The sequence below is a fragment of the Pseudomonas sputi genome (genome assembly GCF_021603585.1).
GTDB lineage: Bacteria > Pseudomonadota > Gammaproteobacteria > Pseudomonadales > Pseudomonadaceae > Aquipseudomonas > Aquipseudomonas sputi.
In genome coordinates this window covers 57,672-115,342 of record NZ_BQHI01000014.1, presented here as the reverse complement: position 1 = coordinate 115,342, position 57,671 = coordinate 57,672, and the positions used below count along the sequence as shown (strand labels likewise).

Genomic DNA, 57,671 nt, shown 5'->3' with positions numbered 1-57,671 from the left:
AAGAGTTTCGCAGGGTCGCTCAGTATGACTCAGGAAAAGTTAGGATCAACCCATATGAAAATATAGCGGATCATATCGGATCAGTTGGAGGGGTGGCGTATGCCGGATTGCTCTCCAATGCCTTTGCATGGACCAATAAACTGACGGCTGATTACGATGCTCTGTTGATTAGGGTCAATAAACTTTTTAAGGCCGTCAATGAATTCTATGAAATTGCTCTTCCTCGGAATGGCAGCCCTGGTGCGGATTGGAGCGAAATCGATTCCTTGGCTCCTAAAATTCCTTTTTTGAAAGAGCGCATAATAGATGAGTGCGATTTCTCTGCGGATATAATGTTCTACTACGAAAAATATAAATATAAGATGAAAGATCAGTCTCTGGTTAGAGAGCATAACGGAAATCATTATTATGGCGACCCGTATAGCACGTTCTATTTGCCGAAGGACGACTGCGAGATGCTATACAAATTTCAAGAGCGTGGCCTTGAAAGGTTTAAAAAGTTGATAGACACAGAAAAGCCGATTGTGAAAGAACGAATAGCGGCTATACGCAGACTGATCCCTGAGTGGAAGCATTTAGTAGGATATCAAGCAAATGGGCATGATGACCTGCTAGGGTATAAACCCTGAAGCCCTGAGCTTTCAGCCAAAGTCGGAGACCGAAACTGTGGCTCTTAGACAAGAAACCTGGCCGGTTCATCTGGCCAGGTTTCATCTTTTGAAAGAGCGAAGGGCTGAGGCCACTCAGGTTTTTTTGGGGTGAAGATCAGCACACTCTCCTTTGTACAGGAAAGATTGTTTCCTTTGATCCATTCTCGATGTATCGAGGAGATTGCACCACTTCTTGAGAGAGTCGAGATACTCAGAATATTTGTCTGTTCCAACAAGACCGCACTGACGCAGGCACATGAGACTGGCTGGATTATCCCCTTCGAGAATCCGGTGAACTGTATAGGAGGCTGAGCGCAGCGCTCCTTCGATAAATCCGTGATAGTCGGAGTATGCTTCGCCGCAGATATGAATGCGGGCTGGCGTGTCGGTGGTAATTTCGCCGAGTCGGCCCATCACGTGCCAGTATTTCCGTTCTGGACGCCACATATGGTTGGCTCCCCCATAGGGGAAGCGACCCCAGTCGCGAATACCCCACCAGAGAATGTCATCCTTCTTCAAATCAGGGACATTGTTCTCGCTGATATATTGGACAATTTTGTCGAGCAGTCTCTTTTCCGTTGCTTCCGGCAAAGGATTGTCTGGACCATCTTTATAGGACACCGACATCTGCTTACCAGGCGGGACATAATTCGACCAAAACGCTTGAGCTGGCAAATCAGTGTAGAACATGATCATGCCATAATGATCGTTGTGGGTCGCAGGCCAGTAATGCAGTTCACGTGTGGGAACGCGCGTGGCATAGCGGTTGGCCATAGGCTCATTGCCCCACCAGCGGTTCTTGACGACGACAAATACTTTAACCATCGGGAAAGCCGCTGCTGATCCTAATAATTCCGGCAATTCTTTTTCCGCGTCAAACACCTCCGCTGACCTCTGTAACAGGCGTTTTATCGGCCCTTTTGGCAGGGCCAAAATAACTCTACTGAATTGCTCTGCCCATAGTGTTTCGCCAATTTTAATCTGAAGAAGCCCCGTATTTTTTTCGGTGCCCGAATCGTCTTGGACTTTTACGAACTCAATGGCGGTAACTTCAGAGTCTTTCCTAAGAACGACGCGGCCCTGGCAATCGTCTGCGATCTTCTTCCGAAGTTTGATGATGAGTGAGGACATGCCGCCATACACGCCTTTTAATCCATCGCTGATTGAAAGTCCTATCAACCACCAGGTCAGCCATTCGGCAGCATTAGGGTTGAGCGAAAGCAAGTGATAGAACGTACCAAGATCGCGGATCTTCATGATGGCGTCATGGCTCAGATAATCACTGAGCAGGTTCCAAAACCCTTGTGCATAGAGAGGCACTCTATCGATCTCACCATAGAACTGGATGGCGATGTGTTGGTCCGGTCTAAGGGTACGAACCCAGTCCATGTAAACCGGGAGAATATCTTCCCCGGTCGCTGCGGCGAGCTGGATATCGGAAATCAGATCATCCCGAAACTTCTTGTAGCTATCATCGTCTTCCGAGAGTTCAACCTTCATCATGATGCGCAGCATGGCGAGCTGCATCAGTTGAAGTGGTGTTTTCCCTTCCTCTTCTGGCCGGAGCTCATAACTTGGGTCTCCGACCGAGGCCGGTGAGGCATAGGCAGGGAATTCAACAAGCGATGCCTCTGTTTTGTCCTTTGCGTTGCGGGCGTCTGGCTTAATATCCAAGTGCTCAAAGAGCCCCCTTAAAAGGATTTGTTTATCCAGCTCCACCCGCATGGGGCCAAACTCTGCATAGAACTCCAGCTTTTTATAGTCAACCGGGTCTTGATCTTCCTCGCCGGTCGGCACAATGGCCTGGATTTCAGCGTTACGAGGCTCCGGCCCTTGCTGTAGGCGGACTGTCAAAATCCGTCCACCGAACCGGTTGGTCGCCTCAAAAAGAGTGACCTTTTTCCCCTGTTTCCCAAGGATGTAGGCGCAGTAGAGACCCGCGATCCCCCCGCCGACAATCGCTATTTTCTCGCTCTCTTCTGCGGCCATATCACCTTCCTGTGAAGTGTGTTGCGGCTGGTCAACAAACCCAAGACATACGAGAGTTAAGGTGAACTCTGGCTTTGAAGTATGGTGCAGCCAGCGGCGTATTCCACCCTTCGACGATCAAAAGCTGAACGGGGCATCGTGTTATAACTCGAAGGCGCTGCCGCCCAGCCGATGTGCCGCTTAGTGAGACACGCGGATGGCCTGATTTTTTAGCCCTGAGGCGGCGCGCAAAAGTGCAAGGTGAGGATTGCGGAGTCTTCAAGAAAATGCGGCCCGCAGGGCCGATTTTTTTAGAACAGCGAGAGCTGCCTTGCCTTCTGGTGCGCCTCTGACCAGCTCGGAGACTGGGCAGCGTACTCCAGCCACGCCCGGACATAGGCCACCGCACCGCCCTCTACCTCGATGTTGTCGGCGCGCTCGAAGTGCGACCGATAGCCAGTGGCGCTGATCGGCAGCGGTGCCCGTCCCGCCGCGCTTATTTGCAGATGGGAGAGAGCATGGCCATAGGTGGTGCGGTAGGTCTCCGACCAGTTCGGGGTGTGCAAGACCTCTATAGTGAGGCCTTGCCAGATGAAGGTTTCGCGGACAGAGTCCATGATGAAGTCCTTTTCCTGCCTGTTAGCGATTCCAGAACACATGCACCTGCCGGTAACCGGCCTCAATGATGAACACGTCACCATTTAATTCCATGTCACGAGCCATGGCTTCGTAGTCGATGTAATAGGCCAGCGCGTCGGGAATTTCGGTGGTGCCTTCCGTAAGCTCCTGCGCGTAGTCGGCCAATGAGCAGTAGCAGCCGCAGTAATCCTCCTCGGCGGCCTTGCGGGCTTCCTCGATGCTCGAAAACTGATTGAGCAGGCCGCTTCCGAATTCCGGGAACTCCTCGATGAAACAGGCGATCTCGTGCGCGGTATCAATCCCTTCGTACTCGCCCAAGGCATAACCATCGAATCCTTCATAATCATGAATCGCGTATTCCTCGGCATCCGGCACGGGCGATGCGGCCAGCATGGCGTTGATCTGCTCCTGGATGCCGTCAACATCCTCAAGCGCGTCAATCCACACACCGTGAAGGTAGCCGCTGTTATAGGCGGCAAGGTCGGCAACGTAAATTTTGGGCTCGGTGGTCATGGTCTTCGTCTCCTGTAGGGCTTCGAGGTGCTGTGCGTGAGGTCGCACATGCACCTCTGCCCGTCGGCGAGACCGGGGAGGTAAAACGCAAGGGGCCGATAAAGGGAGGGGGATCACCCGGCCTGCACAAGCCCATGTCTTCGTATGGGTGCGGAAGGTCGGGGAAACCCTTTATCGGGGCGAAGCTTTACCCTTGCGTTGCGCCAGGGGTAGCACCCCTTAGCCGCTTTGCTTTCTTCGTGAAAGGGATCGTTACCGAATAGGCCGGGATAAGGCTTTCCCTTGGCACGGTGCGCGGCCAAGCGCATAGAGCACGGCCTGGCGGCGCAGCCGTCAGGTTCGCCAGCCCATGGTTTTGTTCAGTTCAGATGCTGTATCAGGGCTTTCACTTCACCTTCCTTTTTCCATCGTCACGCCTCGTGCCCTTTTTTGTTTTGGCTGTAGCACAAACGTCGCCTCTGCCTGCTGCAAGTCATCAATGACTCCTCCTCTTAGCGTTGCGGCCCTCACGGGTGCTGCGCAGCCGACGCCTGTGCAGGCACAGCGTCACAAGGTCACGAAGGGTGGCGAAAAAGGCAAAAGGAGATTTGAAATGAAACTGCTGACGATCTTTGAACTGGCTGCAAAACCTGAGCACGAACTGCGCGCGCTGTACCGCGAGGCCTTCAATGAAGCCGCTCGTGCTGACCGGACAAGTCAGGAACGCCTGAGTGCCCTCGCCTCGCTGGCGAACATCCGCCGCGTGATGAGCGCAAGAGCGTTGCACCCTTGAGCCCTCATTCGGAGCAGGCATAAAAGCCCGCTCCGGATTGCCAATCAGGCCTGGAGCCAGGCCTCCACGGTGGCGGCACCGTACTGGGCTTTCCACTCTTTCAAGACGCGGTGATTGCCGCCCTTGGTTTCCACCACTTCGCCGCTGTGAGGATTCTTGTAGCGCTTCAATACACGCGGACGCCGATGCGCGCCAACGGCCTTCTCCTGCTTGCGGCTAGCCGGGGCAGGATCAAGGATGGCAATGACGTCCTTTAAACCCTTGCCATAGGACTGCATCAGGCTCGTCAGTTTTTCTTCGAACTCGATTTCTTTCTTTAAGCCCACATTGGTTTTCAGCGCTTCCAGTTGAGCAAGTTGCTCCTGGAGCGCGCGCTCAGCAGCTCGAAATTCCGCCAATTTTGACACTGTTTTAACTCCTGGTAGGGCGCGCTCGAATATAGCAAAGCCTGTCCTGATCTTGCACGGGGCGATTAATTGCCGCGCAAGGCTCGGCAACCATTCAAAATTCTGAACCAGGAAACCGTTCCCAATGGAAGGTGAATAAAACCAGTTGCTCAACGGGTTCATAGAACATGATTATTTTGTCAGCACCCATTTGTTGATAGTGATAAGCAGGCACACTTGCTACATGAAAGAAGGGATTACCAGCAGGGCTTCGGGGATAAACGGGCGTGATACCGTTATGCATGGATTCGGAAATGTACAATGACATACTACCCCCCCACACGTGGTCCAAATCCACATCGCCGCCGATTTGCTCGACAAATGTACGCCTATCCCTGTCATCCAACTGCTGACCCTGCACAAGCCCGTCCGGCCAAAAAAGGCGACCTGTTCGTTTGTATTCCTCACGGGCTGCTGCAAAAGCGGCATTTTGCTGCTTGTAATAATCAACCAGTTCGGAGCGAGCTTCTGGATAAGGGTCAGGTAGATTTTCATTATCGTCATGGAGAAAGAAATAACGAGGATCTCCCATGAGACGGTAACGCCCATTCTCGACCTTGAATCCGATCCAGTTCGTATGAAGCAACGCCGAGTGATAATCAGTATCTTCTGTTGCAGCGCCAACAAGATGGTGCTCGGTGGGCTCCAAAGGGCTGAGCATGAATAAAGAACCTGACCATTCCGGATTCACAATATCCAGATTGATACCGAACAATGGGTGCAGATGCTCGGAAAGGTCGGCCTGATCGGGTACAAAAACGAACTCCGGATCTGGAAACGGGTACAAACCAACGGGTTCCTGCGTGTAGTCAGGCCGCCGCTCGATCATTTGTCGGCAAACTTCCTTGAAGTGGAGATCTTCTCTCCCCTCAGACCGGAAATATTTCGCCAACTCTACAAAAATGGAAAAGTGAGCCTCAGTGAGGCTGGATAACTCATTGGCAGAAAATGTGTAATTATAGCCGTCGTGCATCGACAAGACGAACGATTGCAAATACTGCGCTGAAACATCACGCCCGTTAATCAATAAATCGGCATATGTCTGAAAAGGGGATTCGCCCATGGTATTAGTCCTGGATATTTAATTTAAAAATCTCGCAAACCTACCGGTCTCTCCACTAAAGCCGACTAAAACCGACTAAAACCGACTAAAAAATCAGCAGATCAGATTCCAAGCTTGTGGAAAAACACTTTATTGCGTATGTCAGCATCTTTAAGGACTTTGTCCCAGCTCAAAACCTCTATGTACAGGTTGATATTTCCCTGCCATTGAAACCAGCCCAGACGATCTGGCATAGGTTTAAAGTCTTTTTCTCGCTCTAACCATTTCTCAACTTTCGGCGTAATGTCACAAACAACATACCCATAAAATGGGGTATTTTCAGCGACAAGTATTTTCCGCCCCTGAGGAGTTTTATATTCGCCGTCTCTTATACGGTTAACATACCGAACTATCTGCTGAACTGGATCTTCTGAAGACGAAGGATTAACAAAATCATCCCTCTGCGGCTTTTTAAACTCAAATATAGTTACCGGATTTCCTACTTCATTATCCCCTCTAAATAACACGCGCCTATCATAGACAATCAAGTCCGGCCTATCAATATTCCCACCACCGAGAGGTAAGTCGGATGAAACATAGTTTGTGAAATTCAATCGCTCATCAATAATCCATAGATTATGCTCTTCAAAGGAAGCCTTTTCACTATCACTTTTCCTTGGAAAAATAATGTCATGAACAGCTCCTTCCGAGGAGTATTTACCATCCGGATCAACTTCAAGGCTTTTCCTGAAAACATCCAATACATTCCGCCTCAAGGCAATGTAGTGAATTAAGTCATTTTTACTGCTCTCTGATATCTTGCTAACAATTCTAGTAACATTTTCCTTTAGCTCTTCAATGCTCCCCTTTTCCAAAAGCTGCACCACCTCACGCCTAATTGTCACCTCGCGTTCATATTTTTCTTTCTGTAGTAATGACTCAATTTCGGCTGGAGGCGCGTTGTAGGGCATGGCTGACAAATCAATACTTTTTAGAATATTTCGGTGCCAAGGAGCTTCTTCTTCAACATAGGATTTAACTCGCTCGGATTTACGATCCTGCCGAGCATGTATATCTTCGCCGACTGCTTGAATGGCAACTTGCGCCGCTGCCTTCTCTATTTCACCTTGGGAAATCCCAAGCAGAACATCGTTATCCTTTTGGAAGTTAAACCCACCACGCTCTAAGGTCACATTCCCATCTAAATACTCACCAAAAACATACGCTTTGATAATAAAATTTCGTTCGCGATTAGACTGGCCGGTCGAGTCTTTATCGTAGAACTCTTCTATGAATTCTGGAATATAGCTATGAATCGGGGTTTCTGTAACTTCCCTCTTGTGAGCGACTAAGCTTATTTTACTGCGCTGACTTTTAGGAGAGTACAGCTTGAAAACTCTAACAGAGAATTCTTGATTTTTTATAACGCCCTTTAGAGAGAGCTTACTATTGGGCACTAAAACTTCTTTAATTACACCGGAAAGCTCATTGCTTATGAACTCATTTAACACTATAGAACCTGAGCCGTCCGCCTCCTCTATAGTTATCTCAGGACAAAAATATCCATCCGTAATAAAGTACGGCAACAGCTTTTCAACAAGATTTCTGGCAATCGTTGTTATCTTTTTATCTGTAAATTTTCCATCTTTTACCGAGGAAAGTCTGATTCTTGCCCCCGTCTTTTCAATAGCCGAAGCAACTATTTTTTCATTTACGATTATATCGTTTGACTTCCCCATTGAAAAACTACGCTTCTTAAAATAGCTACCATCCTGGTAGATACTATCGACGTGCAGGTTTTCAAAATACTTAAGGCAAATAAACCTTCCAAAACCTTTGCCGCCGTCGAGCATTTTATGATCCGAATAAAGAGTGTCAAAGGACTCTCTATTCTCAGGAGTAAAGCCTATTCCATTGTCTGATATTTCAAAATTCTCTATGGCGGGCAGTGAACCGTCAAGCTCCCCCTGATCTGAGCGTTCTACTACGATTTTTATTTTCCCACTGTTCTCAGCTTTTGCTTCTATTGCCTGAATAGAATTTACAATGACTTCGATTATTGGAGTATAAGCAGTGGTTCCAGATTTTATATTTTCGACAGCTCTCTTTATATTTACATTGCTCATCGTATGCCCCTCCCTCTATTCCGTATATTTCAGCATGCCGCCAATATCCATAGCCTTGATATACTGGGCCGGGTTATCGCCGCTGGCAATTTCTTCAAAATGCTTTTCGCCGCATTGAATTTTAGCGCCCTCGACATGGCGTAGATCGCCCCACCAGGTGCTGCCTTTGGTTTCTACCACGAAGTACAGTTTTTCCTTGCCTTCATCATCGACGACAACCGCCCAGTCCGGGTTATAGGTGCCCAGCGGTGTTGGAATTTTGAACCAGGATGGCAGCTTCGCGTACACCTTTACGGCTTCGTTCTTTTCCAGGTCTTCGGCGAAGGTCTTCTCTACACCTGCCGAGTCATAAACGACATGCGTATAGACAGACTTCTGTGTTTCGAGGGTGTTTTTCAAATAGCCTTTCAACTCTTCCTGCTGGAAAAGTTCCTGCGCGTAGAAGTGTTCATCGCCAATTTTGCTGTACTTAATACCATCGACCAGGGCCAACCGCTTGGTACGGTTAATGGCCTCCGAGGCATAGTCAATGAACTGCTGCGGATTACGGGCAAAGTCCTGCAGACGGCGGCTCTCAGTGAGAATCTTGACGATACTGCTGCGGGTTAGCTGCGTCTTGTCCTGCAAGTCCGTGATAATGTCAGGAAGCTCAATGTCATCCTCATGGATCGTTGTGAAACGGGAGACGTCAGTCTCTTCCGCCGTAACGCCGCCTTTGCCTATCGCAATGTCAGCCTTCCGGAATTGCGCCCTGGTTTTGGTGATGGGCGGGCAGTCCAGAATTGCCTTGGCACAATCGGCGATAAGCTTGTCGTTGTTGAAGTCCACACGGTATGTGGTTTTATACTTGATACGCTCCCAAAGAGCCTTGAATTCTTCGCTCTGAAGAACGGCCTCTCGGGTGCGAATAATTCTGCGGTCATCCGCATTTTTGATATCGAGTTTGCCAGCGAGCTTCTTAAGAATGCCCTGGATGTCTTCTTCGGCGACATCCGCTTTGCTACCAAGCTCGGCCCTGATATCGTCCGGCAGCTTGAAACTGCCGTCTTTCAAAGCCGTACGAAGGCTGTCCTGAACCTTGCCCTTAGCGTCAACAAAATCTTCGCTTTTCAGGAATTTCCAGATTTTGTCGGACTGTCCTACACCCAGCGGTGCCGCCTCGCCCTTGTCGTTGACAATCAACACCGTCGCAAACTGGTGAGATTCAACAATACCAAAGCGGATGCCGGTATCTTCTTCAATTTCCCTCTGAAGATTTTCGGCAAACTCTTCATAGCTCTCGGTGGCAATGACAGTCAGCGTGTTGATGTCAGACCCGCGCAGGCGCTGCCCGTCCTGGTTGACACAGAGACGCAAGCCCCGACCGATTGTCTGGCGGCGCTCACGCTCCGACCCCATATCGCGCAGCGCGCAAATCTGGAATACGTTTGGGTTATCCCAGCCTTCTTTCAGGGCAGAGTGGGAGAAAATGAATTTGAGCTTGGTATCAAAGCTCAACAGCTTTTCCTTCTCCTGCATAATCAGGTTATAGGCACGCTCAGAGTTATCACGACCTGCCTGGTTATTTTCCGCAGTATCGACAAGCCTTTCCTTCTTATCGATGGAAAAATAGCCGTTATGGACTTCGGAAGCATTTGTTTCCAGATCAATTTCATTGAAGAGGCTTTGGTAGTCGCTGGACTTCGCGAGCTTGGTATATTCCTCTTCAAACATCGTGGCATATTTGCCTTTGACTGCGTTTCCGTCTTCGTCGTACTGGCGGTAATGCTCAACGCTATCGATAAAGAACAGACTCAAGACCTTAATAGGCTGCTTGTTGGCAGCGAAGGTCAGCTCCTTATCTAGATGCTCCTTGATCGTGCGCCGGATCATCAGGCGCTTGATTTCATCCGGACTCACAGCCCCAATGGCTTCGCCGGAACTCAAAACCTGATCAATGCCCGGACCTTTGATCTGGATTGACTCGTTATCCTTGCCGCAGGTGATGGTTCCAACCTGCATGTTTTCATAAATGGCACGATTAGCAATCTGCTCCAGATCGTCACCATCTTCAACCGTCAGTGTCTCGCGGCTGATTTTCTTTCCACGCTGCACATCGATTTCTATTTTTGCAGTGATCGAACCTTTACGGTTATGGGTGGATTCGAGCTTTATATAAGGCTTGTTGTTTCCACCCTCGATTTGGAGGGAGGCAACCTCGATCTGTTTGACCAAGCCCTGGTCATAGGCATCGACTGCATCGAGACGATAAACCATGTGGTGCTTATCGACGTGCGTCGCTGAATAGCGCAGGGTGCAGAGTGGGCTCATGGCATCCAGAGCCTTCTTGCCCTGTCCTTGCAGGCCACCGTCCACGCTTTGTGGTTCGTCCACAATAATGATCGGGCTAGTGGCCTTGATCAGGTCGATAGGCTTTTCGCCGCCTGTATTTTCATGCTCTTTATAGAGATTGTTGACGTCCTTTTTGTTGATAGCACCAACAGTCGTCACCATGATTTGGATATTGGAGCTGGTGGCGAAACTACGCACTTGCCCAGGCTTAGATGAGTCGTACAGGAAATACTCGTAGCCTTTCGCCTTGGGATACAGATTCTCGAAGTGGTCGCGTGTAATCTTAAGGGTTTTATTCGTGCCTTCTTTAATCGCAACAGAAGGCACGACAATTACAAACTTTGTAAAGCCGTAATTCTTATTCAGTTCAAATATCGTGCGCAGATAAACATAGGTTTTACCTGTGCCCGTTTCCATTTCTACCGTAAAATCGCCGCTGGCGAGATTACCAGCAGGGCGTAGACCATTGGCGAGCTGGATCGCATGCAAATTGTCGAGAAGTTCTTCATCAACCAGTTGCAGGCGGTTGCCAACACCAAGTTCATTTTCCGCCAGACCAAGTGAGGACTGCGGCCCGGATTCAGGACGATAGGTTACCGTGAATTCCGAGCGCGAGATTTCCTGCCCTTTAAAAAGGCTGACGACGGACTCTATTGCCGCCATCTGATAGTCAAGATTGTCTTCAAAATGCAGCTTCATCAGTGACTCTCCTTACAAGCTGCGAACATGGGATATACCGTTCTGTTCCAGAATGGCGGCCATGTTGGTCTTCGCTATGTCATCACTGAATGCACTGTCACGGAAAAAGACATGCGTATCTGAGGACGGACTCAGTTCTCCGTACCATTTGAGAATTCCCTGGGCAATATTTTCAACATCGGCCTGGATGATAGATTCATCAAGGCACGCAAACAATACACCATAGCCAATGCTGTAGACTTCTTTGCCAGATACATTCCTGCTTTCGATTGGCACAGCCAGATCGATACCGCGCTTGATTAGAAGCTCATAAAGAACATCGTGCTCAGAGCGTCCCTCGATTAAATGCTCCTGATGAGAAAGCAGTGTTTCCTCAAGATCGGCACGATCTGGATTCCAAGCCTTGATATTGGAATTTGCAAGCTTAAAAACTTTAACCCCACTATCACCAAAAGACTCGGATAGATCAGAGTTTATCTGCCGAGCCGCCGCCTTAATTCTTGCCAGTGATATCTCTGATATAGTTGAATGGCCAGCCTTGAATGCCGCACTTGATTCGTCTACTTTTTCTGGTAATTGAACACATACGTATCTTACTGATGATTCATTGTCTTTGTTAAACTGAAGCACCGCGTGCGCGGTTGTTGCAGAGCCAGCAAAAAAATCCAACACAATGTCTTCATCATTGACAGTCTGCTCAAGTATATAGGTTATAAGCGCTACAGGTTTTGGAGTATCAAAAAGGCCTTTCCCAATAAGCTCTTTTACCTCAAGAGTCCCAGCTTCGTTTGCGAATTCTGGGCCAATCCAAACTGATTTTGGCTTTATACGTTTTTCACCATCGCTAGTGTCAGCATAATCGACTTGAAAAACATCCCATCTCTTTTCTTTTCCAACAGGTTTAGCAACTAGCTCATCTAGTCTCTCAAAAGCGGTAGACCTTCCCCATCGCCAGCGGCCGTCGGAATCATCAGATAACTTAGGCACAACCTTGACAGAAAATCTATCATCGCCATCCAATGATATTTGGCCATCTTTCGGATCGACATAGAACGGGTAGTACATATTCGGTCGATCTTCTCTCTTTGCTCCAGAGCCCCGCTTCCTTAGTCCTTGTAAACGATATTTTCTGCCATTTTTATCAACCTCAGAATACTCCTCTAAATAGCTTTCCGGTAACGGAACCCCTCTAGAGACGAAGCCTCCCTTGGAATAAGCAACCATATAGTTGTGAGCCGTGGCAAAATACTTATCATCACTCCTACCTTTAAGATTACTAACTACAGCCACATTCCCCAGAAAGTTTTCTCTTCCAAATATTTCGTCGCATATCTTTTGAAGATTAGCTAGCTCATTATCGTCAATTGATATAAATATTGCTCCATCATGAGCCAACAAACTTTTGGCAAGCTTCAATCTTGGATACATCATACTCAACCAGTTTGTATGATACCTGCCTGAGCTTTCTGTATTGCTAGAAAACTTTACTCCCTCGTCATCAACCTGACCTGTATATTTTAGATATGTGTCAAGATTATCCTGAAATCTATCGGGATAAATAAATTCCTTTCCCGTATTGTAGGGAGGGTCGATATAGATCATCTTAACCTTGCCTGCATAGCTCTTTTGCAAGAGCTTCAATACCTCAAGGTTGTCTCCTTCGATAAAGAGATTCTTGGTCGTATCCCAATCAACGCTTTCCTCTGGGCATGGCAATAGCGTGCCAGTAGATGGTGTGAGTGCTATTTGTCTGGCCTTCTTTTTTCCGTGCCAATTCAGTCCGTACTTCTCATCACCTTCGTCAATGACCCCGGCATCACCCAGTAATTGCCGCAGCGTTTCAAAATCTACACAGCCATCGCCAAAGGCTTCGGGAAATATACCTTTGAGTTGCTTGACATTTTCGGCGACGATATTCGCGCTTTCACCGTCATGTAGGGTCACTTTATCCATAGCGGCCTTGTTCATTAAATGCTCTCTCTAATTTTTTCAATTACGTCATTGATCTGTTTGATCTTGGTATTCAGCTCAACCTGCCGCCCCATCTGGTTCTCTTTTTTCAGCTTATTGGCGATCTCTGTCTTTTGCAGGTTGAGCTTTTCAAGCTCACGGAGCCGCTCAAGACGGCTCTCACTGGATTTATTTTCTATATTATCGCCTACGTCCCGCTCATAGCGTCCGCTATGGGCGGCACAGTTAATAGCTATGACACGTTCAGTCAGGCTTTTATAGAAACTAAGGAAATTGGTGAAGGAAAAGCTGTTGATATTGCAGTCTTCCAGAAAGCCTGCCTGCGCCGCTGTTGGCGCGGCAAGGTCTATCCAATCCGTGTAAAGGGGGGCTTCGACAACCCATTTTTCCTTGTCAGCCTGGTTGATGCGCTTGTCGGAGAGGCTGAGGCATATCTGGTTGCCTTGACTGAACAGCAGGACGAGAGGGTATGGGATCGACCGCTGCATAAAATTCGCGATGCGCTTCAGCCGCTTAGCCGATGTCAACTCCACCTGGAGAACCGCTATTTCAGAGAAGTCGCGATCGCTATCAACATAGGAAGCGACGTTGATCGTGGCGGCTTTTAGGGTGTAGAGCCAACGTATCTTATCGACATCATCCTTCAGGGCCGTTTTATCGGCGATGTCCAGCACTCCGTTTTCGAGAAAGAGCTTCTTGAAAACGGGTTTGTTCAATTCACAGGATCTGGGAACTGAAAGATGGTCGATGAAGGCTTCCAGTGTTCCTGGCGTCATAGCGTTTCCTTGCCTTACGGAGCGTCCGTGATGATGAGGTAGGTTACAACGGCGAAATCCTCAATGCCCTGGCTGCTCGTCGCGGTCAGCACTGTACCTCCTCTAGTGAAGAGGCTTTGCACACCTTTCTCTTCGCTCTTGCCTGCAATGCTATCCACCGCGACAGCCAGCAATTGTTGGTACTGTTCCATGTCGGAACCATTCCTTGTACGGTCGTTTACCTGCCCGGCAGCCTCACTATCGACGGATGTTGCCGAGAGGCCGTGTTTCTTCAGCAGGTCGAGCACCTTCTTGCTTTGCGTGAAGTTGAGCTCGACGACAGCTTCGTCGGAGACATAGACCAGGAAATATGGCGCAAGCGGATAGTTATCATCCACCTGGACAGCCCGATGACCATCCCTGATGCTCTTCAAGCAGAAGATTACGCCAGGCTTGAGGCCATCAGCCTTAAGGTCTGCATCAATGGTGACGGCGGCGTATAGGCCGTGTGGAGCCTGCTCCAGCAGGTGCAAGCCCTTCTTCATGTAGCCTGAAAGATCCATGCGGAAGTCGTTCAGGGTTAAATCCGTGATGGAGACGCCGCCCGCCATGTCTTCCAGATCGACCACGGCATCTTTGAGCTGCTGAAGCTGCGTGCGGCGATACTCCAGGTCGTTCATTTCCTGGGCGTTGGCGTCGATGACGTTTTCCTCGCCCGTGGCCGAGACGTCCAGAAGCATCATGCGGCCCGCCACCCTGGCTTCGAGGTTGATGTACTCGTCCAGCTCCATATTCGGCCAGAAGTTTATGAGCTGGATTTTCGTGTTTTTCGAGCCCAGGCGGTCAACACGACCAAACCGCTGGATGATCCTAACCGGGTTCCAGTGAATGTCGTAGTTGACGAGCGTGTCGCAGTCTTGAAGGTTTTGCCCCTCGCTGATGCAGTCAGTAGCAATCAGCAGATCGATCTCAGCCTTGGCGTCGGGATCGATCTTTCCGCGTTCTTTCGACACAGGGGAGAAAGCCGTCAGGAGATTGTTCAGATCCGAGCCCGCCCCGGCCAGGGTCGTTTTGTTGGTGCCGCCGCCGGTAATAAGTGCGCTGTGGATTCCCAGCTCGTCCCGCGCCCAATCGACAAGATGGGCGTAGAGATACTTCGCGGTATCGGCGAAGGCCGTGAAGACGATAACCTTCTTGTTTCCGGGGTTTAGTGGTTCCCGGACTTTTTTGGCAATGACCTCTTTTAGCTTTTCCAGCTTGGCATCGCGGTGTTCGTCAACTGTTTGCGCGGACTCGACGATAGAGGTCAGGAAGAGCCGATCAGCCTCAAGCTCCTGCCTGAACCGGATGAGATCCATGTCCTGGAGCAGGACACGGGTTTTGTTGCCGATCATAAAAGGCTCAAGCTCGGGCGAGTCCATTTCAAAGTCGTGAATATCCTCGATATTCAGGGCTTCGATGTCGCCGCTTTCATGGGCTTCGATCTTTTGCAGCAACACTTCGACCTGAGCCAGGAGCTTTTGCGAGGTGAGTGTGAATGAGTTGATCGAGCTTTCCATGCGCTTGAGCAAATTCACCCGCATCAGGTGGATCAGGCTTTCCTCCCGGTCAACCTGCTTGAAAACGCTCTTGCCGTCGCCAACAGCATTGTCATAGCGACGGGCGTACTCATCCTTCTTGTCAGTCCGGACGAATTTCATAGGCGAGTAGCCCGCTAGCGAAAGCCTGCGGATCGTTTTGTTCACTTCCTTCAGCGGCGGAAATTCGTGCGTTGAATCGAGATCGGCATAGATGTTCTGTGGTGGCAGCCGCACAGGGAACTCGCCAATGTCTGCCGTGCCGTAATATTTCTGAATGTGCTTGCGGGAGCGCGCAATGGTGACGATATCCAGCAGCTTGAAATAGTCGAAGCTCATCGTATCCAGCAAGGAAGCCACACTGCGGTTTTCAGGCGGTTGCTTGACCCACTGGTTGAACTGCTTCTGCGCCAGGCGCAGCGTGCTTTCCACATTCTTGATGCCTACATCGCTGAAGGCATCGTCGCGCCCCTCGGTGATGAAGGCGACCTGATTTTTCAGGTCGTTCATGCGATTGTTCACCGGCGTGGCGGAGAGCATCAGCACTCTGGTTTTCACGCCTGACTGGATGATGTCCTCCATCAGGCGGCTATAGCGGTTTTTGGTGCCTTTGGTGGGGTTGTTGTTACGGAAGTTGTGCGACTCATCAATGACAATGAGGTCGTAATTTCCCCAGTTAAGGGTTTCGAGATTGATCTCGCCGGAGCTGCCTTTCGTGCGCGACAGGTCTGTATGGTTCAGTACGTCATAGTTGAAGCGGTCTTGGGCAAGCAGGTTGCGCTTGTCGTTGACGGTGTAGATCGTCCAGTTATCCCGGAGCTTCTTCGGACACAGCACCAGCACACGGTCATTGCGCAGCTCGTAGTATTTGATGACGGCCAACGCTTCAAAGGTCTTACCTAAGCCGACGCTGTCGGCGATGATGCAGCCGTTGTGCTTCTCAAGCTTGTCGATAGCACCCAGCACACCGTCCTTCTGGAACTTGTAAAGCTTGTTCCAGACAAGGGTGTCCTTGAACCCGGTCTTTGTCTTGATGATGCTGTCTTCGTCGATGTCATCGAGGAAGTCTTTAAAAATGTTGTAGAGCGTCAGGAAGTAAATGAAGTCGCCCGGCTGATCGGCGGCGATGAACTCCAGCTTCTCAAGGAGCTCGTCCTTGATGTCTCGGGCTTTAGGAGCGTCCGCCCAGACAGAGTTAAACCAGGACAGCAGTTGCTTGGTCGTTTCTGGCTCGTTGATGCCGGTATTCATCAGCGGGGTATCGGCCTGCACCTCTCCCAGACCGGCAGGAGTGAAGGCAGAGCTGCCATGAATGGCAAAGCTTCCCTGGCTACCGTCTTCGACAAGGAACATATTCTGGGCCGCATTGGCTGACCGTACCTCGGCCTTGCTGGCGAGCCATTTGGCGCATTCTCTGGCGATACGCTTCTGGTCGAGCTGGTTCACGAGGCGCAGGTCGGCATCCGACCCGATGAGCTCCTGGAGAGGTGAGCCTTCCCAACTGGAGAGCAGCAGCCTTGCGCCGTCGATGCGAGAGAGCTCCTTCCTGAGCGCCGAGAAGCCATAGATGGTGAACAGGCCTGAAAGCACGGATAGCTTCGATCCTGCGGCCAGGTGTTCCCGCAGCGTGTTCCCTACATGGCCGTTATTTCTGTTGTCCAGTAACAAAGCTTGTCCACCCCAACTCAAGTGCGATTTTTGGTCGTTTGCTGGTCGATCCAGTCTTCTATAGCGGCTTTCCGGAACCGCCAGCTACCCCCTACCTTGAAGCCGGGGATCTTCCCGTCGGCGGCAAGACGGTATGCCGTCTTCTCCGCAAGCTTCAGGTACTCGGCCACTTCCTTCAGGGTCATTATGTCTTCAGGCATTTCACCGGCCCCTATTTTGAGCTTGAGAGAATAGGGGAAAATCGGGGAACGGCCAACGGCGAATGTAGGCTTCCCGCCAGTTGGCTGAAAGCTCTGACATGACGGCGATGGGAGTGTGTGACTGAGGAATCGCCACAAGCTCGCCACAAACTCAAAATGCCCACGGCGGACAATCGCGGATTCCTGCGGGTTTCAGCGTGTGGCATTTTGTGGCAGAAACGGCCCCAAGGGGCCGTTTTATTTCCGCAATACTCGTCTAACTCATTGATTTAATTGATGGAGCGGGTGAAGGGAATCGAACCCTCATAGCCAGCTTGGAAGGCTACTTTTTGTTTATGATTTTCAAATAGATAGGATGGTTTGGCCACAAATTCGCCACAAGCCTCTACTAGGCACTCAATAATTCACCAACGAGGGCGCGGGTTGTGGCGGCGCGAGCGTCATCGATTGAGGGCAATAGATGACCATAGGTGTCCAGGGTAATAGCAGCACGTGCATGCCCCATCTGCGCTTGGACATACTTGATGTCGCAGTTTTTCATTAGCAGACATGAAGCGAAAAAATGTCTCAGTGCATAAGGGGTGTATTTGGGGCGCTCCACACTTGTCTTGCTATCCTTCACCATCAAGCCCGCTTTCTTCATAACGGGAGCCCAAGCGCTGGCCCGAAAAGGAACCAACTGCATCGGTTTGCCTGTGCGTGTGCCAAACACTAGATCGTCAGGACGACCCTCCTTCCCCATGAAATCCCGGATCATGGTCATGACCTCCGGTCCCACGTCGATCACACGGTGACCAGCGCGGCTTTTGGGATCGCCTATTTTTCCAGAACGATCCATAGCCTGACTTACGCGGATACCGTTATTTAAAACGTCGCGTCGGGGAAGGGCCACATACTCTTGGGGGCGCATGCCCGATGCCACAGCCAGATAGATCATCGGGCGATACCGCTTCCAGGCATCCCGAATTTGAGAATGCGAGTCTGCCGATAACTCATCTGCGGCACGAAGAATTTTCTTAACCTCTGCATGGCTGGGGATTTCAATCTCCGGCGTGTCAGCCTGAATACGTACGCCTAACGCCGGGTCATGGCCAATGTGGCCGCGACTGACCATTTCCAACATTACAGAATGCAAAGAGCTCAAAACCTTTCTTGACTGATCGCGACTATATTGATTAAGCAACCAACTGCGAAAGTTCACAATGTCCGGTTTTGTGATGTCTTGTAGCGTTTTCCCCCAATGATATTCATTGATGATTTCGGCGCGGCGGCTGTATAGCTTCATGACTGCCGATGAAACAGGCTTTCTACCATCTCGCCCCTCAGCTTCGCATATGTTCAGCCAGGATTGTACGGCGGCATCAACAGTGCTTATTTTTTTGTTCAGGTGTTTTCGAGCGGAAAGACTTTCTACAAATGCTTGGGCTTCCTTGCGAAGACCAAAAGATTTGTATGCGTATCCGGTGGATGAGGATTTATCTGCGTACCGAACTTGATACACAATCCCATTTTTGCTTGTTCTTTTTCGAATATCGGACATGATTCGTCATATCGTATTTAGCCATTCCGGTCAAATACTCCCTTAAGGCTTTCTGCATTTATATGCGCGTTATTTTTGGCGTTTACCTGACAAGTGTTATAAATCTCTACCAGCAGATTTTTGTCTATTTTTAGCCTTCCATCGATGGGATCAACGAAGAATGGCAGCTTACGTTTTCCATGTGCATCGGGATCTGCGGCGCGCTTGATTTGTCTCTGGGTGAGCTCAATCCCGTTATTGGCAAGTACGTCTCTGGCCTGTTCTATATTCACGTATCGTGGAAACTCCATGGCAATATCAATCCCCTAATAATTAATCCCCGTTAAAGCTTGTAATCTTCGGCAGCACTCCGGTACGGCCCGTTACTGTGAAGCTTATTGACCTGCTGCCCCAGTTTGTTGCGCGGCACGACCTCTTCACCAAATTCGTTTATGGGATTGACGTAAAGGGTCACGTTTTTGAGATGCTTAACATTGTAATCATTCTCCAGCTCATGGAGCTTTTCATAGAATGCCTGGCGCAATTGGGCGACGGTCATCTCCCCTCTGATTATGATTTGCATCACCGCGTGTCTCTTTCCCCAAATAGAATATTTTATTATTTATATCTTCATGATGAACCCTGATCAGTTTATAAACTATTAATTTTTACACTCTATAGTTGTAGATTTTTCTTTGACGATTACTTGTCGATCCGCGCCAATTCCTCTTGATCCGAATGCGCCCCAAGAGGAACGCGAGAGGCGGTCAGTATGTTGCTCTGGGATAAGGTGGTGCCATGTTCCCACACGGGGGATTTGACATGGTTGCCTATTACTCTACACAGGATCTCTGTGAACGCTTCCGCTGCTCTAGCCGAACACTGTTTCGTCGCATGAAGCGGATGGTGAATCCGTTCCCCGCCCCCTGCATGAAGCATGCGGGAAGCTGCAATCTATGGGACGCTGGCGATATTTCCGAGTGGGAGCAGCGCGAACGTGAGCGCACACGCAATGTGTTCTGACGGTGTTACCCGTTCAGGTGGGAGATAAGTGTCTGGGACGGCGGTCGTGCGGTTGGGCTAGGGTGGCCAACGTCAGTAGAGAAGTAAAGAATGCAGTTTTCAAAAGATTGTGGAGGTCATTTGTTTTCTCCCGCTCCATGCTTCTACCGAAAGTTACTGCACTGAAAAACTTACAGTGCGGCCACCTGGAAATATTTCCTATACCAGACTTCCTGCGTAAAAGGTGTATTGGGTAGCCCTTGTGCGATGTAGCAAAGCTGGAATTTTTTCGCATCAGGTTTTTTGCTTTTTCCGACTAAAGCCCAAGTTCCACTTTGGGTGTTGGCATAAATTTCCATGTCCCATTTGTCATTCGATGCGGCGCAGCATAGGGACTGGTATTTTCTGCGGCGGCTCCTGCGAGGGGGCTCAAGCTCAGCAGAAAACCAAGGGTAGCGGCTTTAAGAAGGTTCATGCGGGCCATGCTCTTTAACCTCTTGCGGGCAAGAAAAGGCGCTCTGGCAGTCGGCGCGGTGCGCCTCGCTTACTTGTGCTCTGCGTGGAGGTCGCGGAAACCTTCCAGCTTCACCGGGGCGCGTCCTGGAAGACGGGCTACCAGCTCTAGCGTTCCCCCCATGGCTTCGACGTACTCGCGCAGCGTGGAGATCAGCATGTCGGTGCGCTTCTCCACTTTGGAGACGTTTCCTTGTTTTACATCGAGAAGATCGGCCATTGCCTCTTGCGTAAGGTTTAGCCCCTTGCGTAACTCCTGCAAGGTCATCTGTTCCTGGATAAGCTCTGCGCCGCGCTGCTCGATTTTCTGCCTGCGCGCAGCGGGAAGCCCTTTCATAACCTGGTCGAGTGACTTAGCCATTGCCTTACCCTTTCTTCAACGTGCTCAGGTGCCGGTCGAAGCGGGCATCTGCGCTCTTGATTAAAGCCTTGTAGAATTTTTTCTCGCTGCCGCCTGACTTGTCACCACCGACCAGTACGACGGCCTTCCTTTCGGGATCGAACGCGAAGGCCACGCGCCAGACCCCATCGTCAGCCTTGAAACGCAGCTCTTTCATATTGGCGTACTTCGATCCGTTGAGCGTATCCACATGAGGTCGCCCCAGCTCCGGGCCAAACCGCTCAAGTACCTTGAGCTGCGCCAGCAGTTCGTCCTGGACCGCCTCAGCCATGGCCTCGAATTCCAGCTCAAATTCGTCACAAAATTCGATATGCCACGCCATGATTAAATATATCCTTAAGTGAATATTCCGTCAAGGGTATAATTTCAGCCCTGCCCGATCCTAGGCCGATTCCGAGGCCTTTGGAAGGGCATGTGAGCCGCTATTCGGTGAGGTTTTTCAGGCGCTTGCACCAGGCGCTGTAGGCCTCCTTCTGCTCCGCCAGATAGTCGTACTGATCGTAGACCTGCCAGCTGCCCGGCAGCTTGTGGCCGAGCATGATTTCGGCGATATGGGGCTCGGTCAGGGTTGAGAAATTGGTGCGCGCCGTTTTGCGCAGATCGTGAACCGACCAGTGCTGCATTTCATATTTCTCATGCCGCCGCAGCCACTGCATGATGTTGTAGGGCAGCTGCAAGGGAGCCCCTATTCCCATCGGCTTGTTCGTTCCGCTGTTCGTGAACAAGTGCTTGCCCTCGGCGCTGAGCGCCATGGCCTGCTTGACCAACGCTTCAATCTCCGGAGTGATTGGGCGTAGCAGCGGCTTTCCTGATGCCTTACCCAGCTTGTGGTTCTCGACTGGCACCGTCCAAACCTGCTTACCAAAATCAAAATGGCTTTTTTCGCTCAGGCGCAGCTCGCTGTTGCGGCATCCGTAGATCAGGCAAAGCTTCAGGAAAAGCTTGTTCTTGGTCGCCATGCGCGATTGCTCCATGGCTTTCCATACGAGCTTGATCTCATCATCGGAAAGGGAGCGCGCCCCGGCGACCTTTTTGATCTGCAAGTCTTCCTTGGCGTTGATTTCCGATAGCGGGTGCGACGGGATCAACTGGCGCTTCACCCCCCATTTGTGCATCTGCTTGGCATTGACCAGGATGCGCTCGGCGATGCCAGGCCGTGCTTTGGCCTGCCCCTCAAGAAGCGCCAGCCATTCGTGCAGGGTGACTTTCCCAGCCGGGAGCTTGCCGATTTTCGGGAACACATGGATTTCGAAGGAGCGCAGGATTTCGTGATGACCCTTCTTGTTGCCTTTGCAGTACGCCTCGTACCACTGCCGAAACAAAGACTCTACGGAATCGGCCTGGAGGATCGCCTGCTTCTCCAGTTGCTTCACAACTCTCGGATCATGCCCCTGCTCCAGCTGCGCTCGCAGACGCTGCGTTTCTGCGCGCGCATCCTTGAGCGACATCAAAGGATAGGTGCCGAGGTCAAGGCGACAGGGCCGACCGTCATAGCGATAGCGCAGCTGAAAAGTGATCTTCCCCTTCGGGGTCACGCGCACACCAAACCCGTCGCGGTCTGCTTTCTCTTCGCGTGTGGCGTGGGGTTTGCCGCTATGGGCTTTCAGCCAGGTGTCTGAGATCGCCATGGGCTCTCCGGACTGCGTACATAATTTTCTGGAAGGTTCCGAAATGCTGTTTTGTGTACGCGGCCATGTACACAGATCGAGTGGCTCAGCTTGTCTTCGGATGTCTCAGATTGTCGCGGTCACCGCTGATTTCATCAATGAAATCAGTAGATTATTTGAGAATATGGCGGGGGCTGTCTTAGCCTGACTCAGAGGGTAATGTCAGGGTGGGAAATAATGGCGAAAGTGCGGCGTTTCGCGACTTCGGCGGCCTGTCTGGTCATGGGAAATCGCCTGGCGGTGATTCAAAAAAGGGCGGCGATTATAGCCCAACTCGATTCAATAACCGAACCGTTGAGCACATTAAGGGTGGCCAAATGCTGCCTCAGATGGGAACCTTTCAAAGCACGGAGACGTCCATCCCCTGTTACGACTTTTCGTCAGGGGCTGAAAAATCAGCAAGTTAGCCTGACGAGGCTGCGCTCATGGCTCGCTTTCGGACCGCTTTTGCCGGGCTGAAAAAAAGCCGCTTCTCGCGAACGACTCTCCCGGCAGCCAAGGCTTGGCAGGTGGCCGGGGTGGTCAATTTTGTTGGCTCAAATTTGGATGCCAGCAGTTCATAGCCAAGGCGCTGTGACGAGTCATAGCTCGCTATGGCGAGGAACAGCAACGCAGGATATGAACTTCTGGCGCCGAAGTTGGGCTAACAAAATTGACCACCCCGGCCACTGAACACGGGACTGCGTTCGCCGACTAAAAAAGGAGTCCGCCTGTGGCTATCCGCTATGGCAAAGGGCTGATGGGAGGTGCGGTGGTGATCGCGCTCCTGGCCCTGCTGGTCCACTGGATCGGCATCAACACGATTGAACACTACCGCGACGATTTGTTGTTTTACCTGCAAGCTCATCTGATTCTCGTCCTCGCTTCAATGCTGGCTGCCCTGATCGTGGGCCTCCCCGCCGGCATCTTCCTGAGCCGCCCGACCATGGTCGGCCGCGCCGAACGCTTCATGCAGATCTTCAACATCGGCAACACCGTGCCGCCACTGGCCGTACTGGCGATTGCCCTGGGGATTCTCGGCATCGGCAGCGGTCCGGCGATCTTCGCCCTGTTCCTCGCTTCACTGTTGCCGATTGTGCGCAACACCTACGAAGGCCTGAAAAACGTCCAGGGCTCGCTGAAAGAGGCTGCCGTCGGCATCGGCATGACTCCAAACCAGGTGCTGTGGAAAGTCGAGTTGTCCAACGCCGTGCCGATCATCGTCGGCGGTGTGCGAGTGGCCCTGGCGATCAACGTCGGTACCGCGCCGCTGGCCTTCCTGATCGGCGCCAACAGCCTTGGCAGCCTGATCTTCCCCGGCATCGCCCTGAACAATCAGCCGCAACTTCTGCTCGGCGCCGCGTGCACCGCGCTGCTGGCCCTGCTGCTCGATGGCGTGGTCACCCTTGCCAGCCGTCTCTGGCTGGAACGCGGTTTGCGCCCGTCTTGAGGCTTTGCAAAGGAATATTTATGAAAAGACTCAGTTTGATTCTGGGCTGCGTGCTGCTGTTCGCAGGCATCGCCCAAGCCGCCGACAAACCGGTGATTCGCCTCGGCGCCCGGGTATTCACCGAGCAGACCTTGCTTGCGGAAATCACCGCACAATACCTGCGCAGCAAAGGCTACGACGCGCAGATCACTGGTGGTCTGGGCAGTAACCTGGCCCGCAGCGCCCACGAAACCGGGCAACTGGACATGCTCTGGGAATACACCGGCGTGTCGCTGGTGGCCTACAACCACGTCACCGAAAAACTCGACAGCGCACAGTCCTACGCAAGGGTGAAAGAACTCGACGCAAAAAAAGGCCTGGCCTGGCTCACTCCGTCGAAATTCAGCAACACCTACGCCCTCGCCTTGCCAAAAAAAGTCGCTGAGGAATATCCGCAGATCAGCAACATCAGCCAGTTGAACGACGTGCTGAAGGCTGAAGCCAAGACCAATCACCTGGTCGCGCTGGACACCGAGTTCGCCAACCGCTCCGACGGTCTCAATGGCATGGTCAAGCTGTACGACATGAACCTGACCCGCCAGAACATCCGGCAAATGGACGCCGGGCTGGTCTACACCGCACTGCGTAACGGTCAGGTGTTTGCCGGTCTGGTCTACACCACCGACGGTCGCCTCAACGCCTTCGGCCTGAAGCTTTTGGAAGACGACAAGCATTACTTCCCGGACTACACCGCTGCGCCGGTCGTGCGTCAGGCCTACCTCGATGCGCATCCGCAACTGGCGGAACAACTGAAGCCGCTGGCCGAGCTGTTCGACGACGAAACCATGCGCCAGCTCAACGCGCGCGTCGATGTCGATCACGAGAGCCCGTCGAAAGTCGCTGCCGATTTCCTGCGCCAGCACCCACTGAACTAAAGGAGGAAAAGTCATGGAATTTTTGAACGCCTTTTCCCACCTCGACTGGCAGCAGGTGATGCACCTGACCTGGCAGCACATCACCCTGGTCGGCATCGCCGTCAGTCTGGCGATCCTCATCGGCGTGCCGCTGGGCATTTTGATGACGCGCTTCCCGAGCCTCGCCGGTCCCTTGCAGGCCAGCGCCACGGTGCTGCTGACCGTGCCGTCGATTGCCCTGTTCGGCCTGCTGCTGCCGTTCTACTCGAAATTCGGCCAGGGCCTCGGTCCGATGCCGGCGATCACCGCCGTGTTCCTTTATTCACTGTTGCCGATCATGCGCAACACCTACCTCGCCCTGACCGGCGTCGAGCCGGGCATCCGTGAAGCCGCACGCGGCATCGGCATGACCTTCGGCCAGCGCCTGCGCATGGTCGAGTTGCCGATCGCCGTGCCGGTGATCCTCGCCGGCGTGCGCACCGCCGTGGTGATGAACATCGGCGTGATGACCATCGCCGCGACCATCGGCGCCGGCGGCCTCGGTGTGCTGATCCTCGCCTCCATCAGCCGCAGCGACATGTCGATGCTCATCGTCGGCGCGCTGCTGGTCAGTCTTCTGGCCATTTTCGCTGACCTGTTTCTCCAATGGCTGCAACGCTCGTTGACTCCAAAAGGACTCCTCAAATGATCGAACTTCAAAACCTCAGCAAAACCTTCCAAAGCAACGGCAAAGATGTGAACGCCGTGGACTCGGTAAGCCTGACCGTCAATGAAGGCGAAATCTGTGTGTTCCTCGGGCCATCGGGCTGCGGCAAAAGCACCACGCTGAAAATGATCAACCGCCTGATCAAGCCGACCTCGGGCAAGATCCTGATCAACGGCGAAGACACCAGCGACCTCGACGAAGTGACCCTGCGCCGCAACATCGGTTACGTGATCCAGCAGATCGGTCTGTTCCCGAACATGACCATCGAAGAGAACATCGTCGTCGTGCCGAAACTGCTCGGCTGGGACAAACAGAAATGCCACGACCGCGCCCGCGAACTGATGAGCATGATCAAGCTTGAACCCAAGCAATATCTGCATCGTTACCCGCGTGAATTGTCCGGCGGCCAACAGCAACGGATCGGCGTGATCCGTGCGCTGGCGGCGGATGCACCGCTGTTGCTGATGGACGAACCGTTCGGCGCGGTCGACCCGATCAACCGCGAGATGATCCAGAACGAGTTCTTCGAGATGCAGCGCGCGCTGAACAAGACCGTGATCATGGTCAGCCACGACATCGACGAAGCGATCAAGCTCGGCGACAAGATCGCAATCTTCCGCGCCGGCAAGCTGTTGCAGATCGACCACCCGGACACCCTGCTCGCCCATCCGGCGGACGACTTTGTCAGCAACTTTGTCGGCCAGGACAGTACCCTCAAACGCCTGTTGCTGGTGAAAGCCGAGGACGCCGCGGACAACGCGCCTTCGGTGAGCCCGGAAACCCCGGTGGCCGATGCGCTGGAGTTGATGGACGAACATGACCGTCGCTATGTCGTCGTCACTGACGCCGAGAACAAGGCACTGGGTTATGTGCGCCGTCGTGACCTGCATCGTCAGACCGGTACCTGCGCGCAGTTCCTGCGCGAGTTCAACGCCACGGCGGCCTACGACGAGCATTTGCGCATCCTGTTGTCGCGGATGTACGAGTTCAATCGTTCGTGGTTGCCGGTGATGGATGCCGAGCGGGTGTTTCTGGGCGAAGTGACTCAGGAATCGATTGCGGCTTACCTGAGTTCGGGTCGTTCACGCGGAATGAAGACCAATATCGTGTCACCGGCCGAGGCGGTGGCCTGATCAAACGCAAAAGGGCTGTTCGACAGCCCTTTTTTTCGATCGCAGGATCTCAAAGCCGTGTTTTTTTTTGCCTGCCATGAGCCGGCAAGAAATATCAACACATCAGAAGGCTGACCCCCTCCGCGGATGTCAGCCTTAACCAGCAACTTCCCCATCACCTGCCCTTCTCGCCGCCAACGTCGCCGATGTTGAAGTGATCGTACTTATCGATGAATTGGCGCGCATCAGCTTCGAACGTGCAGGTATTTTTAACACCTGAAAATTATTGCGGAACATCTGACCGTCATCTCGGTCGGCTACAAAGAGTGATATCCGCGACGCACGTCAGAAGCGTGCAAAAACGCGACATTTTTAGTTGATCTCAGGCCCCTCACGCCCTAAAGTTCGCGCCGAACGTCCATGCTGGAAACGATCCATCCGGCTCAAGTACTGACGACGAGACAGCAAGGCCAAGGGAAAGAAAGCTACATTTCCCATGGCCTTTTTGCTTTCGGCGACATGCCTTGGGAAGTAGGCGAACCAAAGTGGGGATACGGAGGGCGTTCATTTGCACCCATTGATTTCACGAGTTTGCCCATAGGAGCTCCCAAGTATGTCGATCCAGGTCGAAGACTATTTCGCGCGCGAAACCTTTCAGAAAATGAAGGCGTTCGCCGACAAACAGGAAACCCCGTTCGTGGTGATTGACACCGCGATGATCGCCCAGGCCTATGATGACCTGCGCGCCGGTTTCGAATTCGCCAAGGTCTACTACGCGGTCAAGGCCAACCCGGCCGTCGAGATCATCGACCTGCTCAAAGAGAAAGGCTCGAGTTTCGACATCGCTTCGATCTACGAGCTGGACAAAGTGCTGAGCCGTGGCGTCAGCCCGGACCAGATCAGCTACGGCAACACCATCAAGAAATCCAAGGACATTCGCTACTTCTACGAGAAGGGCGTGCGTCTGTTCGCCACTGACTCGGAAGCCGACCTGCGCAACATCGCCAAGGCCGCACCGGGCGCCAAAGTCTATGTGCGCATCCTGACCGAAGGCTCGACCACCGCCGACTGGCCACTGTCGCGCAAATTCGGCTGCCAGACCGACATGGCCATGGACCTGCTGATCCTCGCCCGTGACCTGGGCCTGGTGCCTTACGGCATCTCGTTCCACGTCGGTTCGCAACAGCGCGACATCAGCGTCTGGGACGCCGCGATCGCCAAGGTCAAAGTGATCTTCGAGCGTCTGAAGGAAGAAGACGGCATCCACCTGAAGCTGATCAACATGGGCGGTGGCTTCCCGGCCAACTACATCACCCGCACCAACAGCCTGGAAACCTACGCCGAAGAAATCATCCGCTTCCTCAAGGAAGACTTCGGTGATGACCTGCCGGAAATCATCCTCGAGCCGGGCCGTTCGCTGATCGCCAACGCCGGCATCCTGGTCAGCGAAGTGGTACTGGTTGCCCGTAAATCCCGCACTGCCGTCGAGCGTTGGGTTTATACCGATGTGGGCAAGTTCTCCGGCCTGATCGAAACCATGGACGAAGCAATCAAGTTCCCGATCTGGACCGAGAAGAAAGGCGAGATGGAAGAAGTCGTGATCGCCGGCCCGACCTGCGACAGCGCCGACATCATGTACGAAAACTACAAGTACGGCCTGCCGCTGAACCTGGCCATTGGTGATCGCCTGTACTGGCTGTCGACCGGTGCGTACACCACCAGTTACAGCGCCGTTGAATTCAATGGTTTTCCGCCGCTGAAATCGTTTTACGTGTAACACGCACAGCGCATAAAAAAACCGTGCCCAGGCACGGTTTTTTTATGCAGCAAGTTCCAAATAACAACAAATAATAAACAACAACAGGTCACACTAAACCCATACCCGCCAGCCAAGAAACAGGCTTACGCTGAGAACTCGAACAACACTTTAAAAGGAACTAAAAGTGCAACCGAGTTCAAACCCGTTCGTCACCACAGACGACATCAGAAAAATCAAAAACTACATATCCGCTGCCAGGACGCTGCCGCGCAGTATCGAAGCTGTGGAAGCGCAACTAAACACCAAGTCCACCGGCATTGCCGGTCTTGAGGTGCTTGACGTTGTCGAACTCAATCACCTGATCATCAATAACGCCAACGCCTGGAACGACATTGAATACTCGATGAAACGCGTGGCTGGAAGTCTGTCGACGTTTTCAGAAGATCTGGAGAATTTCGGTCAGGATATTATCGACGCCATCGTGAGCATGCCGGGCTACATAAACTACCTGGGCACCATCGACTCGCTGTCCGAGGAAGAGATCGCCAGTCTCCCGCCATTGGAGATCGGCAAGACCGAGAAGAACCGTTTCGGCTCCATTCAAGAATCGCTGGCGTTCATTGCAAGGTCGATCGGAGAGAAAAAACTCAGCAGCCAGGACGTCAGCGAACGCCTGAAATACTTCAAGAGCGACCTTAACGACAAGGTTGCCATCGGTATTGGTGAAAAACTGCGACTGGCCAGTGATGCGCAAATCAACCGACAGCTCACCGAGCTGAATGCCGCCATTGATCAGGCCCAAAAAAGCATTGATGAAAAGACCAGGGAAACCGAGCCGAACTTTTTCGAACATATCCTTGGCTTTATCGTTGGTTACAGAGGCGGTTCATCGACCTGGTACCAGCACCTCGAACTCCAGCAGAAAATCCACTTGCGCCCTCTGATTGATCAACGAGATTTATTGGTCGAGCAGGTCAAGCAAAAGAACATCCTCGCGGGCTCGCTCATGGAGTTCCAGGCGGGATTGAACAGCATGTCGATTTATGTAGAGGGTGCCATCCAAAGCACCTCACAACTTGAAACGCTGTGGATCTCCATTACGGACTACATCAACGCCTCGCAAAACAAATTAATGGGGATCAACGAATTCCTGACCCTGAGAAGTTTCGTCTCGAGTTTGAAAGTTGTTCTTAAGAACTGGAAGACCGTTCAAACCAACTCGGAACAACTTATCAAAGCATTCGACTGACTCGATCATTTCAATCAAGAAGAAATCATCATGACAAAAATTTCCTATGTCGTTCCCGACCTTGGCCGCATTCAAGAAAGCCGTGAGGCTATTCGTTTTCAGGCAATCATTGGCTCCGCCAATCTGTATATCAAAGCCTTGAGCGATGAACTGGTTCGTTTGAATGCAGCCATCAGCGAACTGGATCTTGTCGCTGCCAACACCATCGCATCGGCAATGACAGCGCTGGACACGGATGATCTGAACGAAAACCTGCAGGCACTGGCCATCCTCAATCAACGTGAGTCGAACAGTCAGGCCGAGCATGCACGCAAGCTCTATTCGCAAATCGTCGAGCAACTGATCACACTGTGCACCGTACAAATGACAACGCTGCATTCGTCGCTGCACGACAGCGTCTTCACTGTTGAGAGCATTGCCATCAGTAACAACCGTTTCAGGCTCGAAGAGCTGGCGAACGCCAGAGTCAACCTGGATCGGGAATACCAAACCGAGACAGTCCCGCTGGCTGAATTGAAAGCCGACGAGGCGGTGCTGAATCTTGCGATTGCCGAGTTTGAAAAGCTGACATTCATCGACCGGATCAAACCCTTGCTCGAGCAACTGGCGGCAATGATCGGCAACAGGCCCAAGTCGCCTGCAGCTGCAGCACTCGAAGCCGGGCTGATCGTCGCCAACAAGTTTCTGGACGAGGCCAACGAGCTGATCAAATACAAGGATCTGATCGAAGCACGACGAATCATCCAGACGCGCCTCGTGCAACGGGAAGAACGCCTGGCCTCCCTGGAGAAACAATTGCGCGACAACGACGACAAGACTCGCCAGTTGAACGACACCCAGAAAGTCGTGCCACACCAACAAGCCTACGTCAGAGAGACACGCAAATTATCGGATGCCTTCTCCGCGTTTCTTGACGCCCTCACGGCTACGCTCCATGAAGACATTCTGCTGCGTGGCGAACGAGTGCTCGAACACAGCCAGGCCCTGCGCAGTTACCTGATTCCCCTTAAAAGCCGCTGGTTGCGCGGCTGATCGATCACTCCAGCCCTTCATGGTCGATGAAGGGCTGGAGACTCGGTCTCGAGTGCACAGAGGCGTTGACGATAGGCTCCCCCCATGGCGCGGATCTTTGCGTGCGGGGAAGCGAGCAGCGCCTCGCTGGCAACCCTCAAGAAATTCATATTGCCGTGAACCAGCGCTTTATCAAGCCAGTGCAAGGCATCGGTGATTCGCCCAGCTTCGGCCAGAATCGCTGCATGGCTGAACTGACCACGAAAATCCCCGCCCTCGGCTGAACGCCGATACCAGTCGTGAGCCGCTGCCAGGTCTTGGCGGCACACCTGCCCCTCCTCCAGATAACGCCCCAACAGGTTCATCGACTTGGCGTGGCCAGCCTCGGCAGCGCGCCGGTACAAGTCCAGCGCCTGAAGATGATCTGCCGCCACTCCTCGCCCGGTGGCCAGCAGGTTGGCGAAGTTGTACATCGCCCAATCCAGGCCGGCTCGAGCGGCGATTCGATAGTGCCCTGCCGCAGCCGAGGCATCCGCGGCACAGCCCCAGCCATGTTCATGACAACGACCGAGCATGTTGCGCGCCATCAGATGCCCCTGCCCCGCGGCGATTTCAAACCAGCGCAAGGCCAGCGGCTGATCCTGAGCGATCCCATGGCCATCGAGCAGGATCTGTCCCAGCAGCGCCTGAGCTTCCAGCACGCCCTCACCTGCTGCGATAAGAATCGCCTGAGCTGCACGGGCCGGGCTTTCTTCGAGCATGCCCTTGAGACGTTCACCGTCGAGGACTTCTTCGCGGCGCAAACGAAAGTCTGCCACTTACACCTCGACCCAGCGGCGCAGCAAGTTGTGATAAGTGCCGGTAAGGCGGATCAGCGAAGGGTGATCGGGCATGTCCTGAGTCAGTTGCTGGATCGCACCGTCCATCTCGAACAGCAAGGCACGCTGGCTGTCTTCGCGCACCAGGCTTTGAGTCCAGAAGAACGAGGCATAGCGCGCACCGCGGGTCACCGCGTTGACCTTGTGCAGGCTGGTGCCGGGGTACAGCACCATGTCGCCGGCGGGCAGTTTTACCCGTTGAGTGCCGAAGGTGTCCTGGATTTCCAGCTCGCCGCCGTCGTAGTCCTCGGGCTCGCTGAAGAACAGCGTGGCCGACAGATCCGTGCGTACCCGCTCGATGCTGCCCTTGGGCTGGCGCACGGCGTTGTCGATGTGAAAATCGAAACTGCCGCCCGCCGTGTAGCAGTTGAGTAACGGCGGAAATACTTTGTGTGGCAGCGCGGCAGACATGAACAGCGGATTTTTCCACAGGCGCTCCAGCATCGCCGCGCCGATTTCCTTGGCCAGTGGATGGCCTTCCGGCAATTGCAGATTGTGCTTGGCCTTGGCCGACTGATAGCCGGCAGTGATCTTGCCATCGGCCCAGTCGGCCTGCTCCAGCGCCTCGCGAATGCGCTGCACTTCGTCTTTCTCGAACAGCGCGGGGATGTGCAGCAACATGGCGAAGTCACCGGATGACAAAGGGATGCCAATGGTATTGATTCTTATTGACTGTGTAAAACCCGCTAGACGAATGAACCGGCAAAAACCGTAAGGTTAAATTGTAAAGAATGTAAATTTGTCGCGAATAGTAATGTTTCGCAATTGATACGAATACCTGTTTACCCTATATTCCGCCGCCTCAAATCCTTGGGGAGGGGAATAAAAATGGCACGTCAACCCGCACAATTACCGGTCAGTTCACCACGTCTGCTCGCTTCCGCCATCGGCGTGGCAATTACCGCCGGCTCCGCAGGCCACATGGTGTTTGCCGCCGAAAAAACCGACAGCAAGGCTTCCGGCAATGCCATCGCCCTGGACGCTACCGCCATCACCGGCGAAGCTCAGGAGTCAACGTCCTACCAGGTCGAGAAAGCCTCCTCGCCCAAGTACACCGCGCCGCTGGTCGACACGCCGCGCTCGGTCACCGTTATCCCGCAACAAGTTCTGAAAGACACCGGCGCCCTGAACATGCAGGACGCGCTGCGCACCGTGCCGGGCATCACCTTCGGCGCCGGTGAAGGCGGCAACCCGCAGGGCGACCGTCCGTTCATCCGCGGTTTCGACGCCCAGGGCGACACCTACCTCGACGGCGTGCGCGACACCGGCTCCCAGAGCCGCGAGATCTTCGCCGTGGAAAACATCGAAGTCAGCAAGGGTCCGAACTCCGCCATCGGCGGTCGCGGCGCGGCAGGCGGCAGCATCAACCTGGTGAGCAAGAAAGCGCACCTGGGCAACTCGTTCGACGGTGGCTTCACCTGGGGCTCCGATCAGACCCAGCGCTACACGATGGATGGCAACTACCAGTTCAGCGACACCGCTGCCGGCCGTCTGAACCTGATGAGCCACGAAAGCAACGTCACCGGTCGCGACAAGGTCGATTACGACCGTTGGGGCATCGCGCCGTCGCTGGCCTTCGGTCTGGGCACCGACACCCGCGTCAACCTCGATTACTACCATCTTGAAAGCAACGACACGCCGGACTCGGGCATCCCTTACACGATTCCGGCCGGCGGTTCGGCAGCACGTACCAAGTCCAACCCGGACAAACCGTACGCCGGCGGCGATCACAGCAACTTCTACGGTCTGGACCGCGATTTCCGCAAGGGCCGCACCGACACCGCGACCTTCGCCATCGAGCACGACCTGAGCGACTCGTTGACCATCAAGAACACCCTGCGTCACGGCACCAGCATGCAGGATTACATCCTGACCCAACCGGACGACAGCAAGGGCAACGTCAACAACGGCAGCGTCTGGCGTCGTGCGAACACTCGCGTGAGCAACACCGAGACCACCACCAACCAGACCGACCTGTTCGGCAACTTCTACGTTGCCGGCTTCAAGAACAGCTTCTCCACCGGTGTCGAGTACACCCGTGAGGAAAGCCAGAAGTCTTCGTACAGCGTCAACACCGACACCACGCCGCGCACCTCGGCCGTGACCAACAACTGCAACCCGGGCCTGATCGGCGCTGCCAGCGGCTACAACTGCACCTCGCTGTCGAACCCGACCCCGAACGATCCGTGGAACGGCGCGATCTCGCGCAACTACGCCGGCACCGACACCCAGTCCGATACCTACGCGCTGTATGCGTTCGACACCCTGGAGCTGTCCGAGCAATGGCTGGTGAACATGGGCCTGCGTTACGACCACTTTGAAACCGGCTACAAGACTTACAACAACGCTGGCCGCACCACCTCCAAGGGTTCGGACACCAGCGAGTTCGTCACCGGCCAGTTCGGCGTCGTCTACAAACCGGCGGAGAACGGCAGCATCTATGCGTCCTACGCCACTTCCGCCACACCACCGGGCAACACCCTGGGTGAAGGTCAGGAAGGCAACCCGCTGGGCGGCACGCCGGATCGCAACGGCAACCTGCTCAAGAGCGACATGGAGCCGGAAACCACCAAGAACTACGAAATCGGTACCAAGTGGGATCTGCTGAACGATCGCCTGTCGCTGACCGCCGACATCTTCCGCACCGAGAAAGAAAACGCGCGTGTCCAGGTGGATACCACCTCGTACGAAAACGCCGGCAAGACCCGCGTTCAAGGTATCGAGCTGTCGGCCAGCGGCAAGATCACCGACAAATGGCAAGTGTTCGCCGGTTACGCCTACATGGACAGCGAGCAAGTGGACGGTGGTGACCTGCCGGCCAACAAGGCCAACAACGGTAACGAGCTGCCCAACACGCCGAAAAACAGCGCCAGCCTGTGGACCACTTACCAGGTCACGCCGAAGCTGACCATCGGTGGCGGCGCCTTCTACGTGGATGACGTATTCGGCAACGTGGCCAACACCACCCTGGTCGATTCCTACGTTCGCTACGACGCCATGGCGGCGTACAAGCTGAGCAAGAACGTCGACCTGCAACTGAACGTGCAGAACCTGACCAACGAGACCTACTACGACAAGGCTTTCTCGACCCACTTCGCCAACCAGGCGGCGGGACGTACGGCATTGCTGAGCACCAACTTCCACTTCTGACAGAAGCCGCAAGCATCGGGCCCCGTTCATTCATTTGAGCGGGGCTTTTGTGCGTAATAAAGAACGTTTCTCGATAGGCCACGGCATAATGCACGCCGTGAACACAACCTCCGAACGGACAAGGCAAGCAACGTGTTGAAGAAAACCCTGTTCCAGTTGCACTGGTTTTTTGGCATCACTGCCGGGCTGGTGCTGGCCCTGATGGGCATCACCGGCGCTGCCTATTCGTTTCAGGACGAAATTCTCAAAGCCCTCAACCCATCCGTGTTACGGGTGGAGAAACAGGTCGCCGGTGTGCTGCCGCCCGCCGATCTGGTGGCGCATATCGAATCCGCCTCGGGCAAGAAAGTCTCGATGCTCTCGGTCGAAACCGAAAGCGGCAGCGCCGGCCGCGTCTGGTTCACCCCGCCCAAAGGTGAGCGCCGGGGCGAGATGCGCTACTTCGATCCCTACACCGCCGAGTTCAAGGGCGAGGCCACTGGCCAGGACTTCTTCGGCCTGATGCTGCAACTGCACCGGTTCCTCGCCATGGGCGACACCGGGCGCAACATCACCGGTGCCTGCACCCTGATGCTGCTGTTCTTCTGTCTGTCCGGCCTGTACCTGCGCTGGCCCCGCCAGTGGCGCAGCTGGCGCGTGTGGCTGACCCTCGACTGGAAGAAAAAGGGCCGCAGCTTCAACTGGGATCTGCACTCGGTGTTCGGCACCTGGTGCATGCTGGTGTACCTGTTGCTGGCACTGACCGGACTGTCCTGGTCCTACGAGTGGTACAACAAAGGCCTGACCAAACTGCTTTCCGATGCGCCGCAAAACGAGCGTGTACGCGGCGGTCGTGGCCCGGCGCCTGAAGGTCCGGCGCCGACTGCCGATTACGCCGCGATGTGGGTCAGCATCTACAGCGCCGCGGGTCCGGGCCTGGCCTCCTACAACATCCGCATGCCACCAGTGGCCGGCCAACCGGCGACCGTGTTTTATCTGCTCGACAGCTCGCCCCATGACCGCGCGCTGAACCAGATCACCCTCGACCCGGCCACCGGCGTCGTCAAACGCGTCGAGCGCTACGCCGAGAAAAGCTTCAAGGCGCAATTGCTGACCAGCATTTACGCGCTGCACGTTGGCAGTTATTTCGGTCTGGTCGGGCGGATCATCGTCACCGTCGCAGCCGTCTTGATGCCACTGTTCTTCATCACCGGCTGGCTGTTGTACCTGGATCGCCGACGCAAGAAAAAGCAGATCAAGGATGCGCGCAAAGGCCTCGACCAACCGGCTGACGATACCCCCGCGTGGCTGATCGGCTTCGCCAGCCAGAGCGGTTTTGCCGAGCAACTGGCGTGGCAGACCGCCGGCCAATTGCAGGCCGCCGGATTGCCGGTGAAGGTGCAGCCGCTGGCGAATGTCAGCGAGCAGGATCTGCGTGAATCGAACAACGCCCTGTTCGTGGTCAGCACCTTCGGCGACGGCGAAGCGCCGGACAGCGCGCGCGGTTTCGAACGCAAAGTGCTGAACAACGCCTCGACCCTCGACAGCCTCAACTACGCCGTACTCGGCCTCGGCGACCGTCAGTATCAACACTTCTGCGGCTTCGCCCGACGCTTGCATCAATGGCTGAGCGAACACGGCGGCAAGACCCTGTTCGCGCCGGTGGAAGTCGACAGCGGCGATCCTTACGCCCTGCGTCACTGGCAGACACAGCTGGGCCACATCACCGGGCAAGCGCCGGTCGACACCTGGCAGGCGCCGAGCTACGAGAACTGGACGCTGGTGCGCCGCGAGCTGATGAACCCGGACAGCGCCGGCGCACCGGTCTATCTGCTGGGTCTGACCGCGCCGACCTCCCGCAGTTGGCTGGCCGGCGATCTGGTGGAAGTGCTGCCGCGCAACTGCCCGTGGGCGATCGAGCATTTCCTCGACGGTCTCGGCATCCGTGGCGAAACCAGCGTCAAGGTCAACGGCCTGCAGGAGCCGCTGGAAGTGGCCCTCGCCAGCCGCCAGTTGCCCGAGCACCGTGCCCATCTGGTCGGTCTGCACGCCCAGGCGCTGGTCGATGCGATGGTGCCGCTGGCCATGCGCGAATACTCGATCGCCTCGATCGCCGCCGACGGCGTGCTGGAGCTGATCGTGCGTCAGGAACAGCGTGCCGACGGCAGCCTCGGCATCGGCTCCGGCTGGCTGACCGAGCATGCGCAGATCGGCGGCAGCATCAGCCTGCGGGTGCGCCGCAACAGCGGTTTCCATCTGCCGAACGCGCCGGTGCCGATGATCCTGCTGGGCAACGGCACCGGTCTTGCCGGGCTGCGCAGTTTGCTCAAGGCGCGGATCGCGGACAACCAACAGCGTCACTGGCTGTTGTTTGGCGAACGCAATCGCGAGCACGACTTCCTCTGCCGCGCAGAGCTGGAAGAGTGGTTGATCAACGGTGATCTGGAACGCCTCGATCTGGCGTTCTCGCGGGATCAGGCCGAGAAGATTTACGTGCAGGACCGCCTGCGCGAATCGGCCGGCGAGCTGAAGAAATGGCTGGCGGACGGTGCGGTGATATACATCTGCGGCAGCCTTCAAGGCATGGCGTCAGGGGTGGATCAGGTGCTCAATGAAGTGCTGGGCGCCGCCGAAGTCGAACGCCTGATCGAACAGGGTCGCTATCGCCGCGACGTTTACTGATTCACCTTGGGCAACTGTGGGAGCAACCCTGCTCCCACAGGTTCAACACTGGACTCAGACGGGCTGCAGTTTCTGCTCAAGCACCGCCACACCCTCCAGATCCCGCAACACCACGCTCATCTCCCCGCTCTGCCCCTCGATGTTCACCTCGCCGAAAAACTGAAAACCGGCAAACGGTGAAGCGTTCTGCGTCGGTGGCGCTTTCTGAAACACCACTTGCGGGCCGAAGGTCTTGTCCAGCGGATTGGGTCCGAAACTGCCGGCGTTCAACGGCCCTGCGACAAACTCCCAGAACGGTTCGAAATCCTGGAACGCCGCGCGATCCGGGTGATAGTGATGCGCCGCGCAGTAATGCACGTCCGCCGTCAGGAACACGAAATTGCGCACCTGCTGCGCGCGCAAGAAGCCCAGCAGCTCGGCGATTTCCAGCTCACGTCCCTGGGCCGGGCCGGGGTCGCCGTTAGCCACTGCTTCCCAGCGCGCAACCCCGGGACTGACTTCACCGTCGGGCACGCCGAGACCGATCGGCATGTCGGCGGCAATCACTTTCCACTGGGCTTTCGAGGCCTTCAATCCACGCTTGAGCCAGTTCAGTTGCTCGCGTCCGAGGAACGGTTTTTCCGCCCCGAGATTGTCGTCGTTGGCCCCGCGATAGCTGCGCATGTCGAGCACGAACACATCGAGCATCGGCCCGTAACTCAGCTTGCGATAAATCCGCCCGCCGCCATCGGCCGCCTGCAAGCGCATCGGCGCATATTCGAGCCAGGCCTGACGTGCGCGGCCGACCAGCGTGTGGATATTTTTTTCCTGATAGCGCTCGTCGAGCTGTTTGCCCGGCGACCAGTTGTTGACCACTTCATGGTCATCCCACTGCCAGATCTGCGGCACTTCGGCGTTGAAGCGACGGACGTTTTCGTCCATCAGGTTATAGCGGTAATTGCCGCGATAATCGTCGAGGGTCTGGGCGACCTTGCTCTTGGCCTCCGTGGTGAGGTTGCGCCAGATCCGGCCACCCTCAGTGGTCAGTTGCGCCGGCACCGGGCCGTCGGCGTAGATGGTGTCACCGCTGTGGATAAAGAAGTCCGGCAAGCGCATGCGCATGGCTTCGTAGATGCGCATGCCGCCGATATCGGGGTTGATGCCGAAGCCCTGGCCGACGGTGTCGCCGCTCCAGACAAAACGGATATTGCGCCGCGCCGTCGGGGCACTGCGCAAATGGCCGAGCCACGGTTCGCTGGAAACACCGGTGCGGGCGTCCTTGAAATACACGCGGTAGAAAATCGCCTGATCGGCGGGCAACCCGGTGAGTTCGACGCGGGCGGTGAAATCGCTGCGGGCATCGGCCAGCGCCGAGACCACGCGGCGCGGGTGGCGGAACTGGCTGCGGGTGTCCCACTCCACCACCATCTGCGCCGGGCGGTCGGCGCGGCTCCAGATCATCGCCCGGTCGCCCTGCAGGTCGCCGGATTGCACGCCGTCAGTGAGTTGCGGTCGATCCTTGACCGACGCGATCACGGCCGGCGCCAGCCCCGGCATCAGCAGTCCGGCGCCGACGGCTTGCATCACGCGCCGGCGACCGGGATTGAAATCGCTCATGGTGTTCTCCCTGAAAAAAGGAAAACTTAAGCACCGCTAGATGAAAAGGGTGTGACACCTCACGCCTTCGCCGGCTCCAGCGCCAGTTCCAAGGCTTCCGGCCGCTTGACCAGCGCATACACCACGGCCGTCAGCAGACTGCCCGCGACAATCGCCAGCAGGTACAGCAGCGCATGGTTGATCGCGTTCGGAATCGCCAGCACGAACAGGCCACCGTGGGGCGCCATCAGTTTGCAGCCGAAATACATCGACAGCGCACCGGTCAGCGCACCGCCGGCAATGCTTGCCGGGATCACCCGCAACGGGTCTTTCGCGGCAAACGGAATCGCCCCTTCAGAGATGAAACACAACCCGAGCACCAGTGCCGCTTTACCGGCTTCGCGCTCGGTCTGGGCAAACTTGCGCCGAGCGATGAACGTGGCGATGCCCAGACCGATCGGCGGCACCATGCCGGCGGCCATGGTCGCGGCCATCGGTGCGTAACTCTGCGAGGCCAGCAGCCCCACCGAAAACGCATAAGCGGCCTTGTTGATCGGCCCGCCGAGGTCGACGCACATCATGCCGCCCAGCAGCACACCGAGCAGGATCGCGTTGGTGGTGCCCATGCTGTCGAGGAAATGGGTCAGCGCCGCGAGCATCCCGGCCACCGGTTTGCCGACCACATAAATCATCACCAGACCGGTGAACAGGCTGGCGAACAACGGGATGATCAGAATCGGTTTCAGCGCCTCCAGACTTTGCGGCAGCACCACATACCGACTGATCGCCTTGGCCGCGTAGCCTGCGATAAACCCGGCAACGATCCCGCCGATGAAGCCGGCGCCCAGGGTGCTCGCCAGCAAACCGCCGATCATGCCCGGCGCGAGACCGGGGCGGTCAGCAATCGACCAGGCGATGTAACCGGCCAACAGCGGCACCATCAATTTGAACGCGGTCTCGCCACCGATCTGCATCAGCGCCGCCGCCAGCGTGCCTTCCTCCTTGAACGCGGTGATGCCGAAGACGAACGACAAGGCGATCATCAGACCGCCCGCCACCACCATCGGCAACATGAACGACACACCGGTCAGCAGGTGTTTGTAGACGCCGCTTTTCTCTTGTTTGGCCGGGGCCTTGCCGGCGCCGGCAGCGTTTTCCACGACACCTTCGGCCAGGGCCTTTTTCAGCGTGGCTTCGGATTGCTTCAACGCAATCCCGGTGCCGCAGCGGTAGATTTTCTTGCCGGCGAAACGCTCGGTGGCGACTTCAATGTCAGCCGCCAGCAGCACCACGTCTGCCTCGGCAATCGCGGCTGTGCTCAGCGGATTTCGCGCGCCGACCGAGCCCTGGGTTTCGACTTGCAAGTCGTAGCCCAGACGCTTGGCGGCTTGCTGCAGGGCTTCGGCGGCCATGAAGGTGTGGGCGACGCCGGTCGGGCAGGCAGTGACGGCAACCAGACGCGGCACATTGGCGCTGGCAGCCACGGGCGGTGCTTCGGCAGCGACGTAAACCTCGGCCTCGACGGCGCCACGCCGCAGCACCTCCTCGACATCCTGCAGGGCTTGCGCCGGCGCGATCCGAAAGACTTTCTTGCCGATGAACCGGGTCATGTCCACCGATCCCGTGGCCACCAGCAACACCCACTCGGCGGCCTCGATGGTGGCCGCCGACAACTCGCGTTCCGGGTGCGCGGCATCCACCACTTCGACGCTGGTGCTCCAGCCCTGACGCTGGGCCGCGGCATCCAGCAACCGGGCGCACAGCACACTGGTGACCATGCCGTTCGGGCAGGCCGTGACAATGGCTAACTTCATGACAAACCCTCTTATTGTTCTGTCAGGGGGCGCACACGCACGCCCTGTTCGAGCCGCGTCAGTTGCGCAGCATCGTGAATACCGAAACCGATCTGGGTCACCGCCTGCGCCGCAATCGCGGTGGCCGTGCGCAGGGTCTGTTCCGGCGTGTCGGCGCTGAGCAGACCGTGGAGCATGCCGGCGAGCAACGAATCGCCGGCGCCGACCGTGCTGGCCACGCTGACTTTCGGCGGCGTCGCATGCAGCGCCGAGCCGACGCTGAACCAGTTCACCCCTTCGGCGCCGTGGGAAATCACCACATGCTCGATGCCCTGCGCGTGCAAACGATCGGCCGCTTCAGCCTGAGACGCATGGGACAGCACTTCACAGCCCAGCGCTTCGGCCAGCTCTTCGGTATTCGGCTTGATCAGCCACGGACCGGCCTTGAGCGCTGCGCGCAAGGCGTCGCCACTGGTGTCCAGGGCGACTTTCAGGCCCAGCGCCTTCAAGCGCTCGACCAACTCGCGCAGCCACTGCGCACTGACCCCGCGCGGCAAACTGCCGGCGACCACAACCGCGTCATGCCCCGGCGCAATCTGCACCAGTCGATCCAGCAACGCTTGCTGCGCCACTACACCGACCACCGGCCCCGGGCCGTTGATGTCGGTGATCCGTCCGTCCTGCTCCGCGACTTTGATGTTGCTGCGGGTCTCGCCGGGCACCCGGATAAACGCATCGGCGAAACCGCGTTTGCCGAACAGGTTTTCGAAGGCCTGCAGATTGTCTTCGCCGAGAAAGCCGCTGACCGTCAGTTGATGACCGAGGTCGGCCAGTACTTGCGCGACGTTGACGCCCTTGCCGGCGGCGTGGGTGTGCATCTCGTCACTGCGGTTGACCTGACCGGCCTCCAGGCGTGGCAACTGCACCGTGAGGTCCAGCGCCGGGTTGAGGGTCAGGGTAAGAATCTTGGCCATTACAGGGCCTCCACTAATGCGCGCACTTCGTTGGCGCTGCCCACGGCCAGGGCTTGTTGAGCAAGGGTTTGCGTCTGGGTCAGGCTGAGTTCGCGGATGCGTGCCTTGACCTCGGCGATGCTGCGCCCGGACACACTCAGTTCATCCACACCGAGGCCGACCAGCACCGGCACCGCCAGCGGATCCGCCGCCAGCTCGCCGCACACACCGACCCATTTGCCGTGGGCATGGGCCGCGCGCACGGTGATGTCGATCAGTTGCAGCACCGCCGGGTGCAGGCCGTCAGCCTGGGCGGACAGGGTCGGATGACCACGGTCGATGGCCAGCGTGTACTGGGTCAGGTCATTGGTGCCGACGCTGAAGAAGTCGACCTCTTTGGCCAGCACCGGCGCCAGCAACGCGGCGGACGGCACTTCGATCATGATCCCCAGTTGCAGGTCGGCGACCGGGATTTCCAGACGCAGGCGTTCGGTCATGTCGCGGGCCTGACGCCATTCTTCGACACTGCCGACCATCGGGAACATGATCCGCAATGGACGGTTGTCCGCCGAACGCAGCAAGGCGCGCAGCTGCGCTTCCATGATCTGCGGACGCTGCAAGGTCAGGCGAATCCCGCGCACGCCGAGGAAGGGGTTTTCTTCCTTGGCGATCGGCCAATACGGCAGCGGTTTGTCGCCACCGACATCGAGGGTGCGCACCACCAGCGGCCGACCGGCGAGGCCGTCGAGGACGCGGCGGTATTCGGCTTCCTGAGTCGCCTCGTCCGGCGCTTGCGGGTGGGCCATGAAAATCAGCTCCGTGCGCAGCAGGCCGATGCCTTCGGCGCCCTGCTCCACCGCGCTGATGACGCCAGCGCTTTCACCGATGTTGGCGAACACTTCCACGGCGTGGCCGTCGCGGGTGTGCGCCGGTTGATGGCGTTGTTCGGCGGCGGCTTTCAGGCGTTGTTCGCGGCTGTCGCGCTCTTCGCTGGCGCGTTGCAGGGTCGCGGCATCCGCGTCCACATGCAGGCGACCGCGCTGGCCATCGAGCAGCAACGGCGTACCCGGTTCCAGCAGTAACACCGCAGCGCCCGCACCGACCAGCGCCGGAATCCCCAGCGCACGGGCCACGATGGCGCTGTGAGCGGTGGCGCCGCCACGGGCGGTGAGAATCCCGGCGACCCGCGCCGGATCCAGACGCGCGACGTCGGACGGGCCGACCTCATCCATCACCAGAATGTACGGCTGCTCAGGCTCGGCGGGCGTCTGCACGCCACACAGCTGCGCCAGCACCCGGCGACCAATGTCGCGCAGGTCGGCGGCGCGTTCGGCGAGTAGCGCATCCTGCAACGCTTCCTGTTGTTTCGCGGCGGCCTCGATCACAGCCATCCACGCCGCTTCAGCGCTTTCACCCTGCTTGAGACGGGTGTCGACTTCGTCGGTGAGCTCCGGGTCGTCGAGCATTTCCTGGTGGGTGATGAAAATCTCGCGGATCGCCTTGGCCTTGCTGCGTTCGATCAGGCCCTGAATGTCCTGACGCACGTCGGCCAGCGCTTGCTTGAGACGCTCACGCTCGATGGCGGCGGACTCACCGCGCAACGGGTAATCGATGGCTTGCTGGACCTGAATGTGCGCCGGGCCGATGGCGATGCCGGGTGCTGCGGGGATCGCTTGCAGCAGGCTGCCGGAGGCCGGGGCGATGACGACTTCGGCTATATCGGTGATCACTTCGGGTTGCTGGCTGACGGCCGGCAGCGGTTCGACCTCTTCGCCGAGGCCTTCTTCGATGGCGGTGAGCAAGGCCGGCAACGCATCGGCGGCAATGCTCGGCTCGGCGATGATTTCCAGCACCTGCCCGCGACGGGCGCCGAGGCTCAGCAGTTTGCTCAAACTCTTCACCGATACGGCGCTGTCCTGACCGTCGACAATGCGCACACGGATTTCGCCGTCAAAACTTTTCGCCAGTTGCGCGAGGATCTTCGCCGGCCGCGCATGCAGACCATGGGCGTTGGCCAGTGCGATACGTGCGCTTGGCCAATCGGCCGGCAATTCGCCGCCGAGCACTTCGAGGACCTTGCGGCTGCTGGTGGCGCGGCCCAGTTCATGGCCGCGACCCTCGATCAGCAACGCGCACAAACGCTCGAGCAACGCTTGATGCGCTTCACCGAGGCTGGCCAGACAGAACAGACCGCTGAGCGGCTGGCCGAGGTAACGCATCGGTTTGTCCGGCGTGACAAACGCCAGGCCCGGACGCTTCACGGTCTGCTCGCTGTGCAGCCACCACAGGCCATCGCCCAGCGGCAGCGCTTCGACCTGCTGCAATACGCCGGCGAAACCGTTGCTCACGCAATCGGCCTGGCGCAGCAGACGCGCACCACGCCAGACCAGTTCTTCGAAATCGTCGGCGGAGACCCCGAGGCCGATCATCTGCGCATCCAGCGCCAGTTCCTGCGGCGCGCCTTGCAGCAGTTTCAACAATGCTTCGGGCGAACTGGCGCGGCGCAGGGCCTGGCCCAGATCGGTCTCGCCGAGGGCGCGGGTCAGCAGTTGCAGCAGGCGCAGGTGTTCGTCGGATTTGGCGGCGATGCCGATGGCCAGATAGACGATCTGACCATCGCCCCAGTCCACGCCGTCGGGAAACTGCATCAAGCGTACGCCGGTAGCAAACACCTGATCGCGGGTTTCGGGCGTGCCGTGGGGGATCGCAATGCCTTGGCCGAGGAAGGTCGAGCCCTGGGCCTCCCGGGCCTGCAGGCCGGCGAGGTATCCGTCGGCGACCAGACCATCGGCGACCAGATGACTGGCCAGCAATTGCAAAGCGGCGGGTTTATCCACAGCCGACTGGCTCATGGATATCTGCTCTACAGTGAGCTCGAGCATGCGATCTCCTTTTTGGCGTCAGGTAACGCCAGGTATTGTTTTTGAATGGTTTCAGCTTAGGCGCTTCTCGACTTCCCTTTCAGGAGGCCGTTTTGGCGGTTTCGCGGCAGAACCGGCCAAAGGCGTCTAAAACGTAGAAAATACGCTTGCTGAAACGTTTAATCTAGATTGATCGGCACGTTACTCGATAATGTCCCATCCTTGAAGTCCAACTTGTCGGATGCGCTGAGACAATGGTCGCCTGCCTGAATCGGGTAGGATTGGCGAAAATGTCGCGGCATGCTCGAAAAAACAAGGAAATCCCGGGTTGAAACTCAGTGATATCGCGCGGTTGGCCGGAGTGTCCGTGACCACCGCCAGCTACGTCATCAACGGCAAGGCCGAACAGCAACGCATCAGCAACGCCACCGTCGAGCGGGTGCGGGCGGTGGTCGATCTGCACGGCTTTACCCCCAATCCACAGGCGGCCGGGCTGCGCAGTCGGCACACCCGAACCCTGGGTTTTATCCTGCCGGATCTGGAAAACCCCAGCTACGCGCGGATCGCCAAACTGTTGGAACAAGGCGCCCGGGCACGCGGCTATCAGCTGCTGATCGCCAGCTCCGACGATGCACCGGACAGCGAACGGCAACTGCTGCAACTGTTCCGCGCCCGGCGTTGCGATGCGTTGATCGTCGCCAGTTGCCTGCCGGCCGGTGACGACAGTTATCGCCAGTTGCAGGCCAAGGGTCTGCCGATCATTGCCATCGACCGGGTGATGGATGCCGAACACTTCTGCTCGGTGGTCAGCGATGACCGCGAAGCCAGCCTGCACCTGACCGAAAGCCTGCTCGACCCGCAACCCAAGCAGATCGTGTTGCTGGGCGCGCGTCCGGAACTGAGCATCAGCCAGGAACGGGCGGCCGGGTTCAAACAAGCCTTGGCCGGGTTCAAGGGCGAGGTGCTGATCGAGCACGCCGACTCCTTCAGCCGCGAATGCGGCAAGCAATTGATGGAAGAACTCCTGCAACGCCTCGGGCATTTGCCGGATGCGCTGGTGACCACCTCCTACGTGTTACTGCAGGGCGTGTTCGATGCGCTGCACGACTTCCCGCTCAAGTCACGCCCGCTGCGCCTCGGCACGTTCGGTGATACCCAGTTGCTCGATTTCCTGCCGTTGCCGGTCAACGCCATGGCCCAGCAGCACCAGTTGATCGCCGACAAGGCGCTGGAACTGGCGCTGGCGGCGGTCGAGCAATCGGACTACCAGCCTGGCGTGCAAGCCATCGCCCGGACTTTCAAGCAGCGTATTCACCGGGACTGAGCCGTGGAGCTGATCGACAGCCACACCCATCTGGACTTCCCCGACTTCGACGCCGACCGTGCGGCGTTGCTCACCGAAAGCCGCGCCCTCGGCGTGCGGCGAATGGTCGTGTTGGGTGTCTACGAGGGAAACTGGCAACGGGTGTGGAATCTGGTGCAAAGCGATGCCGATTTGTACGCGGCCTTCGGATTGCACCCGGTCTATCTCGAGCAGCATCGGCCTGAAGACTTGCATGCACTGGGCGATTGGCTGACACGGTTAACGGGTCATCGACAACTGTGCGCGGTCGGCGAAATCGGCCTGGATTACTTCATCGAAACCCTCGACCGCGAACGCCAGCAGGTGCTGTTCGAAGCGCAGCTGCAACTGGCGGCGGACTTTGAGTTGCCGGCGCTGATCCATGTGCGGCGCAGCCATGCAGCGGTGATTGCCACGCTCAAGCGCTTCAAGCTCAGGCGCGCCGGGATCATTCACGCCTTTGCCGGTAGCCGTGAGGAGGCGCGGGAATACATCAAGCTCGGATTCAAACTCGGCCTTGGCGGTGCGCCAACCTGGCCGCAGGCGTTGCGCATGCACCGGGTGCTGGCCGACTTGCCGCTGGATTCAGTGGTGCTGGAAACCGACTCACCGGACATGGCGCCCGCCATGTTCCCCGGCATGCGCAATACGCCGGCGCATTTGCCGGCGATCTGCGACTCACTGGCCGCGTTGATGAACATCGATCCGGAACAACTGGCCGCCGCCAGTACCGCGAACGCTTGTCGACTGTTCCACTGGTAAACAGTCGGCAGGACACGTCAGACGCGGAACGCGCTGATCAATTGCTTCAACTCGACCACCTGCGCCGACAACGCACGGCTGGCATCTTCGGTCTGATGCGCACCTTCTGCGGTGCGCTCGCCGGCACGGTTGATCTCGACGATGTTCTGGTCGATGTCGTGGGCCACGGCGGTCTGCTGCTCGACGGCGGCGGCGATCTGCTGGTTCTGGTCGACGATCATGCCGACAGCGCCGAGGATGTTTTCCAGCGCCTGTTGGACTTTCTCCGACTGCCCCACCGTGCCGTTGGCCATCTGATGGCTGACGCCCATGGCCTTCACTGCCGCACCGACGCCACCGTGGAGCTTGGCGATCATCTGCTCGATTTCCTCGGTCGATTGCTGGGTGCGTTTGGCCAGCGTCCGGACTTCGTCGGCGACCACGGCAAAACCGCGCCCCTGCTCACCGGCCCGAGCGGCCTCGATCGCGGCGTTGAGCGCCAGCAGGTTGGTTTGTTCAGCGATGCTCTTGATCACTTCCAGGACGCGGCTGATCGCCTGGCTGTCGCTGGCCAACTGGTTGATCACCAACACCGATTGATCGATCTCGCTCGCCAGGGCCGCGATGCTGCCCTGCTGCGATTCCACCAGCCCGCGACCATTGATGGTTTCGTCGTTCACGCTGTGGGCGCTGCTGACTGCTGCCGCCGCACTGCGTGCCACCTCCAGCGACGTCGCCGACATCTGGTTCATCGCGGTGGCCACCTGTTCGATCTGCGTGCGTTGCCCGGCGACCGCCTGATTGCTTTGTGCCGAGACGTTTTCCACCTGCCCCGCCTGCCGCTCGACCTCGCCAACGGTGTGGCCGACCCGTTCGATCAGGTCGTGGATTTTCTGCACCGTACCGTTGAACACTTCGCCCAACTCGCCGAGTTCATCGCGGCTATTGGCGTGAAAATTCACTGTCATGTCGCCCGCCGCCACCTTGTCCATCATGGCGCCGAGGTTTTTCAGGGTGGCGCGGGTCGAGGCGTAGAAGCCGCCGTAGAGATAGAAAATCAGCACGAACACCACCGACAGCGCCACCGCTTGCAGCACCATGTGCGTGCGGTTTTGCCCCAGGCGTTGCTGCAATTGGGTGTCGAGGAACTTCAGGGTGGCGTCGTTGAGCTGATAGGTCTGGTCCATCAACCCGGTCACCTGGTCATAAAACCCCTGCCATGGCGCGTCGAGGGTTTCGGCCATCACCACTTGTTCTTCGATCAGTGTGCCGGCCTGTTTCAGCGACGCCTTGCTGGCATCGGCCGGGGCGCTCAGGGAATCACCGGCGGCTTTGCTCGAACCCAGCGCGTCCTGCAATTTCAGGCCATATTCGGCCTGCAGTTTTTCGATCTGCACCAGCAACTCGTCGAACCGGGTGCTCGACGAGCTGTTGAGAAAGCCCTGGCCCAATGAATACGAACCCATCGCCCGGCCTTCGCCCAATGCCTGGGTGATGGCCGGCGTGATCGCGGTGATCAACTCACTGAGCTGGCGTATGTCGCTCTGGTTGTCGCGACTCAATCCGGCCTGACTGGCCACGATCTGGCTGAAAATCTGCGCATTGCCCAGCAATTTGCCGATCAGCGCACTTTTGCTTTGCAGGGAGTTTTCCGCTTGCTGAACCTTGAACGCGGCGATCATTTCATCGCGCTTGGTCTGGAAAAACTTGATCTGCTCCGGATCTTCGGTCATCGGCGTCAGCCCTTGCAGGCGCGCCAGAACGTTTTGTTCAAGACCGGTGATCTGCGCCTCGACATTGCCGGCCTTGCCGGACTGGCCGAGGGTGACATCGATCTGCACCAGATTGTTGAGGGTTTCCAGATCCCGGCGCAGCGTCAGGCTGCTGCCCAGCAGGTCGAGGCTTTGCAGCTCCACCCGGGTGCCCTGGAATTCGCGATAGGAATCGCGCACCAGATAGAAATTGGTCACCAGCATCGGCACCAGGAACAGCACGCTGATCAGGCTGAACTTCATGCCGAAGCTCAAGCGATTCATCAGCGAGACGGCGGGATAGAGCAAGCTCTTCACTGGAAGTCTCCCTTGGTTTTTTCTTGTTTTTATTGGCAGGCGCGGGGCGACAGCAGATAGCCACTATCGGGCGCTATCTCTGTATAGCTCAAATCGAAGGGAGGTTTTGTAACTTAAGGTTAACGAGGGGGATTGCCCCCCTCGTCACAGGAACGGCCTACGCCAGTACCGTCCACAGGGCAAATCCGGCATACCACAGCACCGCCGCCCGCAGCAGCAGTTCCCACAGGCAGTCGAGGGTGTTGATGCCTTCGGAGCCGACAGCGGCCGGCGGGATTTCCCCGGCCGCCAGCCCGACCTTGTTGATCAGTTGCTCGGCGCTGATGTTCCAGTTCAGCAGCTCGTGCAGCATCACCCGACTGACCGCGACGAAATTGCCGACCAGGGCAAGACTCCCCGCCAGCAGGCGCACCGGCACCCAGTCGAAGGCGTGGCGCAGTTGCCCGGCCCGTTCAGCCACCGCAGGGTTCTGGGCGTTTTCCTCCGCCAGCGCCAGCAAGCGATAGCTCAGGGCCGCCACCGGACCGAGCAGGAAGTACCAGAAAATCACCGCAAAAAAGCTCTGGTAGGCCTGCCACAACAGATGCTGTTGCACTTGCTCCAGCAATTGTTCGCCGCTTTCGGCGCAGATGTTCAGATCACGCTTGGCCACGTGGGCGGCGGCCTGCAGGTCTTCACGGCGCCAGGCGTCGCGAAACGGCCCGAGCTCGCCGAGCAGGTCACCCCGCCCCAGGCTGTAAATCACCACCAGCAAATGCACCGGCAATGCCAGCAGACCATAGGCTACCGGCTCCAGCACCACCAGCAGCAACCCCAGCAATGCCACCGGCAACAGCACCAGGATGGTCAGCACCAGCCAAGGCTGTTTCGCCAGTCCGCCGGCTTCAAGCTTGTGCAGTTCGCGGATCCATCCGCCATCGCGTTGCACCCGTTGGCGCAGAGCCGAGAACTTCTCGATCCATACCGCCAGCAGTAACACCAGAAAACTCATTGTCCTTCCTCTTGTGCCAGGGCGGCGCGGTAGCGTGCCCAGTCGAATGCGGGTCCGGGGTCGGTCTTGCGTCCGGGGGCGATGTCACTGTGTCCGCAGATGCGCTCGACAGTGATCGCCGGGAACGCCGCCTGTATCTGCCGGGTCAACGCGGTCAGCGCCCGGTACTGCGCGTCAGTGAACGGCAGATCATCGGTGCCTTCCAGCTCGATGCCCACGGAAAAATCGTTACAGGTTTCCCGTCCTTCGAACACTGAAACGCCGGCATGCCAGGCGCGCTCAAGACAGGAGACAAACTGGGTGACCTTGCCGTCACGTTCGATCAGAAAATGCGCCGACACGCGCAGGTCGGCGATTCCCGCAAAGTAGGGATGTTCCGTGACATCCAGACGGTTCTGGAAAAAATCCTGGACCTTGCCGGTGGCGAACTGCGCCGGTGGCAGGCTGATGTTGTGGATGACCAACAGGGAGACTTCGCCCGCCGGGCGTTCATTGAAGTTGGGCGAAGGGCAGACTTGCACCCCGTGACACCACCCGCTTGCGGGATCCAACTGCATACCGATTCCTTCAACGCCGACTGTGTTGGCGACCAGTATGCCGTGATCGGCCCCCGGCGCGCGATCACTTGCCGCGATTGAGCCGCCGCAGATTGCCGAGCACCGACTCCAGTGCCCGGTCGAACAGCAAGGTGTCGTCCAGTGCTCGCACCGCACCGCGACGAAACGCCAGGGCCAGTTCCGTGCGGTCGCGCTCCAGCACTTTCATCCCGGTACGGTCAACGAACACGTACTTGCCGGTAGCCTCGATGATCGCCGCCAGCTTGCAGCGCAGGGTGTGTTCTTCGTCTTCCTCGAACGCCACCCAACTGCCCAGGCGCAACTGATCGACCTGGCGTAAACCCGCATCGTCGGCTGGCAAACGCGCTGGCGGGCGTGGTTTGAGACCGTCGTCGGCCATCTGCAAGACAATCGCCTGCGACACTTCGATCATTTCCGGCAGCGCGATTTGATCCGGTGCGCTGGACGGTTCCAGCAGCCGCACATGCAGCGCTTCCAGTTCACTGAAAAAGCCGCTGGTGGCAAACGGATCGAAGGCCGAACTGCTCAGGCCGTCGCGCAATGACTTGAGCAACCCCGGTACCAGCGCCAGCAGGCGCAGACCCGCTGCGGCGTCGTCGTGGCGCTGCACGCTCCAGATCAATTGCTCCATGGTCTGCACGTCGGCGTGCCATTCGGCGGACTGATCGCCGTGCTTGAGGCAGGTCAGCAGCAACACCTTGCTCCAGGCGTCTTGCACGAAGGTCACCACCGACAGTGGCAGGACCTTGCCCAGCAAGGCCTGGTTCAACGCCTGCTCGACCCGCTGGCGGGCCAGTTCGGTTTTCGCCCGGCCCTCTTCGGCATCGCGCAAACGCTGTTCAAGCAATTCGCTGCGGCGGCGCTCGTCACTGGTGAACGCGAGGAAATCCGCCAGCAACTCGGAAAAAATCGCCGGGTCATCGACAAAATCCGTCAGCAAGCGCTGCACCACCTGCTCAATGCGCAGGTACAGGCTGTCGCGCGCATTGCCGTCGCACTCGCCCCAGCCCATCGCCGCCTCAGCGATTTCATTGAGCAGGCGGCGCGCCGGATGGCTGCTGCGACTGAAGAAGCTTTTGTCGATCACCGCGACCTTCAACATCGGGATCTGCAACCGTGCAATCAGCGCCTTGAGCGAATCCGGCAGGTTGCGATCATCAAGGATGCAGTCGAAGACCATGGCCACCAGGTTGATCACGTCCTCGTCCGCCCCGCCGACGATTCGTGATTTGCCGCTGCGCACGCTGACCCGGGTCAGCAACTGTTCAAGCTGATGGCGCAGATCGAAGTCGTCCTGCAACGACAGCGCCGGCACGTATTGCTGCAGGTGCGAGAGCAGGCGCAGCAGGTCGCGGGTGGAAATTGGCTGGGCGGGAGCGCTGGGCTCAAGGGTCGGCGCAACGGTGCCGCGCACGTGCAGCAGCAGTTCCTGCAACGCGGCGAAGACTTCCTGCACCGCCGCGTCCGCCTGGGGTTTAGCGATGCCCTCGAATTCGCTCTGCACGCTGGCCACAGCCTGATCGATGGCGCGACGGGCCGGTGCGGGCTTGAGCTCGGGCAACACGCCCGTGGCAATCAGCAGCTGATTGGCTTCGGCGTAGAGTTGATCGGTATCGGCCAGCACATAGCGCTCGAACAGTTTGAGCAGGATCAGTTTAACCTTGATCTCCACTCCCAGATTGCGCCCGGCCTGCAGGAAGTACTCGCAAAGCATCGCCGGGCCCAGCGGATTGTAGTGATCGTCCAGGGTCTTGCCCAACAGCGCATTGAATCGCGCGGTCAGTTGATCCAGGGCGAACCCGTCGCGATTCAGTACGCGACCGACCATGGTTTGGACCGCGACGTTGCGCTCCATGTCATCGGTGCGTGCTGTCGTGTCGTCACACTGCAAGGCATGAGAGAGGACAGTGGGGACGGGATCGAATTGAGTGAGGCCGACAAAGGCTTCGAAGAACTGCTCAAGAAAACCGCGCTCGATGTGCTTGCGCTTGAGGCGCAGGTCGCGCATGGCCTCGAAAAAGATGTTCTGTTCGACGTCGTTACGCGCCCGGTCGGCCATTTCGAAAAGCGTGTCGTCGGCGTTATCGAACAGCTCCTGTAAACCGTTGCGCAGGCGCTGGGCAGCCTTGTCGCGAACCTGAAGCAGAATCACAGGCAGGCGGGCGAGCGGCGAGTGAGTCGCCTGATCGGCAGTGGCCTTGTGCAGAGGCACTACATTCCCGTCGTTGTGCATCCCAGCCTCCTGAAACGGTGATTCGCAGACGTCAAAGTCATGGCGTCAAATGCAAGGCGGATTATCTTGCAAAAGATGTCCCCGGCGCCAGAGCCGTCAGGGTTTCCCCTATACGCCAACACCTTCCAGTGACCACGGCAAAATCGGGTTTACTCAAAGAAAATCGACCGGATGCAGCGCTGCGTGGCGGTTCTCGCCTTGGGTTGGCCGACGCCATGCCCCTATAATCGGGCCACTTAGTTTGTGGAGCCCGTTATGCCGAATCTACGTCTCGCCGATTTGACCGCCGAAATCGAAGCCAACGTGCGCCGTGCGTTGCTCGAAGACATCGGCAGCGGCGACATCACCGCGCAACTGATCCCGGCCGAACGCCTGGCCAAAGCCACCATCATCACCCGCGACGCCGCCGTCATCAGCGGCACGGCCTGGGTCGATGCGGTGTTCCGCCAGCTCGATCCACGGGTGGCGGTGCACTGGCAGGTGCGCGATGGCGAACGGGTTTCGCCCAATCAGCCGCTGTTTCATCTGGAAGGCCCGGCCCGTTCACTGCTGACCGGTGAGCGCAGCGCTCTGAACTTCCTGCAATTGCTGTCGGGCGTGGCGACCCGTGCGCAGTATCTGGCGGATTTCGTCGCCGAGACCTCGGTGAAACTGCTCGACACCCGCAAGACCCTGCCGGGCCTGCGTCTGGCGCAGAAATACGCGGTCACCTGCGGTGGCTGCCATAACCATCGGATCGGTCTCTACGACGCGTTCCTGATCAAGGAAAACCACATCGCTGCCAGCGGTGGCATTGCGCAGGCCATCGCCGCTGCGCACAAGATCGCCCCGGGCAAACCGGTGGAAATCGAAGTGGAAAGTCTGGAGGAACTGAAGGAGGCGCTGGCCGCCGGTGCCGACATCATCATGCTCGACGAACTGAGCCTCGATGACATGCGCGAAGCCGTACGCCTGAACGCCGGCAAGGCAAAACTGGAAGCCAGTGGCGGCATCAACGAAAGCACGCTGCTGCCGATCGCACAGACCGGGGTGGACTACATCTCGATCGGCGCGATGACCAAGGACGTCAAGGCCGTGGACCTGTCGATGCGCTTGAGCATCTGAGGCCATCGGGCAATAAAAAACGCCAGCCCTTTCGAGGCTGGCGTTTTTGTTTCAGACCACCAGATTGTTCATCTCGCAGTATTCATCCCACTCGACGCCCAACACTTCGGCCGCTTCCTTGTGCAGTTCCAGGCGCTTGGCCTCGAACTCCTCAGGGGTGCTGGTGTACTTGAGGGTCAACTCCCACGGCTGCAGGCCCTGGGCTTCGGCTTCATCTTCGAACGCCCACTGGATCTGGTCTTTCTGATCATCGGGACTCAGGTCCTTGATCTCGTCCATCAGCTGGGGCGCATCAAGCTTGTACTTTTCCAGCGCTTGTTCGTGGCGTTGCTCTTGGGTCAATTCAGTCATGGCGTTCTCGCTGATCATAGGAATGGAAGATGGATGTGGATCATCAAGGATCTCTCTGACGCGGACTGTCCGGCCTTCGGAACCATTCGGGATCATCTGAAAACTGCTGGGCGATGCTCATGCAGACAACGAATATAGGACGTTTGGCGAGCGAATTACACGGGACTTTACATCTCTCCCACAAAAAGTTGACCGGGGGAACATAAACCGGATTTCGCAGGGGGAGCAGGAAGAAGGGAAAGCGAAATGGTGCCCGAGACAGGAATCGAACCTGCGACCTTCGCGTTACGAGTGCGCTGCTCTACCGGCTGAGCTACACGGGCGGTCGGCTAAACCTAGCACTGGTCTTGCAGGTCGGCAACTTCGCCGAATGACTCGATGCTTCACGGACAAAAAAATACCCCGCCGTTTTCACGGCGGGGTATTTTCATTGCGCTGCAACTGCGGGGTGATTAAACGCCCGAAGCCTTGGCAGCGGCCACGTCTTTGATGGACAGCTTGATACGGCCGCGGTTGTCCACGTCCAGTACCAGCACTTCCACTTCCTGGCCTTCTTTCAGGATATCGGTCACTTTCTCTACGCGAGCGTCACTCAGCATCGAGATGTGAACCAGACCGTCCTTGCCCGGCAGGATGTTGACGAATGCGCCGAAGTCGACGATGCGCTCAACCTTGCCGACGTAGATCTTGCCGATCTCGGCCTCTGCGGTGATCCCCAGAACGCGCTGACGTGCTGCTTCAGCCGCTTCCTTGGTTTCGCCGAAGATCTTGATCGAGCCATCGTCTTCGATGTCGATCGAAGCCTTGGTTTCTTCGCAGATCGCACGGATGGTCGCGCCACCTTTACCGATAACGTCACGGATCTTGTCGGTGTCGATCTTCATCGCGATCATGGTCGGCGCGTTGGCCGACAGTTCGGTACGCGACTGGCCGATGATCTGGTTCATCTGGCCGAGGATGTTCAGGCGCGCTTCCAGGGCCTGGCCCAGAGCGATTTCCATGATCTCTTCGGTGATGCCCTTGATCTTGATGTCCATCTGCAGCGCGGTCACACCTTTGGCGGTACCGGCCACTTTGAAGTCCATGTCGCCCAGGTGGTCTTCGTCACCCAGGATGTCGGTCAGGACAGCGAACTTCTCGCCTTCTTTAACCAGACCCATGGCGATACCGGCAACCGGTGCCTTCATCGGAACGCCAGCGTCCATCAGGGCCAGGGAAGCGCCGCAAACGGAAGCCATCGAGCTCGAACCGTTGGATTCGGTGATTTCCGATACCACACGGATGGTGTACGGGAACACGTCAGCGGCTGGCAGCATGGCCGAAACCGAACGACGGGCCAGACGGCCGTGACCGATTTCGCGACGACCGGCGCCACCCATGCGACCACACTCGCCCACCGAGAACGGAGGGAAGTTGTAGTGCAGCATGAACGGGTCTTTTTTCTCGCCTTCCAGGGTGTCCAGCAGTTGCGCGTCGCGGGCGGTACCCAGCGTTGCGACGACCAGAGCCTGGGTTTCACCACGGGTGAACAGCGCCGAACCGTGAGTCTTCGGCAGTACGCCGACTTCGATGTTCAGCGGACGTACGGTACGGGTGTCGCGACCGTCGATACGTGGCTTGCCGTTTACGATGTTCTCGCGAACGGTGCGGTATTCGATTTCGCCGAAAGCGGCTTTGACGTCGGCAGCCGAAGGCTGGCCTTCTTCACCGGAGAGCTTGGCAACCACCTGGTCACGCAGCTCGCCCAGACGCGCGTAGCGGTCGGCCTTGATGGTGATGGTGTAAGCCTGGGAGATCGCTTCGCCGAACTCGGAACGGATAGCGGCCAGCAGCTCGGTGGCTTCTGGAGCAGGTGCCCAGGTCCAGGTTGGCTTGGCAGCTTCGGCAGCCAGTTCTTTAACGGCGTTGATCACGACCTGGAACTCGTCGTGAGCAAACAGTACTGCGCCCAGCATCTGGTCTTCGGTCAGCTCTTTGGCTTCCGATTCAACCATCAGTACGGCGTCCGAAGTACCGGCAACGACCATGTCCAGGCTCGAAGCAGCTTGCTGCTCGTAGGTCGGGTTCAGCAGGTAGCCGGTGCTTTCGTGGAAAGCAACGCGAGCGGCGCCGATCGGACCGTCGAACGGAATGCCGGAGATCGCCAGGGCAGCCGAGGTACCGATCATCGCAGCGATGTCCGGATCGGTTTTCTTGCTGGTGGAAACGACGGTGCAGACAACCTGCACTTCGTTCATGAAACCTTCAGGGAACAGTGGACGGATCGGACGGTCGATCAGTCGGGAAGTCAGGGTTTCTTTCTCGGAAGGACGGCCTTCACGCTTGAAGAAACCGCCAGGGATCTTGCCGGCAGCGTAGGTCTTTTCCTGGTAGTGAACGGACAGAGGGAAAAAGCCCTTGCCCGGATCGGCTTGCTTGGCACCGACTACGGTCACCAATACGCTGACGTCATCGTCAACGGTGACCAATACTGCGCCGGAGGCCTGACGGGCGATACGGCCAGTCTCGAGGGTAACGGTCGACTGACCGAACTGGAATTTTTTGATTACCGGGTTCACGGTGTCCTACCTTCTTTGTGGCTCTTGGGGGAACTGGTTTCTTGCGAAATTCTTGGGCAATGCCGGGAATCGGCCCGACGCCTGTCCAGGGTAAAACGTGTATCCAGATAAAACTTGAGGCTGGGAGCCTGCCGGACGCCGGCGGAAACCCGCTGACGTCTGACAGACAACCAACCTCATAGCGCAATCGCTGATTAGCGACGCAGACCCAGGCGAGCGATCAGAGCGCTGTAACGGCTCACGTCCTTGCCTTTCAGGTAGTCCAGCAGCTTGCGACGCTGGTTAACCATGCGGATCAGACCACGACGGGAGTGGTGGTCTTTACCGTTGGCCTTGAAGTGACCTTGCAGTTTGTTGATGTTGGCGGTCAGCAGTGCAACTTGCACTTCTGGCGAACCAGTGTCACCAACAGCTTGCTGGTAGTCGGCAACGATTTGAGCTTTTTCTTGAACGTCGAGAGCCATGAGGCAATCCTTTTATCAGGAAACCGTTTCAAAAACAGTTTCAACAGGCCAGGGACAAATCCCTGTATCTATAAATGAGTAGTGACCGTGCCTGTTGACAGCCACACTCGCCGGCCTGCTGTTACACAGACCGGTTTCCGGTCATTCTGACCGAATCAGTCGACGCGGCGCGATGCGCCCGTCTTCGCTCACTTCACCGATACCGATGAAGCGACCATTGTGATCCTGTACCCGCACCATGCCGAACTTCGGAGCATCCGGAGCACGTACCGGCTGGCCGTTGAGCCAGTAGAACGCGCTCGCTTCCGAGAACTGCAGCAACGGCCAATCCTGCAGGCCGCTGTCCGATGGCATCAGGAAGCGGTCGACCGCTTCGTTGCCGCCTTCGGCATGTACCGCTTCCAGCTCTTCAAGGGTCACGGTCTGCGCCAGGGTGAAAGGCCCGGCCTGGGTACGACGCAGCTCAGCGACGTACGCACCACAACCGAGTTGCTCACCGATATCCTCCACCAGGGTGCGAATATAGGTGCCCTTGCTGCAATCCACCGCAAGGCGCGCAGTATCGCCTTCGAAGGCCAGCAATTCCAAGCGCGCAATAGTAACAGAACGCGGTTCGCGCTCCACTACTTCGCCTGCACGGGCCAACTTGTACAGCGGCTGGCCATCACGCTTGAGAGCCGAGTACATCGGCGGTATCTGACTGATTTGCCCACGAAATTTCGGCAGAACCGCTTCAATGTCGGCCTGACCAA

46 protein-coding genes, 1 tRNA gene and 2 pseudogenes (2 of these 49 cut by a window edge) are annotated in these 57,671 nt (G+C 56.7%); 14 read left to right on the top strand and 35 right to left on the bottom strand.

The genetic code is table 11. The annotated features are described in order from the left end of the window. Nucleotides 1-629: the 3' portion of a hypothetical protein gene (locus L6D81_RS19340; RefSeq protein ID WP_236181498.1), read on the top strand. 154 nt of this gene lie to the left of the window's left edge; the window shows 629 of its 783 coding nt (coding positions 155-783); its start codon lies off the left edge, out of view; it ends in the stop codon at nucleotides 627-629. Between the two features lie 114 nt (nucleotides 630-743). Here the strand turns inward: L6D81_RS19340 and L6D81_RS19335 are convergent, their stop codons facing one another. From L6D81_RS19335 to L6D81_RS19325, 3 genes are all read right to left on the bottom strand, one after another. Continuing rightward, the gene (locus L6D81_RS19335; RefSeq protein WP_236181497.1) at nucleotides 744-2,639 is read right to left on the bottom strand and encodes a flavin monoamine oxidase family protein; all 1,896 of its coding nucleotides are present in this window, start codon (nucleotides 2,637-2,639) and stop codon (nucleotides 744-746) included. 290 nt (nucleotides 2,640-2,929) lie between these two features. After that, entirely contained in the window at nucleotides 2,930-3,235 is a 306-nt protein-coding gene (locus L6D81_RS19330; RefSeq protein WP_236181496.1) for a hypothetical protein, read from the bottom strand. 22 nt (nucleotides 3,236-3,257) lie between these two features. Beyond that, complete coding sequence (locus tag L6D81_RS19325; protein ID WP_236181495.1) at nucleotides 3,258-3,770, bottom strand: antirestriction protein ArdA; 513 nt, start codon at nucleotides 3,768-3,770, stop codon at nucleotides 3,258-3,260. 592 nt (nucleotides 3,771-4,362) lie between these two features. Between L6D81_RS19325 and L6D81_RS19320 the strand changes: the two genes are divergently transcribed. Then, nucleotides 4,363-4,542 carry a hypothetical protein gene (locus tag L6D81_RS19320; protein ID WP_236181494.1) on the top strand — a complete coding sequence of 60 codons (180 nt, stop codon included), beginning with the start codon at nucleotides 4,363-4,365 and terminating at the stop codon, nucleotides 4,540-4,542. 44 nt (nucleotides 4,543-4,586) lie between these two features. Here L6D81_RS19320 and L6D81_RS19315 read toward each other — a convergent pair whose 3' ends face one another. The 16 genes and pseudogenes from L6D81_RS19315 to L6D81_RS29715 all read right to left on the bottom strand — a co-directional run. Next, nucleotides 4,587-4,949 carry a histone-like nucleoid-structuring protein, MvaT/MvaU family gene (locus L6D81_RS19315; protein WP_236181493.1) on the bottom strand — a complete coding sequence of 121 codons (363 nt, stop codon included), beginning with the start codon at nucleotides 4,947-4,949 and terminating at the stop codon, nucleotides 4,587-4,589. A gap of 94 nt (nucleotides 4,950-5,043) precedes the next feature. After that, nucleotides 5,044-6,051 carry a hypothetical protein gene (locus tag L6D81_RS19310; protein ID WP_236181492.1) on the bottom strand — a complete coding sequence of 336 codons (1,008 nt, stop codon included), beginning with the start codon at nucleotides 6,049-6,051 and terminating at the stop codon, nucleotides 5,044-5,046. Nucleotides 6,052-6,152: 101 nt separating this feature from the next. Beyond that, nucleotides 6,153-8,156, bottom strand: a complete 2,004-nt coding sequence (locus tag L6D81_RS19305) for an ATP-binding protein (protein WP_236181491.1) — start codon at nucleotides 8,154-8,156, stop codon at nucleotides 6,153-6,155. A gap of 15 nt (nucleotides 8,157-8,171) precedes the next feature. Continuing rightward, on the bottom strand, nucleotides 8,172-11,186 hold the full coding sequence (locus L6D81_RS19300; RefSeq protein ID WP_236181490.1) for a type III restriction-modification system endonuclease: 3,015 nt from the start codon (nucleotides 11,184-11,186) through the stop codon (nucleotides 8,172-8,174). Between the two features lie 12 nt (nucleotides 11,187-11,198). Continuing rightward, a complete protein-coding gene (locus L6D81_RS19295; protein WP_236181489.1) occupies nucleotides 11,199-13,154 on the bottom strand; it encodes a site-specific DNA-methyltransferase in 1,956 nt (651 codons plus the stop codon). Next, nucleotides 13,154-13,933, bottom strand: coding sequence for a DUF4391 domain-containing protein (locus L6D81_RS19290; protein ID WP_236181488.1), 780 nt, complete (start codon nucleotides 13,931-13,933; stop codon nucleotides 13,154-13,156). Before L6D81_RS19290 ends, L6D81_RS19295 begins: the two co-directional genes overlap by 1 nt. A 14-nt stretch (nucleotides 13,934-13,947) precedes the next feature. Next, nucleotides 13,948-17,157 carry a helicase-related protein gene (locus tag L6D81_RS19285; RefSeq protein WP_236181487.1) on the bottom strand — a complete coding sequence of 1,070 codons (3,210 nt, stop codon included), beginning with the start codon at nucleotides 17,155-17,157 and terminating at the stop codon, nucleotides 13,948-13,950. 17 nt (nucleotides 17,158-17,174) lie between these two features. Further along, nucleotides 17,175-17,342: a helix-turn-helix domain-containing protein gene (locus tag L6D81_RS19280; protein ID WP_373874319.1), complete on the bottom strand. Its 168-nt coding sequence runs from the start codon at nucleotides 17,340-17,342 to the stop codon at nucleotides 17,175-17,177. 403 nt (nucleotides 17,343-17,745) lie between these two features. Then, a complete protein-coding gene (locus L6D81_RS19275; RefSeq protein WP_236181486.1) occupies nucleotides 17,746-18,897 on the bottom strand; it encodes a tyrosine-type recombinase/integrase in 1,152 nt (383 codons plus the stop codon). 17 nt (nucleotides 18,898-18,914) lie between these two features. Next, on the bottom strand, nucleotides 18,915-19,169 hold the full coding sequence (locus L6D81_RS19270) for a hypothetical protein (RefSeq protein ID WP_236181485.1): 255 nt from the start codon (nucleotides 19,167-19,169) through the stop codon (nucleotides 18,915-18,917). Between the two features lie 50 nt (nucleotides 19,170-19,219). Then, the gene (locus L6D81_RS19265) at nucleotides 19,220-19,459 is read right to left on the bottom strand and encodes a RidA family protein (protein ID WP_236181484.1); all 240 of its coding nucleotides are present in this window, start codon (nucleotides 19,457-19,459) and stop codon (nucleotides 19,220-19,222) included. 610 nt (nucleotides 19,460-20,069) lie between these two features. Continuing rightward, nucleotides 20,070-20,237 carry a hypothetical protein gene (locus L6D81_RS19260; RefSeq protein ID WP_236181483.1) on the bottom strand — a complete coding sequence of 56 codons (168 nt, stop codon included), beginning with the start codon at nucleotides 20,235-20,237 and terminating at the stop codon, nucleotides 20,070-20,072. Between the two features lie 185 nt (nucleotides 20,238-20,422). Then, nucleotides 20,423-20,752 (bottom strand): XRE family transcriptional regulator, encoded by a 330-nt coding sequence (locus L6D81_RS19255; RefSeq protein WP_236181482.1) that lies wholly within the window; start codon nucleotides 20,750-20,752, stop codon nucleotides 20,423-20,425. A 4-nt stretch (nucleotides 20,753-20,756) separates the two neighbouring features. After that, nucleotides 20,757-21,113 (bottom strand): type II toxin-antitoxin system RelE/ParE family toxin, encoded by a 357-nt coding sequence (locus tag L6D81_RS19250; protein ID WP_236181481.1) that lies wholly within the window; start codon nucleotides 21,111-21,113, stop codon nucleotides 20,757-20,759. A gap of 100 nt (nucleotides 21,114-21,213) precedes the next feature. Next, on the bottom strand, nucleotides 21,214-22,419 hold the full coding sequence (locus tag L6D81_RS19245) for a tyrosine-type recombinase/integrase (RefSeq protein ID WP_236181480.1): 1,206 nt from the start codon (nucleotides 22,417-22,419) through the stop codon (nucleotides 21,214-21,216). A gap of 200 nt (nucleotides 22,420-22,619) precedes the next feature. Continuing rightward, nucleotides 22,620-22,682: pseudogene (locus L6D81_RS29715) on the bottom strand (hypothetical protein); the annotation flags it as partial. Between the two features lie 515 nt (nucleotides 22,683-23,197). Between L6D81_RS29715 and L6D81_RS19240 the strand changes: the two are divergent. The 7 genes from L6D81_RS19240 (at nucleotide 23,198) to L6D81_RS19210 (ending at nucleotide 30,638) form a co-directional block, all read left to right on the top strand. Next, complete coding sequence (locus L6D81_RS19240) at nucleotides 23,198-23,887, top strand: ABC transporter permease (protein WP_236181507.1); 690 nt, start codon at nucleotides 23,198-23,200, stop codon at nucleotides 23,885-23,887. Nucleotides 23,888-23,907: 20 nt separating this feature from the next. Further along, entirely contained in the window at nucleotides 23,908-24,801 is an 894-nt protein-coding gene (locus tag L6D81_RS19235) for a glycine betaine ABC transporter substrate-binding protein (RefSeq protein ID WP_236181479.1), read from the top strand. Between the two features lie 13 nt (nucleotides 24,802-24,814). Continuing rightward, the gene (locus L6D81_RS19230) at nucleotides 24,815-25,468 is read left to right on the top strand and encodes an ABC transporter permease (RefSeq protein ID WP_085729571.1); all 654 of its coding nucleotides are present in this window, start codon (nucleotides 24,815-24,817) and stop codon (nucleotides 25,466-25,468) included. Further along, complete coding sequence (locus L6D81_RS19225) at nucleotides 25,465-26,619, top strand: osmoprotectant ABC transporter ATP-binding protein OsmV (RefSeq protein ID WP_236181478.1); 1,155 nt, start codon at nucleotides 25,465-25,467, stop codon at nucleotides 26,617-26,619. The genes L6D81_RS19230 and L6D81_RS19225 overlap by 4 nt, the downstream gene beginning before the upstream one ends. A 592-nt stretch (nucleotides 26,620-27,211) precedes the next feature. Beyond that, nucleotides 27,212-28,375 (top strand): type III PLP-dependent enzyme, encoded by a 1,164-nt coding sequence (locus tag L6D81_RS19220; RefSeq protein ID WP_039769212.1) that lies wholly within the window; start codon nucleotides 27,212-27,214, stop codon nucleotides 28,373-28,375. Between the two features lie 166 nt (nucleotides 28,376-28,541). Continuing rightward, the gene (locus L6D81_RS19215; RefSeq protein WP_236181477.1) at nucleotides 28,542-29,606 is read left to right on the top strand and encodes an alpha-xenorhabdolysin family binary toxin subunit A; all 1,065 of its coding nucleotides are present in this window, start codon (nucleotides 28,542-28,544) and stop codon (nucleotides 29,604-29,606) included. A 30-nt stretch (nucleotides 29,607-29,636) separates the two neighbouring features. Beyond that, nucleotides 29,637-30,638, top strand: a complete 1,002-nt coding sequence (locus L6D81_RS19210) for an alpha-xenorhabdolysin family binary toxin subunit B (RefSeq protein WP_236181476.1) — start codon at nucleotides 29,637-29,639, stop codon at nucleotides 30,636-30,638. A 17-nt stretch (nucleotides 30,639-30,655) separates the two neighbouring features. On the opposite strand, the gene L6D81_RS19205 is transcribed toward L6D81_RS19210, so the two are convergent. Both L6D81_RS19205 and L6D81_RS19200 read right to left on the bottom strand, forming a co-directional pair. After that, on the bottom strand, nucleotides 30,656-31,435 hold the full coding sequence (locus L6D81_RS19205) for a tetratricopeptide repeat protein (protein WP_236181475.1): 780 nt from the start codon (nucleotides 31,433-31,435) through the stop codon (nucleotides 30,656-30,658). Then, a complete protein-coding gene (locus L6D81_RS19200) occupies nucleotides 31,436-32,116 on the bottom strand; it encodes a Fe2+-dependent dioxygenase (RefSeq protein ID WP_039769208.1) in 681 nt (226 codons plus the stop codon). A 207-nt stretch (nucleotides 32,117-32,323) separates the two neighbouring features. Here L6D81_RS19200 and L6D81_RS19195 point away from each other — a divergent pair, with 207 nt between their 5' ends. Together L6D81_RS19195 and L6D81_RS19190 are read left to right on the top strand one after the other, a co-directional pair. Next, nucleotides 32,324-34,645, top strand: coding sequence for a TonB-dependent receptor (locus L6D81_RS19195; protein WP_236181474.1), 2,322 nt, complete (start codon nucleotides 32,324-32,326; stop codon nucleotides 34,643-34,645). 132 nt (nucleotides 34,646-34,777) lie between these two features. Continuing rightward, nucleotides 34,778-37,306 carry a PepSY domain-containing protein gene (locus L6D81_RS19190; protein WP_236181473.1) on the top strand — a complete coding sequence of 843 codons (2,529 nt, stop codon included), beginning with the start codon at nucleotides 34,778-34,780 and terminating at the stop codon, nucleotides 37,304-37,306. Between the two features lie 54 nt (nucleotides 37,307-37,360). Here L6D81_RS19190 and L6D81_RS19185 read toward each other — a convergent pair whose 3' ends face one another. From L6D81_RS19185 to ptsP, 4 genes are read right to left on the bottom strand one after another with little or no spacing between them, the layout of a single operon-like run. Continuing rightward, on the bottom strand, nucleotides 37,361-38,902 hold the full coding sequence (locus tag L6D81_RS19185; RefSeq protein ID WP_236181472.1) for an alkaline phosphatase D family protein: 1,542 nt from the start codon (nucleotides 38,900-38,902) through the stop codon (nucleotides 37,361-37,363). Nucleotides 38,903-38,961: 59 nt separating this feature from the next. Further along, nucleotides 38,962-40,695, bottom strand: a complete 1,734-nt coding sequence (locus tag L6D81_RS19180; RefSeq protein WP_236181471.1) for a PTS fructose-like transporter subunit IIB — start codon at nucleotides 40,693-40,695, stop codon at nucleotides 38,962-38,964. A gap of 11 nt (nucleotides 40,696-40,706) precedes the next feature. Next, on the bottom strand, nucleotides 40,707-41,648 hold the full coding sequence (gene pfkB, locus L6D81_RS19175) for a 1-phosphofructokinase (protein ID WP_236181470.1): 942 nt from the start codon (nucleotides 41,646-41,648) through the stop codon (nucleotides 40,707-40,709). Then, nucleotides 41,648-44,509 (bottom strand): phosphoenolpyruvate--protein phosphotransferase, encoded by a 2,862-nt coding sequence (gene ptsP / locus L6D81_RS19170; RefSeq protein WP_236181469.1) that lies wholly within the window; start codon nucleotides 44,507-44,509, stop codon nucleotides 41,648-41,650. Before ptsP ends, pfkB begins: the two co-directional genes overlap by 1 nt. Nucleotides 44,510-44,816: 307 nt before the next feature. Here ptsP and cra point away from each other — a divergent pair, with 307 nt between their 5' ends. Together cra and L6D81_RS19160 are read left to right on the top strand one after the other, a co-directional pair. Then, nucleotides 44,817-45,812: a catabolite repressor/activator gene (gene cra, locus L6D81_RS19165; protein WP_236181468.1), complete on the top strand. Its 996-nt coding sequence runs from the start codon at nucleotides 44,817-44,819 to the stop codon at nucleotides 45,810-45,812. 3 nt (nucleotides 45,813-45,815) lie between these two features. Further along, nucleotides 45,816-46,592 (top strand): TatD family hydrolase, encoded by a 777-nt coding sequence (locus L6D81_RS19160; protein ID WP_236181467.1) that lies wholly within the window; start codon nucleotides 45,816-45,818, stop codon nucleotides 46,590-46,592. 17 nt (nucleotides 46,593-46,609) lie between these two features. Here L6D81_RS19160 and L6D81_RS29710 read toward each other — a convergent pair whose 3' ends face one another. The 5 genes and pseudogenes from L6D81_RS29710 to L6D81_RS19140 all read right to left on the bottom strand — a co-directional run bounded on the left by L6D81_RS29710 (nucleotide 46,610) and on the right by L6D81_RS19140 (nucleotide 52,442). Next, nucleotides 46,610-47,314 carry a methyl-accepting chemotaxis protein gene (locus L6D81_RS29710; protein WP_371917332.1) on the bottom strand — a complete coding sequence of 235 codons (705 nt, stop codon included), beginning with the start codon at nucleotides 47,312-47,314 and terminating at the stop codon, nucleotides 46,610-46,612. A gap of 150 nt (nucleotides 47,315-47,464) precedes the next feature. Next, nucleotides 47,465-47,671: pseudogene (locus L6D81_RS29705) on the bottom strand (HAMP domain-containing protein); the annotation flags it as partial. A gap of 1,126 nt (nucleotides 47,672-48,797) precedes the next feature. Beyond that, nucleotides 48,798-49,631 (bottom strand): regulatory signaling modulator protein AmpE, encoded by an 834-nt coding sequence (ampE, locus tag L6D81_RS19150; protein WP_236181465.1) that lies wholly within the window; start codon nucleotides 49,629-49,631, stop codon nucleotides 48,798-48,800. Further along, on the bottom strand, nucleotides 49,628-50,188 hold the full coding sequence (gene ampD, locus L6D81_RS19145) for a 1,6-anhydro-N-acetylmuramyl-L-alanine amidase AmpD (RefSeq protein WP_236181464.1): 561 nt from the start codon (nucleotides 50,186-50,188) through the stop codon (nucleotides 49,628-49,630). Before ampD ends, ampE begins: the two co-directional genes overlap by 4 nt. Before the next feature lie 64 nt (nucleotides 50,189-50,252). Continuing rightward, complete coding sequence (locus L6D81_RS19140; RefSeq protein ID WP_236181463.1) at nucleotides 50,253-52,442, bottom strand: DUF1631 domain-containing protein; 2,190 nt, start codon at nucleotides 52,440-52,442, stop codon at nucleotides 50,253-50,255. Nucleotides 52,443-52,697: 255 nt separating this feature from the next. Here L6D81_RS19140 and nadC point away from each other — a divergent pair, with 255 nt between their 5' ends. Then, entirely contained in the window at nucleotides 52,698-53,546 is an 849-nt protein-coding gene (nadC, locus tag L6D81_RS19135) for a carboxylating nicotinate-nucleotide diphosphorylase (RefSeq protein WP_236181462.1), read from the top strand. Between the two features lie 51 nt (nucleotides 53,547-53,597). Here the strand turns inward: nadC and L6D81_RS19130 are convergent, their stop codons facing one another. The 5 genes from L6D81_RS19130 to truB all read right to left on the bottom strand — a co-directional run. Beyond that, nucleotides 53,598-53,897: a DUF6388 family protein gene (locus L6D81_RS19130; RefSeq protein ID WP_236181461.1), complete on the bottom strand. Its 300-nt coding sequence runs from the start codon at nucleotides 53,895-53,897 to the stop codon at nucleotides 53,598-53,600. A gap of 247 nt (nucleotides 53,898-54,144) precedes the next feature. Then, nucleotides 54,145-54,220 (bottom strand) — tRNA-Thr (locus L6D81_RS19125). A gap of 129 nt (nucleotides 54,221-54,349) precedes the next feature. Continuing rightward, on the bottom strand, nucleotides 54,350-56,455 hold the full coding sequence (pnp, locus tag L6D81_RS19120) for a polyribonucleotide nucleotidyltransferase (protein WP_011332410.1): 2,106 nt from the start codon (nucleotides 56,453-56,455) through the stop codon (nucleotides 54,350-54,352). A 194-nt stretch (nucleotides 56,456-56,649) separates the two neighbouring features. Next, nucleotides 56,650-56,919: a 30S ribosomal protein S15 gene (gene rpsO / locus L6D81_RS19115; RefSeq protein ID WP_011332409.1), complete on the bottom strand. Its 270-nt coding sequence runs from the start codon at nucleotides 56,917-56,919 to the stop codon at nucleotides 56,650-56,652. Between the two features lie 141 nt (nucleotides 56,920-57,060). Continuing rightward, on the bottom strand, nucleotides 57,061-57,671 hold the 3' portion of the coding sequence (gene truB / locus L6D81_RS19110; RefSeq protein ID WP_007953739.1) for a tRNA pseudouridine(55) synthase TruB. Its footprint extends 307 nt past the window's final position; the window shows 611 of its 918 coding nt (coding positions 308-918); the start codon falls outside the window, past its right edge; it ends in the stop codon at nucleotides 57,061-57,063.

Coding starts and splice junctions, on each gene's coding strand:
- L6D81_RS19335 (WP_236181497.1), bottom strand. CDS start 2,639: ATGGCCGCAGAAGAGAGCGAGAAAATAGCGATTGTCGGCGGGGGGATC.
- L6D81_RS19330 (WP_236181496.1), bottom strand. CDS start 3,235: ATGGACTCTGTCCGCGAAACCTTCATCTGGCAAGGCCTCACTATAGAG.
- L6D81_RS19325 (WP_236181495.1), bottom strand. CDS start 3,770: ATGACCACCGAGCCCAAAATTTACGTTGCCGACCTTGCCGCCTATAAC.
- L6D81_RS19320 (WP_236181494.1), top strand. CDS start 4,363: ATGAAACTGCTGACGATCTTTGAACTGGCTGCAAAACCTGAGCACGAA.
- L6D81_RS19310 (WP_236181492.1), bottom strand. CDS start 6,051: ATGGGCGAATCCCCTTTTCAGACATATGCCGATTTATTGATTAACGGG.
- L6D81_RS19305 (WP_236181491.1), bottom strand. CDS start 8,156: ATGAGCAATGTAAATATAAAGAGAGCTGTCGAAAATATAAAATCTGGA.
- L6D81_RS19300 (WP_236181490.1), bottom strand. CDS start 11,186: ATGAAGCTGCATTTTGAAGACAATCTTGACTATCAGATGGCGGCAATA.
- L6D81_RS19295 (WP_236181489.1), bottom strand. CDS start 13,154: ATGAACAAGGCCGCTATGGATAAAGTGACCCTACATGACGGTGAAAGC.
- L6D81_RS19290 (WP_236181488.1), bottom strand. CDS start 13,933: ATGACGCCAGGAACACTGGAAGCCTTCATCGACCATCTTTCAGTTCCC.
- L6D81_RS19280 (WP_373874319.1), bottom strand. CDS start 17,342: ATGACCCTGAAGGAAGTGGCCGAGTACCTGAAGCTTGCGGAGAAGACG.
- L6D81_RS19275 (WP_236181486.1), bottom strand. CDS start 18,897: ATGTCCGATATTCGAAAAAGAACAAGCAAAAATGGGATTGTGTATCAA.
- L6D81_RS19265 (WP_236181484.1), bottom strand. CDS start 19,459: ATGCAAATCATAATCAGAGGGGAGATGACCGTCGCCCAATTGCGCCAG.
- L6D81_RS19260 (WP_236181483.1), bottom strand. CDS start 20,237: ATGGAAATTTATGCCAACACCCAAAGTGGAACTTGGGCTTTAGTCGGA.
- L6D81_RS19255 (WP_236181482.1), bottom strand. CDS start 20,752: ATGGCTAAGTCACTCGACCAGGTTATGAAAGGGCTTCCCGCTGCGCGC.
- L6D81_RS19250 (WP_236181481.1), bottom strand. CDS start 21,113: ATGGCGTGGCATATCGAATTTTGTGACGAATTTGAGCTGGAATTCGAG.
- L6D81_RS19245 (WP_236181480.1), bottom strand. CDS start 22,419: ATGGCGATCTCAGACACCTGGCTGAAAGCCCATAGCGGCAAACCCCAC.
- L6D81_RS19240 (WP_236181507.1), top strand. CDS start 23,198: ATGGGAGGTGCGGTGGTGATCGCGCTCCTGGCCCTGCTGGTCCACTGG.
- L6D81_RS19235 (WP_236181479.1), top strand. CDS start 23,908: ATGAAAAGACTCAGTTTGATTCTGGGCTGCGTGCTGCTGTTCGCAGGC.
- L6D81_RS19230 (WP_085729571.1), top strand. CDS start 24,815: ATGGAATTTTTGAACGCCTTTTCCCACCTCGACTGGCAGCAGGTGATG.
- L6D81_RS19225 (WP_236181478.1), top strand. CDS start 25,465: ATGATCGAACTTCAAAACCTCAGCAAAACCTTCCAAAGCAACGGCAAA.
- L6D81_RS19220 (WP_039769212.1), top strand. CDS start 27,212: ATGTCGATCCAGGTCGAAGACTATTTCGCGCGCGAAACCTTTCAGAAA.
- L6D81_RS19210 (WP_236181476.1), top strand. CDS start 29,637: ATGACAAAAATTTCCTATGTCGTTCCCGACCTTGGCCGCATTCAAGAA.
- L6D81_RS19200 (WP_039769208.1), bottom strand. CDS start 32,116: ATGTTGCTGCACATCCCCGCGCTGTTCGAGAAAGACGAAGTGCAGCGC.
- L6D81_RS19195 (WP_236181474.1), top strand. CDS start 32,324: ATGGCACGTCAACCCGCACAATTACCGGTCAGTTCACCACGTCTGCTC.
- L6D81_RS19185 (WP_236181472.1), bottom strand. CDS start 38,902: ATGAGCGATTTCAATCCCGGTCGCCGGCGCGTGATGCAAGCCGTCGGC.
- L6D81_RS19180 (WP_236181471.1), bottom strand. CDS start 40,695: ATGAAGTTAGCCATTGTCACGGCCTGCCCGAACGGCATGGTCACCAGT.
- pfkB (WP_236181470.1), bottom strand. CDS start 41,648: ATGGCCAAGATTCTTACCCTGACCCTCAACCCGGCGCTGGACCTCACG.
- ptsP (WP_236181469.1), bottom strand. CDS start 44,509: ATGCTCGAGCTCACTGTAGAGCAGATATCCATGAGCCAGTCGGCTGTG.
- L6D81_RS29710 (WP_371917332.1), bottom strand. CDS start 47,314: ATGTCGGCGACGTCGCTGGAGGTGGCACGCAGTGCGGCGGCAGCAGTC.
- ampE (WP_236181465.1), bottom strand. CDS start 49,631: ATGAGTTTTCTGGTGTTACTGCTGGCGGTATGGATCGAGAAGTTCTCG.
- ampD (WP_236181464.1), bottom strand. CDS start 50,188: ATGCAGTTGGATCCCGCAAGCGGGTGGTGTCACGGGGTGCAAGTCTGC.
- L6D81_RS19140 (WP_236181463.1), bottom strand. CDS start 52,442: ATGCACAACGACGGGAATGTAGTGCCTCTGCACAAGGCCACTGCCGAT.
- nadC (WP_236181462.1), top strand. CDS start 52,698: ATGCCGAATCTACGTCTCGCCGATTTGACCGCCGAAATCGAAGCCAAC.
- L6D81_RS19130 (WP_236181461.1), bottom strand. CDS start 53,897: ATGACTGAATTGACCCAAGAGCAACGCCACGAACAAGCGCTGGAAAAG.
- rpsO (WP_011332409.1), bottom strand. CDS start 56,919: ATGGCTCTCGACGTTCAAGAAAAAGCTCAAATCGTTGCCGACTACCAG.